Origin of the sequence: Sphingobium herbicidovorans (genome assembly GCF_002080435.1) — a bacterium.
Taxonomy (GTDB): Bacteria; Pseudomonadota; Alphaproteobacteria; order Sphingomonadales; family Sphingomonadaceae; genus Sphingobium; species Sphingobium herbicidovorans.
On record NZ_CP020538.1, the window covers coordinates 229,480 to 287,150 of the forward strand.

General features: G+C 60.7%; 50 protein-coding genes and 1 tRNA gene (2 of these 51 only partly in view). 27 read left to right on the forward strand and 24 right to left on the reverse strand.

The genetic code is table 11. From position 1 onward, the window contains the following. Positions 1 to 1,239, forward strand: the 3' portion of a protein-coding gene (gene mutL, locus B6S01_RS01130; RefSeq protein WP_037468542.1) for a DNA mismatch repair endonuclease MutL. It extends 549 nt beyond the left edge of the window; only the last 1,239 of its 1,788 coding nucleotides appear in the window; its start codon lies beyond the left edge, outside the window; its stop codon occupies positions 1,237 to 1,239. Between the two features lie 161 nt (positions 1,240 to 1,400). Next, complete coding sequence (locus tag B6S01_RS01135; RefSeq protein WP_157704804.1) at positions 1,401 to 1,775, forward strand: hypothetical protein; 375 nt, start codon at positions 1,401 to 1,403, stop codon at positions 1,773 to 1,775. A 125-nt stretch (positions 1,776 to 1,900) separates the two neighbouring features. Here the strand turns inward: B6S01_RS01135 and B6S01_RS01140 are convergent, their stop codons facing one another. The 8 genes from B6S01_RS01140 to B6S01_RS01175 all read right to left on the reverse strand — a co-directional run bounded on the left by B6S01_RS01140 (position 1,901) and on the right by B6S01_RS01175 (position 9,360). Next, the gene (locus tag B6S01_RS01140; RefSeq protein ID WP_037468546.1) at positions 1,901 to 2,431 is read right to left on the reverse strand and encodes a DNA-deoxyinosine glycosylase; all 531 of its coding nucleotides are present in this window, start codon (positions 2,429 to 2,431) and stop codon (positions 1,901 to 1,903) included. Between the two features lie 3 nt (positions 2,432 to 2,434). Continuing rightward, the gene (ychF, locus tag B6S01_RS01145; protein WP_037468548.1) at positions 2,435 to 3,535 is read right to left on the reverse strand and encodes a redox-regulated ATPase YchF; all 1,101 of its coding nucleotides are present in this window, start codon (positions 3,533 to 3,535) and stop codon (positions 2,435 to 2,437) included. A gap of 69 nt (positions 3,536 to 3,604) precedes the next feature. Then, positions 3,605 to 4,324 carry a DUF2490 domain-containing protein gene (locus B6S01_RS01150; protein ID WP_081570259.1) on the reverse strand — a complete coding sequence of 240 codons (720 nt, stop codon included), beginning with the start codon at positions 4,322 to 4,324 and terminating at the stop codon, positions 3,605 to 3,607. Positions 4,325 to 4,386: 62 nt separating this feature from the next. After that, complete coding sequence (locus tag B6S01_RS01155) at positions 4,387 to 6,015, reverse strand: alpha-D-glucose phosphate-specific phosphoglucomutase (RefSeq protein ID WP_037468550.1); 1,629 nt, start codon at positions 6,013 to 6,015, stop codon at positions 4,387 to 4,389. Positions 6,016 to 6,152: 137 nt separating this feature from the next. Continuing rightward, positions 6,153 to 6,722: an aminoacyl-tRNA hydrolase gene (gene pth, locus B6S01_RS01160; protein WP_037468552.1), complete on the reverse strand. Its 570-nt coding sequence runs from the start codon at positions 6,720 to 6,722 to the stop codon at positions 6,153 to 6,155. An 86-nt stretch (positions 6,723 to 6,808) separates the two neighbouring features. Continuing rightward, on the reverse strand, positions 6,809 to 7,423 hold the full coding sequence (locus B6S01_RS01165) for a 50S ribosomal protein L25/general stress protein Ctc (RefSeq protein ID WP_037468554.1): 615 nt from the start codon (positions 7,421 to 7,423) through the stop codon (positions 6,809 to 6,811). 147 nt (positions 7,424 to 7,570) lie between these two features. Beyond that, positions 7,571 to 8,449 carry a TraB/GumN family protein gene (locus B6S01_RS01170; RefSeq protein WP_051908562.1) on the reverse strand — a complete coding sequence of 293 codons (879 nt, stop codon included), beginning with the start codon at positions 8,447 to 8,449 and terminating at the stop codon, positions 7,571 to 7,573. Further along, entirely contained in the window at positions 8,446 to 9,360 is a 915-nt protein-coding gene (locus tag B6S01_RS01175; RefSeq protein ID WP_037468556.1) for a TraB/GumN family protein, read from the reverse strand. Before B6S01_RS01175 ends, B6S01_RS01170 begins: the two co-directional genes overlap by 4 nt. Before the next feature lie 163 nt (positions 9,361 to 9,523). On the opposite strand from B6S01_RS01175, the gene B6S01_RS01180 reads away from it, so the two are divergent. From B6S01_RS01180 to ppdK, 3 genes are all read left to right on the forward strand, one after another. Continuing rightward, the gene (locus B6S01_RS01180; RefSeq protein WP_037468557.1) at positions 9,524 to 10,396 is read left to right on the forward strand and encodes a glycine--tRNA ligase subunit alpha; all 873 of its coding nucleotides are present in this window, start codon (positions 9,524 to 9,526) and stop codon (positions 10,394 to 10,396) included. A gap of 109 nt (positions 10,397 to 10,505) precedes the next feature. Further along, a complete protein-coding gene (glyS, locus tag B6S01_RS01185; protein WP_037468558.1) occupies positions 10,506 to 12,836 on the forward strand; it encodes a glycine--tRNA ligase subunit beta in 2,331 nt (776 codons plus the stop codon). Positions 12,837 to 12,985: 149 nt separating this feature from the next. Then, positions 12,986 to 15,685 (forward strand): pyruvate, phosphate dikinase, encoded by a 2,700-nt coding sequence (gene ppdK, locus B6S01_RS01190; RefSeq protein ID WP_037468559.1) that lies wholly within the window; start codon positions 12,986 to 12,988, stop codon positions 15,683 to 15,685. A 54-nt stretch (positions 15,686 to 15,739) separates the two neighbouring features. Here the strand turns inward: ppdK and B6S01_RS01195 are convergent, their stop codons facing one another. Then, on the reverse strand, positions 15,740 to 16,186 hold the full coding sequence (locus B6S01_RS01195) for a hypothetical protein (RefSeq protein ID WP_037468562.1): 447 nt from the start codon (positions 16,184 to 16,186) through the stop codon (positions 15,740 to 15,742). A gap of 143 nt (positions 16,187 to 16,329) precedes the next feature. On the opposite strand from B6S01_RS01195, the gene B6S01_RS01200 reads away from it, so the two are divergent. Next, positions 16,330 to 16,406 (forward strand) — tRNA-Arg (locus B6S01_RS01200). Positions 16,407 to 16,706: 300 nt separating this feature from the next. Here the strand turns inward: B6S01_RS01200 and B6S01_RS01205 are convergent. The 6 genes from B6S01_RS01205 to B6S01_RS01230 all read right to left on the reverse strand — a co-directional run bounded on the left by B6S01_RS01205 (position 16,707) and on the right by B6S01_RS01230 (position 22,503). After that, positions 16,707 to 18,161: a cobyric acid synthase gene (locus tag B6S01_RS01205; protein WP_037468563.1), complete on the reverse strand. Its 1,455-nt coding sequence runs from the start codon at positions 18,159 to 18,161 to the stop codon at positions 16,707 to 16,709. A 62-nt stretch (positions 18,162 to 18,223) separates the two neighbouring features. After that, on the reverse strand, positions 18,224 to 18,445 hold the full coding sequence (locus B6S01_RS01210; protein WP_037468565.1) for a hypothetical protein: 222 nt from the start codon (positions 18,443 to 18,445) through the stop codon (positions 18,224 to 18,226). Positions 18,446 to 18,471: 26 nt separating this feature from the next. Then, positions 18,472 to 19,731: an N-succinylarginine dihydrolase gene (locus B6S01_RS01215; RefSeq protein ID WP_037468567.1), complete on the reverse strand. Its 1,260-nt coding sequence runs from the start codon at positions 19,729 to 19,731 to the stop codon at positions 18,472 to 18,474. Beyond that, complete coding sequence (locus B6S01_RS01220; RefSeq protein ID WP_037468569.1) at positions 19,728 to 20,747, reverse strand: arginine N-succinyltransferase; 1,020 nt, start codon at positions 20,745 to 20,747, stop codon at positions 19,728 to 19,730. The genes B6S01_RS01215 and B6S01_RS01220 overlap by 4 nt, the downstream gene beginning before the upstream one ends. A 12-nt stretch (positions 20,748 to 20,759) precedes the next feature. Then, positions 20,760 to 21,965 (reverse strand): hydrolase, encoded by a 1,206-nt coding sequence (locus B6S01_RS01225; protein WP_037468570.1) that lies wholly within the window; start codon positions 21,963 to 21,965, stop codon positions 20,760 to 20,762. A 52-nt stretch (positions 21,966 to 22,017) separates the two neighbouring features. Continuing rightward, positions 22,018 to 22,503 (reverse strand): RNA pyrophosphohydrolase, encoded by a 486-nt coding sequence (locus B6S01_RS01230; RefSeq protein WP_037468572.1) that lies wholly within the window; start codon positions 22,501 to 22,503, stop codon positions 22,018 to 22,020. Between the two features lie 184 nt (positions 22,504 to 22,687). On the opposite strand from B6S01_RS01230, the gene B6S01_RS01235 reads away from it, so the two are divergent. Beyond that, the gene (locus tag B6S01_RS01235) at positions 22,688 to 24,064 is read left to right on the forward strand and encodes a cryptochrome/photolyase family protein (protein WP_037468573.1); all 1,377 of its coding nucleotides are present in this window, start codon (positions 22,688 to 22,690) and stop codon (positions 24,062 to 24,064) included. A 35-nt stretch (positions 24,065 to 24,099) separates the two neighbouring features. After that, the gene (locus tag B6S01_RS01240) at positions 24,100 to 25,365 is read left to right on the forward strand and encodes an SAM-dependent methyltransferase (RefSeq protein ID WP_037468574.1); all 1,266 of its coding nucleotides are present in this window, start codon (positions 24,100 to 24,102) and stop codon (positions 25,363 to 25,365) included. 3 nt (positions 25,366 to 25,368) lie between these two features. On the opposite strand, the gene B6S01_RS01245 is transcribed toward B6S01_RS01240, so the two are convergent. Both B6S01_RS01245 and purF read right to left on the reverse strand, forming a co-directional pair. Beyond that, complete coding sequence (locus B6S01_RS01245; protein ID WP_037468575.1) at positions 25,369 to 26,079, reverse strand: SDR family NAD(P)-dependent oxidoreductase; 711 nt, start codon at positions 26,077 to 26,079, stop codon at positions 25,369 to 25,371. A gap of 96 nt (positions 26,080 to 26,175) precedes the next feature. Continuing rightward, the gene (purF, locus tag B6S01_RS01250; RefSeq protein WP_037468576.1) at positions 26,176 to 27,654 is read right to left on the reverse strand and encodes an amidophosphoribosyltransferase; all 1,479 of its coding nucleotides are present in this window, start codon (positions 27,652 to 27,654) and stop codon (positions 26,176 to 26,178) included. A gap of 180 nt (positions 27,655 to 27,834) precedes the next feature. Here purF and ccmC point away from each other — a divergent pair, with 180 nt between their 5' ends. The 8 genes from ccmC (at position 27,835) to B6S01_RS01285 (ending at position 34,745) form a co-directional block, all read left to right on the forward strand. Then, positions 27,835 to 28,557: a heme ABC transporter permease CcmC gene (gene ccmC / locus B6S01_RS01255; protein WP_037468577.1), complete on the forward strand. Its 723-nt coding sequence runs from the start codon at positions 27,835 to 27,837 to the stop codon at positions 28,555 to 28,557. A 4-nt stretch (positions 28,558 to 28,561) separates the two neighbouring features. After that, positions 28,562 to 28,693 carry a heme exporter protein CcmD gene (locus B6S01_RS20930; protein ID WP_156103407.1) on the forward strand — a complete coding sequence of 44 codons (132 nt, stop codon included), beginning with the start codon at positions 28,562 to 28,564 and terminating at the stop codon, positions 28,691 to 28,693. Next, the gene (gene ccmE, locus B6S01_RS01260) at positions 28,690 to 29,136 is read left to right on the forward strand and encodes a cytochrome c maturation protein CcmE (protein ID WP_037468580.1); all 447 of its coding nucleotides are present in this window, start codon (positions 28,690 to 28,692) and stop codon (positions 29,134 to 29,136) included. The genes B6S01_RS20930 and ccmE overlap by 4 nt, the downstream gene beginning before the upstream one ends. A gap of 45 nt (positions 29,137 to 29,181) precedes the next feature. Next, complete coding sequence (locus tag B6S01_RS01265) at positions 29,182 to 31,113, forward strand: heme lyase CcmF/NrfE family subunit (RefSeq protein ID WP_037468582.1); 1,932 nt, start codon at positions 29,182 to 29,184, stop codon at positions 31,111 to 31,113. Beyond that, positions 31,110 to 31,637, forward strand: coding sequence for a redoxin family protein (locus B6S01_RS01270; RefSeq protein WP_174525911.1), 528 nt, complete (start codon positions 31,110 to 31,112; stop codon positions 31,635 to 31,637). The genes B6S01_RS01265 and B6S01_RS01270 overlap by 4 nt, the downstream gene beginning before the upstream one ends. Continuing rightward, positions 31,634 to 32,044: a cytochrome c-type biogenesis protein gene (locus tag B6S01_RS01275; protein WP_037468584.1), complete on the forward strand. Its 411-nt coding sequence runs from the start codon at positions 31,634 to 31,636 to the stop codon at positions 32,042 to 32,044. Before B6S01_RS01270 ends, B6S01_RS01275 begins: the two co-directional genes overlap by 4 nt. Further along, positions 32,041 to 32,685 (forward strand): tetratricopeptide repeat protein, encoded by a 645-nt coding sequence (locus B6S01_RS01280; RefSeq protein ID WP_037468586.1) that lies wholly within the window; start codon positions 32,041 to 32,043, stop codon positions 32,683 to 32,685. The genes B6S01_RS01275 and B6S01_RS01280 overlap by 4 nt, the downstream gene beginning before the upstream one ends. A gap of 131 nt (positions 32,686 to 32,816) precedes the next feature. Then, on the forward strand, positions 32,817 to 34,745 hold the full coding sequence (locus B6S01_RS01285; RefSeq protein ID WP_037468588.1) for a potassium transporter Kup: 1,929 nt from the start codon (positions 32,817 to 32,819) through the stop codon (positions 34,743 to 34,745). 52 nt (positions 34,746 to 34,797) lie between these two features. On the opposite strand, the gene B6S01_RS01290 is transcribed toward B6S01_RS01285, so the two are convergent. Further along, positions 34,798 to 35,262, reverse strand: a complete 465-nt coding sequence (locus B6S01_RS01290) for an Hsp20 family protein (RefSeq protein ID WP_037468589.1) — start codon at positions 35,260 to 35,262, stop codon at positions 34,798 to 34,800. A gap of 470 nt (positions 35,263 to 35,732) precedes the next feature. Between B6S01_RS01290 and B6S01_RS01295 the strand changes: the two genes are divergently transcribed. From B6S01_RS01295 to dnaE, 3 genes are all read left to right on the forward strand, one after another. Continuing rightward, positions 35,733 to 36,983 carry a lipoprotein-releasing ABC transporter permease subunit gene (locus B6S01_RS01295; protein WP_037468590.1) on the forward strand — a complete coding sequence of 417 codons (1,251 nt, stop codon included), beginning with the start codon at positions 35,733 to 35,735 and terminating at the stop codon, positions 36,981 to 36,983. Continuing rightward, positions 36,976 to 37,665, forward strand: coding sequence for an ABC transporter ATP-binding protein (locus B6S01_RS01300; protein WP_037468591.1), 690 nt, complete (start codon positions 36,976 to 36,978; stop codon positions 37,663 to 37,665). Before B6S01_RS01295 ends, B6S01_RS01300 begins: the two co-directional genes overlap by 8 nt. Before the next feature lie 99 nt (positions 37,666 to 37,764). Further along, a complete protein-coding gene (gene dnaE, locus B6S01_RS01305) occupies positions 37,765 to 41,307 on the forward strand; it encodes a DNA polymerase III subunit alpha (protein ID WP_037468593.1) in 3,543 nt (1,180 codons plus the stop codon). Here dnaE and B6S01_RS01310 read toward each other — a convergent pair whose 3' ends face one another. Genes B6S01_RS01310 through B6S01_RS01325 form a run of 4 tightly spaced genes read right to left on the reverse strand, consistent with a single transcriptional unit; the run spans position 41,308 to position 45,442 of the window. After that, on the reverse strand, positions 41,308 to 42,375 hold the full coding sequence (locus B6S01_RS01310; protein ID WP_037468595.1) for a PA0069 family radical SAM protein: 1,068 nt from the start codon (positions 42,373 to 42,375) through the stop codon (positions 41,308 to 41,310). 45 nt (positions 42,376 to 42,420) lie between these two features. Beyond that, entirely contained in the window at positions 42,421 to 42,948 is a 528-nt protein-coding gene (gene moaB, locus B6S01_RS01315) for a molybdenum cofactor biosynthesis protein B (RefSeq protein ID WP_037468597.1), read from the reverse strand. After that, positions 42,948 to 44,738 (reverse strand): lytic transglycosylase domain-containing protein, encoded by a 1,791-nt coding sequence (locus tag B6S01_RS01320; protein ID WP_037468599.1) that lies wholly within the window; start codon positions 44,736 to 44,738, stop codon positions 42,948 to 42,950. Before B6S01_RS01320 ends, moaB begins: the two co-directional genes overlap by 1 nt. Then, positions 44,735 to 45,442, reverse strand: coding sequence for a uracil-DNA glycosylase family protein (locus B6S01_RS01325; protein ID WP_037468735.1), 708 nt, complete (start codon positions 45,440 to 45,442; stop codon positions 44,735 to 44,737). The genes B6S01_RS01320 and B6S01_RS01325 overlap by 4 nt, the downstream gene beginning before the upstream one ends. A gap of 141 nt (positions 45,443 to 45,583) precedes the next feature. Here B6S01_RS01325 and B6S01_RS01330 point away from each other — a divergent pair, with 141 nt between their 5' ends. The 8 genes from B6S01_RS01330 to B6S01_RS01365 are packed head-to-tail and all read left to right on the forward strand — an operon-like array spanning position 45,584 to position 55,171. Continuing rightward, the gene (locus B6S01_RS01330; protein ID WP_037468600.1) at positions 45,584 to 47,236 is read left to right on the forward strand and encodes an electron transfer flavoprotein-ubiquinone oxidoreductase; all 1,653 of its coding nucleotides are present in this window, start codon (positions 45,584 to 45,586) and stop codon (positions 47,234 to 47,236) included. A 19-nt stretch (positions 47,237 to 47,255) separates the two neighbouring features. Further along, the gene (locus B6S01_RS01335) at positions 47,256 to 48,884 is read left to right on the forward strand and encodes a tetratricopeptide repeat protein (protein ID WP_037468736.1); all 1,629 of its coding nucleotides are present in this window, start codon (positions 47,256 to 47,258) and stop codon (positions 48,882 to 48,884) included. Beyond that, positions 48,871 to 49,734, forward strand: coding sequence for a 4-(cytidine 5'-diphospho)-2-C-methyl-D-erythritol kinase (locus tag B6S01_RS01340; protein ID WP_037468601.1), 864 nt, complete (start codon positions 48,871 to 48,873; stop codon positions 49,732 to 49,734). Before B6S01_RS01335 ends, B6S01_RS01340 begins: the two co-directional genes overlap by 14 nt. A gap of 2 nt (positions 49,735 to 49,736) precedes the next feature. After that, positions 49,737 to 50,453, forward strand: coding sequence for an N-formylglutamate amidohydrolase (locus B6S01_RS01345; protein ID WP_037468602.1), 717 nt, complete (start codon positions 49,737 to 49,739; stop codon positions 50,451 to 50,453). A gap of 46 nt (positions 50,454 to 50,499) precedes the next feature. Continuing rightward, positions 50,500 to 52,221: a dihydroxy-acid dehydratase gene (gene ilvD / locus B6S01_RS01350; RefSeq protein WP_037468605.1), complete on the forward strand. Its 1,722-nt coding sequence runs from the start codon at positions 50,500 to 50,502 to the stop codon at positions 52,219 to 52,221. Then, positions 52,208 to 52,570, forward strand: a complete 363-nt coding sequence (locus B6S01_RS01355) for a hypothetical protein (protein ID WP_094182596.1) — start codon at positions 52,208 to 52,210, stop codon at positions 52,568 to 52,570. The genes ilvD and B6S01_RS01355 overlap by 14 nt, the downstream gene beginning before the upstream one ends. A gap of 4 nt (positions 52,571 to 52,574) precedes the next feature. Further along, on the forward strand, positions 52,575 to 53,966 hold the full coding sequence (locus tag B6S01_RS01360; protein WP_037468737.1) for a bifunctional ADP-dependent NAD(P)H-hydrate dehydratase/NAD(P)H-hydrate epimerase: 1,392 nt from the start codon (positions 52,575 to 52,577) through the stop codon (positions 53,964 to 53,966). Then, entirely contained in the window at positions 53,963 to 55,171 is a 1,209-nt protein-coding gene (locus B6S01_RS01365; protein ID WP_037468608.1) for a class I SAM-dependent RNA methyltransferase, read from the forward strand. Before B6S01_RS01360 ends, B6S01_RS01365 begins: the two co-directional genes overlap by 4 nt. Positions 55,172 to 55,239: 68 nt before the next feature. Here the strand turns inward: B6S01_RS01365 and B6S01_RS01370 are convergent, their stop codons facing one another. After that, entirely contained in the window at positions 55,240 to 56,430 is a 1,191-nt protein-coding gene (locus B6S01_RS01370) for a type III PLP-dependent enzyme (RefSeq protein WP_037468611.1), read from the reverse strand. 148 nt (positions 56,431 to 56,578) lie between these two features. Beyond that, positions 56,579 to 57,671 carry the 3' portion of a carboxynorspermidine decarboxylase gene (locus B6S01_RS01375; RefSeq protein ID WP_037468612.1) on the reverse strand. 80 nt of this gene lie beyond the right edge of the window, so 1,093 of the gene's 1,173 nt are visible here — the last part of the coding sequence; the start codon falls outside the window, past its right edge; it ends in the stop codon at positions 56,579 to 56,581.

The window sequence follows — 57,671 nt, forward strand, 5'->3', positions numbered from 1 at the left end:
TTCTCCCTCGAACATGACGGGCGCCGTGCGCTGAGTGTGCAGGCCGGTGACGCGCGCGAGGACCGCGTGGCCGCACTTACCGACCGAGCGCTCGCAGAGAATCACGTGATCGTTTCATTGGAGCGTGAGGGTATTCGCCTTTCCGGCGTAGCTTCGCTCCCCACTTATAATCGCGGGGTGGGAGATCATCAGTTCCTCTTCGTGAACGGCCGCCCCGTGCGCGACCGTCTCCTCGTGGGCGCGGTGCGGGGGGCTTATGCCGACATGCTCGCGCGTGATCGCCATCCGGTGGTTGCCCTGTTTATCGATGTCCCGCCGCTGGAGGTGGATGTGAATGTCCATCCAGCCAAAACCGAAGTGCGGTTCCGCGATCCTGCTCTGATCCGCGGCATGATTGTTTCCGGCTTGCGCCGCGCGTTGGATGCCGAGGGCTTTCGTTCAGTGCAGAAGGCTGACCCCGCCGGACTTTCCGCGTGGAAGATTGAGCCGGTCTCCCCAACGCCGATTGGTCAGCTCCCTATCTTCGAAGCGGCCTTTCCGGCCGTGTCGTCCTATGCGCCGTCGTCGGCTTCCTTTGCCGACCGCCGCCCCTCTTTTTCTGCGCCGCCACCTCAAGCGCGCGCCGAACCCGCCGCAGACGCGGCGCCGGAGAGCGCCAGCTATCCGCTGGGGGTCGCCCGCGGACAGGTCGCCCGCACCTATATCGTCGCCGAGGCAGAGGATGGCCTTGTAATCGTTGATCAGCACGCTGCGCATGAGCGGCTGACGCTTGAACGTATGCGCCGGGCCATGGACGGGCAGGGCGTTGCTGCTCAGGCGCTGCTGCTGCCCGAAGTCGTTGAACTGGACGAACCCGCCTGCGACCGTCTGGAAGCACGCATCGATGAATTGCGCGACTTCGGCCTGGAACTGGAAAGGTTCGGTCCCGCGGCGATACTGGTCCGCGCGACCCCTGCGATGTTGGGGCAGGGGGACGTACAAGGCCTTGTCTCCGACCTTGCCGACGACCTTGCCGCCTATGACAGCGCTCTATCGCTTAAGGAAAGGCTGGACATGGTTGCTGCCACCATGGCGTGTCACGGCTCCGTGCGCGCGGGACGCGTACTCAGCGTGGTAGAGATGAATGCGCTGTTGCGAGAAATGGAAATCACGCCTCGCAGCGGCCAATGTAATCATGGCCGTCCTACTTGGGTCAAGCTTGGCCATGGCGACATAGAAAAGCTTTTCGGAAGGAAGTGACGATGCGCGTAACTGCCTGCCTGCTCGCGCTTTGCCTGTCCATCGCGCCAGCCGATGCGCGACCGCGAAACCCTGTAGCATGCCAGGAAGCGCCGCCGCCCGAGCCCTGGACCAGTTGGATGCAGAGCGGGAGGGCGATCGCAGGCGGGGAAGCGGCGGCGATGCCGCGGTTGATCCTTGGAAAGCCGGTGATCGCTACGCTTCGCCCTTTATCGCAGGTTCAGTTCGTCGCACCTCCAGCTGAAATGGAGAAGAAGGGTTATGGGGGTCTCTTCTCGTTATCGGTGAAGGTGCCTGCCCGCATCGGGATTGGGTTGTCCGAGCCGGCATCGGTTGATGTGGTTACCGATCGAGCAGTCCAGTCGTCGAGCGATCATGGCGATGGCCCCGAAGGTTCTGGCATTGCGAAGATTATATGGTTCGATCTGTCGCCGGGGCTACACATTGTCCAGATCGCAAATGCCCGTGAACGCGCCATTCGTATCATGGCCGCCGACGCACAGGCCAACCGCCCAGATGCCAACCAGAACAAATGATCTCGGCTGCCGGAACAGGGCAATGGGCATCATCGCCGTGACCGGCTGATCACTCTGATGACCATTGCGACTGGGTACCGCACTATGCCATCTCCGGCCGGGTACGCGAGGCCCTTACGTTTACATCAATCGCGCGTATCGACCCATTGACGCAGAACTTGCCAGGCTTGCGCCTTCTTCTCGCGTGACAGCATCGCGTATGCGCCACTGGATGAGGGCAGGTCGATGAGCGTCAGGTCTTGCGTCAACCCGATTTGGCGACGACCATGAAGCGCCGCAGTCTTGCCGTTGAATGCTACCGCTTCCAATTTCGGCAAGCAGCTTATGAATACCGAAAGGTCCCGCAATTCGGCGCTGCGGATGGCACTGTCCAGACTGCCTTCCCGATCGGCACTTTCGATAACATCCCATAGTCCGACGGCCCGCGCCTTCATCCGCTTCAGCCGTAGAGCATAGGGCAGGGTGCGCAAATCTTCGTCCAGAACATCGCCCATCAGCGTCCAGAAGGCGTTCCCCCGATGCGCATAATATTCGCCCTGACGTATCGACGCATCGCCGGGCAGGCTACCCAGGATCAGCAGCCGGGTGTTTCCATCGACACTAGGGGGAAAGGCGGCCTTGCGCTGCGCAGGCATTTGGCCGGGGCGCAGCGCCATGGATCAGACGTTGAATCGGAACAGCATGATATCGCCGTCCTGAGTCACGTAATCTTTGCCTTCAGACCGCCATTTCCCGGCTTCCTTGGCGCCCGCTTCGCCATTGAACTGGACATAGTCGGCATACGCCATGGTTTCGGCGCGGATGAAGCCCTTCTCGAAATCGGTGTGAATCGCGCCCGCCGCCTGCGGTGCCTTCGATCCCTTGGCCACCGTCCAGGCCCGAGCCTCCTTGGGACCAACGGTGAAAAAGGTTATTAGGCCCAGCAATTCATATCCGGCCCGGATGATCCGCGCCAGACCCGCTTCCTCCAGGCCCAGCGCCTCCAGATATTCAGCGCGTTCCTCGACTGGCATGGTGATGAGTTCCGCCTCTATCGCGGCCGACACGATCACCGCCTTGGCGCCTTCGGCCGCCGCCTTTTCGAACACGCGCGCCGAATAAGCATTGCCCGCTGACGCCGCATCTTCCTCGACGTTGCAAACATAAAGGACCGGCTTGGCCGTCAGTAACTGTGCCTGACGAAAGATCCGTTCTTCTTCATCATCGCCGGGCTGCGTCAATCGTGCGGGCTTGCCGTCGCGGAGCAGCTCCAGCGCCTTGCCTAGCACGGACGCAGCGGCTTTGGCTTCCTTGTCACCCTGCGCGGCCTTCTTGGCGAAGTTCGGAACCCGCTTTTCAAGACTTTCCAGGTCTGCCAGCATCAGTTCGGTCTCGACCGTCTCGGCGTCGGCGATCGGATCTACCTTGCCCTCGACATGGGTGATGTCGTCATCCTCGAAACAGCGCAGCACGTGGACGATAGCATCGACTTCGCGGATATTGGCCAGGAACTGGTTGCCCAGCCCTTCGCCTTTTGACGCGCCCCGCACCAAACCCGCGATATCGACAAAGGCCAACTGTGTTTCGATGATCTTCGCCGATCCGCCGATTTTCGCGATGGTCTGAAGCCGCTCGTCCGGCACCGCGACCTGGCCGACATTGGGCTCGATCGTGCAGAACGGATAGTTCGCCGCCTGGGCCGCCTGCGTTTCGGTCAGCGCGTTGAACAGGGTGGACTTGCCTACATTGGGAAGCCCGACGATACCGCAACGAAAACCCATGGATTAGCCTTCACGTCATTATGATGGGCGCGCCGATAGCCTGTTCCGCGCGCGAAGGCCAGCCTGCGCTCAGTGCCGAAAGAAGAGGGTGACGGACGCGACATGGTTCATTCGCTTGGCGCCGCTGGCTTGGTCGATATATTGGTTAAGATAGCCGATTTCGGCTGTCGATGTGCCCATCAGCTTGATTTCCGTGCCGATGAAGCTGCGCAACTGGTCAAATCCTGCCTTCTGTCCCCAATCGGTACGGTTGAGCGCGATGAATCCTTCAGCATATATGAGCGCGTTGACAGCGCTACTCTCGGGCATGAGCGGCTTTTCATACCGCAGCATCTCACGAAGCCGCCATCCCATGTCGCTGCCGTCGGATCGCCAGCGTTGCTCCAGTCGGGTTCGCGATGAAAGTTCCCCCTGCCATGGTTTGCCGATGATCCAGTTGACCTGCTGAAAGCTCCGCTCTTCATTGATGTCGCGCCCATCATTGGTTGGCAGCATCACATGGGCGTAGCCTTGATAGACTGACAGACTCGAAGACAATTTCCAGCCGATCGCTGCTCTAAGGAGGGTCTGATCAGCCTGCGAAACACCTTGGCCAATGCGCGGTTGGACTTCCGCGAAGTAGCTGAGGGCGCCCGATACCGGCCCCATCGCGGTCAGGTTCATCCAGACCTGCTCGTCCTCGGTGGTCGCGGCGGCTGACTGAGTCGGCTTCAGGGCAAACGATGCCCCCGCAGCCCAGGTAAGAGTGCAGGCGGCAACGAAGGCGCGGCATGATCGGAAGCTGTGCATGACGCGCCCTTAGGTGCGGGCCTTTTCCATCCGATGTCCACCGCGTGACTTTTCGTAACGGGTCATGTGATGACGCTGGGCCGTTCCATCCCAGTGAAGCCTTGGATATCGGCTATTTCCTGCGCTGCGCGGACAAGCGGCTGCAGCGCGTCGGCCGTTTCCAGGCCCAACTTGCCGGTCTGGTCAACGTAACGCTCGATATAGACGCGCAATGTTGCCCCTTCAGTACCAGTGCCTGACAAGCGGAACACGATACGCGATCCATCTTCGAACAGCAGGCGTATGCCTTGATTGCGGCTGACCGATTGGTCTGTGGGATCGGTATAGGCAAAATCATCCGCACTTCTAATCGTCCCGCCGCTGTTAATGCTTCCCGGGAGGGTCGTGAGCTGATCCTGTAGTGCGAGCATTAGTGCGTCGGCGCGATCTTTGGAGATCGCTTCATAGTCGTGTCGTGCATAATAGTTTCGGCCATAGGTCGCCCAATGCTCGGCCATGATCTGCGCAACGCTCTGCCGCCGCACCGCCAATATGTTTAGCCAGAGCAAGACGGCCCATACGCCATCCTTCTCGCGGACATGGTCCGATCCGGTGCCCGCGCTTTCTTCTCCGCAGATTGTCGCCATTCCCGCATCCAGCAGGTTGCCGAAGAATTTCCAACCGGTTGGGGTTTCAAAGAGCGGAACGCCGAGCTTTTTGGCTACCCGGTCCGCCGCGCCGCTGGTTGGCATCGACCGGGCGATGCCCTTGAGCCCCTTGGCATAGCCGGGCGCCAGATGGGCATTGGCTGCCAAAACAGCCAGCGAGTCCGATGGGGTGACATAGCAATGCCGTCCGATGATGAGGTTGCGATCGCCGTCACCGTCGGAAGCCGCTCCGAAGTCAGGTGCGTCGGCTGCCATCATCTGGTCATACAATGTCTTGGCATGCACCAGATTGGGATCGGGATGATGATGGCCGAAGTCGGGTAGAGGAGTCGCGTTCCGTACCGTTCCGGCAGGTGCGCCAAGCCGTTTTTCGAATATCTCAACCGCATAGGGGCCAGTGACGGCGCTCATGGAATCGAAGGAGAGAGTAAAGCCACCCGCAATCATGGCTCGCATGGCGGAAAAATCGAACAGCTGCTCCATCAGATCGGCATAGCCCGCAACCGGATCGACGATCTCGACGGTCATATCTCCCAACCGACTGGCGCCGAGCGTGTCGACATCGACATCCTGCGCATCCAGGATGTGATAGCTCTCGATGGATAGCGACCGGGCATGAATGGCGTCGGTTACCTTTTCAGGCGCGGGGCCGCCATTGGAGACGTTATATTTGATGCCGAAGTCTTCATCCGGTCCGCCGGGGTTGTGGCTTGCCGACAATATCAGTCCACCAAAGGCTCCCGACGCGCGAATGAGATGTGAAGCCGCAGGGGTAGACAGGATGCCGCCTTGCCCGACCAGTGCCCGGCCAAAACCGTTGGCCGCCGCCATCTTCAGCACAATCTGGATGACTTCGCGGTTTAGATAGCGTCCATCGCCGCCCACGACCAGGGTCTGTCCTTCAAATCCCTCCAGGCTATCGAACACCGATTGGACGAAATTCTCCGCATAGTGGGGCTGCTGGAAAATGCGGACCTTTTTGCGCAGGCCCGACGTGCCTGGCTTCTGGTCGGTGAAAGGCGTCGTCGCAACGGTCTTGATCACCCGCGTCCCCTCTTTGGGAAAAATGGAAAGTCAGATCCCCTCTATGGCCTGCCAGCGCGACTCTCGGCAATCCGTCCATCGCAGTTTGTCGTGCAGGCGCGGCGCTCAGTCGCCAATCGCGCTGCCCGGAATGACGCTCATTCCGCCAGCCGCAGCGCCACCTCATTCATGAACCGCGCGTCATCTTCCTTGGCGAGCCATTCCGCTTCCGCTCCGATAGCCCCCAGCATATCGGAAAGGGCGTCCATCTCGCTCTTGTGATAATTGCCAAGCACATAACCATGAACCCGGTCCTTATGCCCCGGATGGCCGATGCCGATGCGCACGCGGCGGAAATCCGCACCTATATGGGCATCGGTTGATCGCAAGCCATTATGTCCCGCATTGCCGCCGCCGCGTTTCACCTTCACCTTCATCGGCGCAAGGTCCAACTCATCATGAAAAACGGTCACATCCTGTGGCGTCAGCTTGTAAAAACGCATTGCTTCACCGACTGAGCGCCCGCTTTCGTTCATGAAGGTCGCGGGCTTTAGCAGGATGATTTTTTCGGGTCCGATCCGGCCTTCCTGAACCCATCCCTGAAACTGTTTCCTGGGCGCTGAAAAGCGATACATGTCGGCGATGACATCGGCCGCCATGAAGCCGACATTATGCCGGTGCATCGCATATTGGGCGCCCGGATTGCCTAGGCCCACCCAGATCTGCATCGCGCATCAACTCCCAATAAAAATCCCGCCCGCCGAGTAGGCGGACGGGATTTGAATTTCCACCCCGAAGGTGAATGTCGAAAGGCTTATTCGCCTTCCGCAGGGGTTTCGTTGTCGCCCTCAGCACTCTTGAGCGCAGAGGGAGCGACCACGGTGGCAACGGTGAAGTCCTGCTCGTCATGAGCGGCCTTTGCGCCCTTGGGCAGCTTCACGGCGCTGATGTGAATCGATTCGCCGACATCCAGGCCGGTCAGATCGACGACGACATCATCGGGGATTTCGGCCGCATCGACGATCAGTTCGATCTCATGCGCGACGATGTTCAGCACGCCGCCCTTCTTGAGGCCCGGCGAAGCATCTTCATTGTCGAAGCGCACCGGCACGTTGACGTGGACTGTGGCATGTTCCGAAACGCGCAGGAAGTCGGCGTGCAGCGGACGATCGGTCACAGGATGGAAAGCGACGTCCTTGGGCAGGGTGCGAACCTGCTTGCCGCCAACCTCGACCATGACGACCGAGTTGAAGAAATGGCCGGTGCCGAGCAGCTTGTTGAGGAGCTTTTCCTCAATGTGGATCGACTGCGGTTCTTCATTGTTACCATAGATGACGGCGGGTACGCGGCCCTCGCGGCGGAGAGCGCGGGAGGCTCCCTTGCCTGCCCGATCGCGTGCCTCGGCCGACAGCGTAAGCTGCTCGCTCATTGCGTGTCTCCAAAAGCAAATTGATGTAAGCGCCCGTCACGCCTCCAGGGATGACCATGCCGGGACCGGGGCCCAATAGCAGAAAAGCGGGAGAAGGCAAGCGACGCCCTCACCCTCCGTCCGTTTCGAGCGCAGTCGAGAAACCACTCACTGCACCCGCGTAATCTTATACCCCTTGGCTTCCAGCAACCCGATCAGATTATCCCGCCCGGTCAGATGCCCCGTTCCCACCGCAATGAAGGGACGCCCCCGAAGCTTCCCCACAGCCTCACTCCAGCCCCGATTGCGGGCGACCAGTACCGCCTCCACCACCATAGGATCGGGCTGCTCCCCCATCTCATCTTCCCGCGCGATCGCCGCCAAGTCGCCTTCCAGCCATGCCCGCAAAATGCGCTCATAGAGCGCCTTCATTCCCTGTGTCTCTTCGATCGTCTGTGCCAGTAGGCGCCGCTGCGCAGCCTCCGGCAGCGTATCGAAGGCGCCAAACTGGCGCGCCACCGTTTCCAGTCCGCTGATCGGCTTGTCCGCTGTACGAAATTCGCCGATTAGTGAGGGTTCGACGCCTTCGTCCCCGCTTACATGCAAGGATTGCTGAGCCGCCGCCGACACCAGCATGGCCGCCGCCCAGCTTTCATAGCTGGACAAAAGCTGCGTGCTCGTCCCGCCCTCACCGGCAATCCGCTGAAGCTCCTCCCGTTCATCGACCGGCACGCGGGCCTCCAGGGGAGGCAAGCCAGGACTGCGCCCCATCTTCTCAAACAGCGCCATGGTGCGTGCGCGATCCTGGATTTCCGCCGATTCCAGCACCAGCTGGTCAGCTTCCTTGATCGCCGCCCTGATCTTGTCCGTCCGCCACGCCACGCCTTTGGGCAGAACATGGATGGTACCGAACAGCCACCCATCCAGCCCATGCCCCTCCACGCGCCAAAGTGCGGGGCCTTTTCCTGCTGGAGGCGCTACCGGCTCGCGCCCGCAGGCCGCCACCAGCAGCAGCGCGCACAAACCCAGCCATCGCAGCAAGCTCACTCGGCCACCCTGGCGGACGCCACTCCCAGCGCCTTCAGCTGATCTTGCACGCTGCCCTTGCCCGCCAGATGACCCGCGCCGACCGCGATGAAAACCGTCCCGGGCTGCGCCAGCCTTCCCTTGATCCACTTCGCCCAATTGGCATTTCGTTGGATCAGCAGCACCTGAGCCAGTTCAGGCGTAGTTTCCAGCGACTCGTTCATCTCCGCCGCCAGCTTCTCGGGATCGCCCTCCTTCCAATGCGCGATCAGCCGGGCGAACTCAGCATCCATGTCCGGCAGGCCGTCGACTGTCGCGTTCAGGAACCTGACCTGGCTTTCCATCGGCAGGCCCGCGAAATAGCCGAGTTGCTGCTCCACCGTCTCCAGCGCCCCGATCTTCTTCCCCGCAGCCTTCGCCGCCGCCGTCAAAGTCTTTTCCGCGCCCAGATCCGCCTTGTAGCCGAGCTTCTCCAGCGGCTGCACGGACAGCGCGATGCCCGCCATCCACGGGTTGAACGCCTCGAATATCTGCCAGGGAAGGCTGTTCGCCACCATCGCCGCCTGATATTTCCCACGTTCCTCCGCGCCGAGCCGGTCAGACAGCTTCACCCCGTCCCGCGCCAGCGCCGTATGCGCCATCGAAGCTGCCATCGCCTGCGCATCCTCAGGCTCGACAATCTCCAGCACCAACTCGTCCGCCCCATCGAACGCCCGCTTGATCCCGCCCTGGAACCATTCGGTCCCTGGCTTCAGAACATGCACCGTGCCGAACAGATAGATGGTCGTATCCGCATCCTTCACCCGCCACAGCGCAGGCGTCACATAGGCAGCTTTCGCCGCAGCAGGGCGCGCGGAAGCCGTCTGTTCCTGCGCACAGCCGGTCAGCAACAGCAGGCCAGCAGCCAGCAAGCGGGGAAGGGGCCATTTCATATCGGCATCGATCCATATCGAAGGGTTTCGCCGCCATCCATGCGGGGCAGGGGCCTTCAGGGCAAGCGGATTAACTGCCTTTCCACCGGCTTTCCCTTGACCCTAAAGCCCTCCTGCGCCAAGGCGCGCGCGATCAAACCGTCATTTTCGCAAGGGACCGTCCGTGGCGACAGGCAAGCCGCTTTCCTTTCAGGACCTGATCCTGACCCTGCACGCCTATTGGGGAAAGCAGGGGTGCGTCATCCTGCAACCCTATGACATGGAAGTCGGCGCGGGCACCTTCCACCCCGCCACCACCTTGCGCAGCCTTGGTCCCGACGCCTGGAACGCCGCCTATGTGCAGCCCAGCCGTCGCCCGACCGATGGCCGCTATGGCGAAAACCCCAATCGCCTCCAGCATTATTACCAATATCAGGTGATCATGAAGCCGTCCCCGGCGAACCTGCAGGAACTCTACCTGGGATCGCTGGTGGAGATCGGCATCGACCCGCTGGTGCACGACATTCGCTTCGTAGAGGACGACTGGGAAAGCCCGACGCTGGGCGCCTGGGGCCTTGGCTGGGAAGTCTGGTGCGACGGCATGGAAGTCACCCAGTTCACCTATTTCCAGCAGATGGGCGGACTCGACTGCAAGCCCGTCGCGGGCGAGTTGACCTACGGCCTCGAACGCCTTGCCATGTATATTCAGGGCGTCGACAGCGTCTATGACCTGAAGTTCAACGACGGGGGCGTCACCTATGGCGACGTGTTCCTCGCTAATGAGCAGCAGATGTCGAAATGGAATTTCGAGATCGCCGACACCGAAAAGCTGTTCCGCTGGTTCAAGGACGCCGAAGCCGAGTGCAAGGCGAGTCTCGAAGCGGGCGTCCCGCTCGCCGCCTATGATCAGGCGATCAAGGCGAGCCATGTCTTCAACCTGCTTCAGGCGCGCGGCGTCATCTCCGTCCAGGAACGCGCCAGCTACATCGGTCGCGTCCGCGACCTTGCCAAGGGTTCGTGCGAAAAGTGGATGGAAGTGAACGGGTGGGTGGCGTGATGCAGATGTTAAATTCCATCATCCCAGCGAAAGCTGGGATCTCATGCCCCAAGCGCTCCACCATGCGGCACAAGGCCCCGGTCTCCGCCGGGGCTGTGGAGAAAATCGCATGACCGATTTTCTCCTTGAACTGCGCTGCGAAGAAATCCCCGCACGCATGCAGCTCAAAGCGTCGGAAGACCTCGCCCGCCTCTTCACCGAGGAGCTGGGCAAGGCTGGCCTGAAGCCCGAAAACATCGACAGCTTCGTCACACCCCGCCGCCTCGCTTTGATCGCCCGCAACCTGCCGCTGGAAACCGCCGCCGTCAGCGAAGAGTTCAAAGGCCCCCGCACCTCCGCCCCCGCACAGGCTCTGGAAGGCTTCCTCCGCAAGACCGGGCTGAACCAGGACCAGCTTGAGGACCGCGACGGCGTCTGGTTCGCCACCGTCAACAAGCCCGGCCGTGCGACGGTAGAAGTGCTGGCGCAAGCCGTGCCCGCCGTCGTCCGCGCCTTCCCTTGGCCCAAGTCCATGCGCTGGGGCACAGCATCCCAGACGACCGAAAGCCTCCGCTGGGTCCGCCCATTGCAAGGCATCGTCGCCATCCTCGGCGAAGATCTGGTCGATATCGAAATCGAAGGCATCCGCAGCGGTTACGCCACGCTCGGCCACCGCTTCCACCATCCCGGTGAAATCACCATCGGCAGCGCACACGATTATGTCGAAAAGCTGCGCGCCTGCCATGTGATCGTCAGCCACCAGGAGCGCCAGTCCATCATCGAGGCGAAGGCGAACGAAGCCGCTGCCGCGAAGGGCTATACCGTCATCGAGGACAATGGCCTCGTCGCTGAAAATGCCGGGCTGACGGAATGGCCGGTCCCGCTGCTCGGCGATTTCGATCCCGCCTTCCTTGATGTTCCGCCTGAGGTCATCCAGCTAACCCTTCGGATAAATCAGAAATATTTTGTTCTGCGCGACGGCGCGGGCAAGCTCGCCCCGGCCTTTATCTGCACTGCAAATATCGAGGCCAAGGACGGCGGCGAAGCGATCATCGCCGGCAACCGCAAGGTCCTCGCGGCGCGCTTGTCGGATGCCCGCTTCTTCTGGGAGCAGGACCGCAAGACTAGCCTCGAAGATCACGCCAAGAAGCTCGAACGCATCACTTTCCACGAGAAGCTCGGCACAGTCGCGGACAAAGTGGACCGCGTAGCCAAACTGGCCCGCTGGCTGGTAGAAGAAGGCATAATCGCTCCCCTCGCGCAAGCGGGAGGGGCCGGGGGTGGGCAAGCCCCAACGACCGAACAACTCGCAGACCTAGTCGAACAAGCCGCCCGCCTAGCCAAAGGCGACCTCGTCACCGAAATGGTTGGAGAGTTCCCCGAGCTTCAAGGCATCATGGGCGGCTATTACGCCCGCGCCGAAGGTCTGCCCGATGCCGTGTCGGACGCAATCCGCGACCACTATAAGCCGGTAGGCCAGGGAGATGAGGTGCCAACTGCACCCGTCACCGTGGCGGTGTCGCTGGCGGACAAGCTCGATACACTCGCAGGCTTTTTTATCATCAATGAACGACCGACCGGATCTAAGGATCCATTTGCCTTAAGGCGCGCAGGTATTGCGATTTCTGCCTTGGTTCTAGGCAACGAACTCCGGGTTGGCATCACCAAGGTCGGAATGCAGGCAATGTTCGGGATCCTCTCCAACATCTATCGCGGAGAGGAGCTTGGAAAAATCGCGAGCATTGCGCCTGCGCTTGGTCAACTCTCAGACCGAGGATTGGCTGATGCTGTAATCAAGGACGTATTTCCCAAGGTCGATGTTCTTTCTGATCCAACAGCGGTGTTGCCAGTTGAACAAAGAGATCGGAAAAATGCGGCAACTTTGATCGAGGTGGTTGCATTCATTTTCGACCGCCTCAAGGTCCAGCAAAAGGAAGCGGGCGTCCGCCATGACCTGATCGACGCGGTCTTCGCGCTCGGCGGCGAGGACGACCTCGTCCGCCTGCTCGCTCGCGTGAAGGCGCTTCAATCCTTCGTCGCCACCGATGATGGCGCGAACCTGCTTGCCGGTTACAAGCGCGCCGCCAACATCCTGAAGAAGGAAGGTGTCGATCAATCCGTCATGCCAGCGAAAGCTGGCATCTCAGGCGGTGCGAGTGAGGCTGAGACCCCAGCCTCCGCTGGGGTGACGCCGTTGACCTACACCCCCGAACCCGCAGAAGCCGAGCTCATCGCTGCCCTCGATGCCGCCGAACCGCGCGCAAGCGCCGCAGTGCAGGCGGAGGATTTCGAAGGCGCCATGGGTGCGCTCGCTAGCCTGCGCGCACCGATCGACGCATTCTTCGACAAGGTCACTGTGAACGATGCTGACCCGGACAAGCGTCTCGCGCGTCTCGCGCTGCTCGCACGCGTGCGGGACGCGGTTCACGCCGTCGCTGATTTCTCGAAAATTGCAGGGTAGTTCGTGAGAACCGGGCCGTAAAGCGCTCGGAAAGAATATAGAAGGTCGAGGATCATCGTAAAAGCGGGTGCGTTCACCGCCCCGTCTGTTGTAGGAATGTTGCTGCAACGCACAAACATACGGCAACCAGTGCAGGGAGAGCCGGAACTATGTTGAAAATGGAAGAGGCCAGCATGAGCACGACCGCGACGCGTTATGTCTATCGTTTCGGCGGCGGCGTCGATGATGGTGGCAAGGGTGACAAGAATCTCCTCGGCGGCAAGGGCGCCAATCTGGACGGCATGGCCGCCATCGGCCTTCCTGTGCCTCCGGGTTTCACTATCACTACGGAGATGTGCACGCGCTATTATCAGGACGGCGGCGTGTTCCCGGAAAGCCTTAAGGCGGAAGTCGCCAACGGCATCGCGCATATCGAAGGGATCACCGGCAAGAAGTTCGGCGACGCCGCCGATCCGCTGCTCGTTTCCGTCCGCTCTGGCGCGCGCATCTCCATGCCCGGCATGATGGACACTGTCCTCAACCTTGGCCTTAACGATGAAACCGTCGTCGGCCTCGCTGCGGCATCGGGTGACGAGCGTTTTGCCTGGGACAGCTATCGCCGCTTCATCCAGATGTATTCGGACGTCGTGCTGGAACTCGACCATGGAGCGTTCGAGGAAGCCCTCGAAATCGCGAAGGAAGACCAGGGTTATACGCTCGACACGGAAATGACCGCCGACGACTGGAAGGCGCTCGTTGCCGAATATAAGGCTCTTGTTTCAAAGCTTTGGAACAAGCCTTTCCCGCAGGATGTGAACGATCAGCTTTGGGGCGCGATCAGCGCGGTCTTCGGCAGCTGGCAGGCCGACCGCGCCAAGGTCTATCGTCGCCTGAACTCCATTCCGCACGATTGGGGCACTGCCGTCAACGTGCAGGCGATGGTATTCGGCAATATGGGCGACACTTCCGCTACCGGCGTCGCCTTTACCCGCGATCCGGCAACGGGCGAGAACGCCTATTATGGCGAATATCTCATCAACGCGCAGGGTGAAGACGTCGTCGCGGGCATCCGCACGCCGCAATATCTGACCAAGGCCGCACGCGAGCGGGCAGGGGCCAAGCCGCTGTCGATGGAAGAGGCGATGCCGGAAACCTATGCCGAACTGGCGCGGGTCTTCCAGATCCTCGAAACCCATTATCGCGACATGCAGGACATCGAGTTCACCGTGCAGCAGGGCAAGCTCTGGATGCTCCAGACCCGATCGGGCAAGCGCACTGCCAAGGCCGCCCTCAAGATCGCGGTCGACATGGCCACCGAAGGCCTGATCACCGAGCAGGAAGCTGTCGCTCGCGTCGATCCCGCCGCGCTCGATCAACTGCTCCACCCGACGCTCGACCCCAAGGCGCCGCGCGATGTGTTGACCAAGGGCCTGCCCGCATCGCCGGGCGCGGCTTCGGGCGCGATTGTTTTCGACGCCGACACCGCAGAACGCCGCAATGAGCTTGGCGACTCTGTCATCCTCGTTCGCGTCGAAACCTCGCCAGAAGACATCCACGGCATGCATGCGGCCAAGGGCATCCTGACCGCGCGTGGCGGCATGACGTCACACGCCGCGGTGGTTGCGCGCGGCATGGGCCGCCCCTGCGTATCCGGCGCGGGCAGCCTGTCGATCGACAACACCGCCAAGACGCTGCGCATCGACGGCCGCACGCTCAAGGAAGGCGACATCCTCACCATCGACGGTTCGACCGGCGAGGTGATGGCGGGCGAAGTGCCCACCGTGCAGCCTGAACTGGCCGGCGACTTCGGCGTGCTGATGGGCTGGGCCGACAAGGTCCGCCGCCTGAAGGTTCGCGCCAACGCGGAAACGCCGCTCGATTGCCAGACCGCGCGCGATTTTGGCGCGGAAGGTGTGGGCCTGTGCCGCACCGAGCATATGTTCTTCGACGCCGCCCGCATCACCGCCGTCCGCGAGATGATCCTCGCGGACAGCGAAAAGGGCCGCCGCGCCGCGCTCGAAAAGCTGCTGCCTGAGCAGCGCGACGATTTCGCGCAGATCTTCATGGTCATGGCGGGTCTGCCCGTCACCATCCGCCTGCTCGATCCGCCGCTGCACGAATTCCTGCCCCATGGCGAGGCGGAGTTCGAAGAAGTGGCCAAGGCTGCGGGCGTTGGCGTGGATGCACTCAAGCGCCGTGCCGCCGAATTGCACGAGTTCAACCCGATGCTCGGCCATCGCGGTTGCCGACTTGGCGTCACCTATCCCGAAATCTACGAAATGCAGGCCCGCGCTATCTTCGAAGCCGCGCTGATCGTTAAGCAGCGCAGCGGGGACGCGCCTATCCCGGAAATCATGATCCCGCTCGTCGCGACGAAGAAGGAGCTGGAGCTGATGAAGGCGATTGTCGATCGCGTCGCCAGCGAGGTCTTCGCAGAACAAGGCGGATCGGTCGAATATCTCGTCGGCACCATGATCGAACTGCCGCGCGCCGCGCTCAAGGCTGGCGAGATCGCTGAGGTTGGCGAATTCTTCTCCTTCGGCACCAACGACCTGACACAGACGACGATAGGCATCAGCCGTGATGACGCCGGCCGTTTCCTGACCCAATATGTGGATAAGGGCATCTTCGCGCGCGATCCGTTCGTCAGCATCGATGTGGAGGGCGTGGGCGAACTCATTGAACTGGCTACCGAGCGTGGTCGTGCTAGCCGTCCTGGCATCAAGCTGGGCATTTGCGGCGAGCATGGTGGCGACCCGGCGTCCATCGCCTTCTGCGAGCGGACCGGTCTCGATTATGTGTCGGCTTCGCCCTATCGCGTTCCTATCGCCCGTTTAGCTGCCGCGCAGGCAGCACTGGCAAGCAAGTAACCTTTCGACCCGCCTGTTCCTTGAAAGAGGGGCAGGCGGGCAATTTGCTGCCGATCACCTCTCGATATAGCGGCGTTCATGCTCGCGAATCTTTCCGTTCTCGAGCAGCTTTGCCTGTATCTTCCACTCTTCGTGCGCGATCGTCCCAGGCGTTCGTCCAAGTCGGCCCTCTAGTGTAGCCTGCAGCTCATCGCTCATGCCGCTCATCTGCGCGTAGTTGTGATAGCCCGCTTCATTCAGGATGGCGGCCTCCTGGGCGGAAATAGACCGGATACGTGTGAGGTCGTCATGTCCCTCTCCATGCGACCGTACGGGGGACACCCTACCGCTGACAGGCGTATGGATGAGCGTGTCGCGCTCCTTGATCGTCTGGCGGTGAGCCAATTGCTCGTCTCGCCACAATCTTTTGTACTTGCCGCGCCCACTGGTCATCAATCCGAGCAACAGACCTGCAACCAAGGCGATGAGGATCAGTGCGATATAGTTGAGAGTGAACGTCATTCATCGCCTCCTTACCCCCTATGCGGAAACGAGTAGACCGATACAAAGGTTGCCGTTTCGGGTGGGCTTACCCCGGCTCGGAAAAAAAGGTAAAAAAGGGGCTTGCCCAATCAACCGCCCCCATCTATCTGCCGCTCCACAACGCGCCCGTAGCTCAGCTGGATAGAGCATCAGACTACGAATCTGAGGGTCGGACGTTCGAATCGTTCCGGGCGCACCATTTTTCTTTCGCAGGAAAATGAGTAGCTTATCAGGCGATCCTGAAGGATCGCACTTTAGGCTTCGGTCTGCCGCAGGTCGGTTTCAATTGTCCCGCAGTTGTTGGCGTTTTGATTGACATTCCAACCGGCGATCTGGCGCTCAATGGTGTTGAGCTATGCCCTGTGCCGGGGCGGGCACTGCGATGGCACAGCCTTTTCCTTCCCGCTCCCTTGAGTAAGGTTTCGCCACTCTTGGTTCGATCCTCCAAAATTCCCATGAGGTAGGCACGGGGATGCGGAAAATGCCAGATCCATGATGCTTAGTGGTTGTTAGCGATAGCTAATATTGCGTCTATATCGGCATGTTGTTCCAACTGCGCCGCGATCTCGTCGAGTGCACGATTGACGGAGAGATTATAATCCTGTCCTGTGGACTGCCCTCCGATTGTTGCGATCATCGCCGCGCGCAGCTTGGCGCTGGCGAATAGTCCGTGGACATAGGTCCCTGAACTCCGTCCGTCTGCGCTGACTGCTCCATCAACGCGACCGTCCGCTAGTTCCGCGAACGGCCGAGCGCAATCCGCGCCTGCGGTGATCCCCACATGCATTTCATATCCGCCAAAGCCTTGCCCATGAGCCGAACCGCTCACGCTCTCCAAGGATTTGGCCCGGGTGAGTCGAGTCTCCACATCTAGGAGTCCGAGACCCTCGATGGTTCCCGGCGGACCCTCGATCCCATCCGGGTCGGCGATGCTGCGTCCAAGCATCTGATAGCCCCCGCATATACCGAAAACAGGCTTTCCGCGACGATGATGGGCCAAAATGTCGATGTCCCATCCCTCCCGCCTTAGAGCGCATAGATCAGCTATGGTCGCCTTCGACCCAGGCAATATGATCAGGCTGGCCTCCGCGGGTATAGGGCGTCCGGGTGGTACCATGACGAGGTCTATCGCTGGCTCCAGCTTGAAGGGGTCCAGATCGTCGAAATTGGAAATGCGAGGCAAAATCGGGCAGGCGATTATCAGGCGTTCGCCGCTTCTGCTGGGCCGGCGTTCCAGCACCACGGCGTCTTCACTCGGCAATCGGGCCGTCGCGTCCAGCCAGGGGATAACGCCCAGGCCGCGCCATCCCGACAACTGTTCGATCTGGCGGTAGCCATCTTCGAACAAGGCCGGGTCGCCGCGGAACTTGTTGATCAAAAATCCATGGATCATGGCGGCGTCAGCGGGGTCGATGACAGCCTTGGTGCCCGCGATCGCGGCAATGACGCCGCCCCTGTCTATGTCCCCCACCAGTATCACTGGTACATCAGCGGCCCGTGCGAAGCCCATATTCGCGATGTCACCAGCCCGCAGATTGATTTCAGCTGGAGATCCCGCACCTTCGACGACAACAATGTCGCATTGCTGCCGCAAGCGCCCGTAGCTTTCGATAACGGCGTCGAGCAATTGCCTGCGTGCCGTGCGAAAGTTGCCCGCGTGCAGCGAACCGCGGACCTGCCCATGTACGACGAGCTGTGAAGTCCGGTCAGCCTGCGGCTTCAACAACACCGGGTTCATATCGCTATGCGGTTCCGCGCCTGCTGCCAGCGCCTGCAAGGCCTGTGCGCGACCGATCTCGCCGCCGTCGATGGTGACGGCTGCATTGTTCGACATATTTTGCGGCTTGAAGGGACGCACGCGATATCCGCGACGAACCAGCGCACGACACAGGCCGGCAACCAGCACCGATTTTCCGACGTCGGACCCTGTTCCCTGAAGCATGATTGCAGCCATTGCGCGGCTCCTGCATGGCCTTTGGGCGCAGGTCAATCGGCTGTCCTGCTGGGAACCAAGGCTCAGCCGGTCAGATGACGTTGCAGGTCCACCGCGTCCAGTATTTTGCCGCCTGCCATGAATACGGCTCCGGTGCAGGCCAGCGCCAGAATTTGTCCGCCAGTCCCGGGATATTGCTGCATATAGACTACGCCACGCTCAGCGGCGCCAAGGGCAAGCGCATAGATGACCAGAAATGCCTCGAATTTCGTCTTGATCGTGAAAAGGCGTTTGATCCGTTCCATTGGTCCCACCCGAGCAGCGATTTGCTCTAGGGAATTAAGTCGCCTGAAAGCTGCAAATGGTCAACAAGGGTTAACCACGATTGTTCGATCTGGGCAATCAGACGGGTATCTGCCAGTTCACCAGGCGTGATCTCTTCGGGCCAATAGCGGCTTACAATATCGGCGATGTCATCAAGCTTGGCTTCATTCACCAGAAACCGAGGGTCTATGTTCGCGGGGTCGGCCACGACCCGCAATCGCAGACACGCGGGGCCTCCACCATTTGCCATCGATTGCCGTATATCGACCGTAATGAGCCGCCGGATTGGACCATTGCTGGAAGTCATTTGTTCCAGCCAGTCCCACACGCTCGCTATATTTCTTGCTTCGGTTGGCAGGATGAGCGCCATGCCACCTTCGGCCAGCGTCACCAGTTGCGCGTTGAAAAGATAGCTACGGATGGCGTCGGCTAGGCTCACGGACCTGTCCGGCACTTCAATAATCTGTATCGACGGCAGCAAGGCTTGCAGGTCCGTATAGAGGCGCTCCTTATCTGCAAAAGCCTTCTCATGCGCAAAAAGCACATTTTCATTGGCGACCGCGACGACATCATTGTGAAAGGCTCCAGCGGCGATCGCCTCTTCCGACTGCATGGCGAATAGCGTTCGGGCGGGATCCAGGCAGTGCAACCGTGCGATTGCCTTGCTCGCCTCGAGATGTTGCCGCGCGGGAAAAGGCCCTCCAGACTGGCCATAGGCGAATATCTCGACGCCGCGACACGCATGATTTTCAGATAACCGCATATGGTTGGCAGCGCCTTCGTCGCCGAACGGCGCAGGAACGGGCGGATGAATGACGAAAGCGTCTCGATCGGAAAAGGCTATCTTCAACTGCGCAAGCGTCTGCGGCCATTCGTGGCTGCGATGGGGCATGGTGACGAGGTTGGCTACTGTCAGATGCGTGCGGCCATCTGATGCATCGGCAGCGGGCGAGACTGTCGCGGCATTGGCAGCCCACATCGAGGAGGCAGACATTGCCGCCGCGCGGATAGCAGGTTCCGCGTCGCTGATATTGGTCCCAAGAGCGCTTAGCCAGCGGCCATCGGGACGCCATTGAGGGAGGAAGATGCCTTGGGGAATGCCGAGCTGCAGGTTCGTGCGCATCTTCTCGATGCCCTGCAGGGCGGCTGCGCGTGGATGAGATACGGTCCCCGCGTTGCGAGCAGAGGCCAAGTTGCCAAGGCTCAGCCCAGCGTAATTGTGACTGGGGCCGATCAGCCCGTCGAAATTAATCTCGCGAACGGTCATGCCCGCGCCACCATCGCAAATTGCTGGCCCGGTTCCATCTGAAGGCGCTGGGCGCTTGCCCTGTCGAGGGATACCGATCCAGCCTCCTTCGTGCGGACAAAGCCATAAGTGCAGCGATAGTTTGCCAGCCGCCCAGTCGCGACAAGCTGCTTCTCTCCACCGCTCTCATGGATGCCCGCCAATGTGACGTCCTGCGCATGAGCCACGGTTTGTAGCGAGTTGATCTGGCCGATCATGGTTGGGCCGCCATCAAAAATGTCTATGTAGCCGGGATTTGTGAACCCTTCGGTTTCCAGCATCCGCATCGCCGCTCGCCCGTTGGGGTGAGGCAGTCCGATCACCGCCCGGGCACTGTCGTTCAGCATGGCGGTGTAGATCGGCGTCTTGGGCATCAGGTCTGCGATGAATTGGTTGCCATGAATGGCATTGAAATCGTCGGCCTCCTGGAAACTCATTCCAAAGAACCGCCCTGCAAGCCCATCCCAGAAGGGGGAGCCTCCCGCCTCATCGATCACGCCGCGCAATTCGGCGATCACCTGATCCCCGAATCGCGCGCGATGGTTGCGGATGTAGAGATAGCGGCTGCGGGCGAGCAGCAGGCCCAACCCCTCGGCGCGTTCTCGCGGGTGCAGGAATAGGCCGCCGACTTCGGTAGAACCCTCCAGGTCCGTGACCAGCGAGAGCATTTCCGCCCGAAAGGTGCGCGATAATTCCCGGCTATGCTGGGTCAATACGCCCAGGCGGTAGGAATAAAAGGGCCAGTTTTGCCCGACTTTACTGAATATCTGGCAGGTTCCCCGGACCTGATCGGTTTCGCAATTCTCCAGCACGAGGAGGATCAATTCGTCCTCAATGCCCTCCGATTGCCGCGAAAGGGCACGCTCAGTCCTTTCCAGCTTCTGCTCCAGCGCCTGCCGATCTGCCGGAAGATTGGTGAAGCCGCCTCCTGTCAATTTCGCCAGCTCATACAGGCTTTGCAGATCATCCGGGCGCGCTGTGCGCATCACGAAATTCAAGCCTGGTCTCCCTCACAATCGGCCCTGAGCGATACGCAGCATCGTGAGCGCAGAAAGCTGGGCCCGTTCTGCAAGGCTCTCGACCATCAGATATTCGCCGTCGCTGTGAATGGCGCCGCCGCGTACGCCCATCGTGTCCACGACGGGCACGCCGCACGCCGCGATGTTATTTCCATCGCATACGCCTCCTGTATCGCGCCATTCGATCGGCAGGCCCAAGTCCGCGCCGCATTGTTTGACAAGGTTGAAAAGAGGCAAGGCGTTGGCATCCATGGGTTTGGGGGGGCGGCCAAAGCCGCCATGCACGGTCACCTTGACATCATGAAGTCGTGACACATCTGCGACCGATCGCCTGATGAGTTGATGTGCCAGTTCCTCGGCGCTTGTCGTTTGGGGCCGGAAGTTGACGCGTAATATGGCCTTGTCGGGCACGACGTTATTGGGGCCGCCACCATCTATCCGGGCTGGATTGCAGGCCAGCCCCGGACCGCCGCCAGCCTTTAATCGCAGGGCGATGTCTGCCGCAGCCACCAGGGCATTCCGGCCGTCATCAGGATTGCGCCCCGCATGAGCGCTACGCCCTGTCACGACGATGGAGAAATTGCCGCTACCCGCCCGTGCCCCAGCCAATGTACCATCCGGAAGAGCAGGCTCGTAGGTAAGTGCCGCGATCTTGCCGCGCGCAGTTTCGGCAATCAGCCGGGCCGAGGAAGCGCTGCCCAATTCTTCGTCACTATTGATAACTACATCATAGCCGACAAGTGCGAAAGTTGGTGACGTCTCAGCGGCCTGTAATGCAGCCAGCATGACCGCAAGACCCCCTTTCATGTCGGCAACCCCGGGGCCATTCAATGTGCCGTCGTCGATCCACCGCACCGTTTGAAAGGCATGATCGAATGGGAAGACCGTATCCATATGGCCGGTGAGAAGCAGCCGGACAGGAGCATCGCGTCGTACCGACAGCAGCAGGTGCTTCCCATGCGGCAGAAGCTCTGGCTTCCCCTCTGAATTGATGGCGGCAACTTCTTCGGGCTCTATCAGTCGCACATCCCCAGGAAGCACCGAGAAAGCGTCGGCCAGCATGGCCGCCACTGTCGCCAATCCGGCAAGATTACGGGATCCGCTGTTCACCGCAGCCCATCTCCGCACCTGATCCAGCATCGGGGCGGATGCGGCGCATTCCATTAGCGCAAGGTCTGACGACGAAAGGCCGTTCATCCTTCGCAGCTTACCAGAGGGAACGCGCGCGCTCTACCCCCGAGAGCCGTATTCAGATCAGCGCCTGGAATTCCTGAAGTATGTCTCGGTACAGCTTCCGCTTGAATGGTACGATGACATCAGGCAGCATTTCCGGGCTTATCCATTTCCATTCGGAAAATTCCGGATGATGCGTAGCGATATTGATATCGTCGTCGCTTCCCAGAAAACGGGCGAGGAACCACACTTGGCGCTGGCCGCGAAATCTTCCGCCCCAAAGCTTCCCGATCAGTTCGGGCGGCAGGTCGTAGAAGTGCTCATCCCGCGCCTTTGCGATGATTTCGACGTGATGATGGCCGATGCCAGTCTCTTCGCCCAGTTCACGTAAGGCCGCAACCTTCTCTTCCTCGCCGTCGTCGATACCGCCCTGTGGCATCTGCCAGGCTTCGATCTGACTGTCGATGCGTTGGCCGACAAAGACCTTCCCATCCATATTGACGAGCATCACGCCGACGCACGGCCGATACCCAAGCTCCGAATCATTTGGCACTGACGCCATGATGTCCCCTGATCATTGTTCTCGCCGGAGCCCTCAGGGCTGGCGAATTTGTGCGCTGCAATGATAATTGGGGAAAGAAGCTGCGTCCATCTGCGAAAGGGCATGCCGCTGTGTTCGGACGGGTTTTCGCGTCGAATTGGGAGAGGGGATTGGAACAATCACCAACCGGTGGCAAGGCTGACATATGGCCGATCCTGTAATTCTCTGGTTCCGTCAGGACCTTCGCTTGTCCGACCAGGCCGCCCTCGCGGCGGCGTTAGGTGAAGGGCCGGTGATTCCCGTCTATATTCTGGACGATGACGCCCCGCGCCAGTGGAAGATGGGCGCCGCGCAGCGCTGGTGGCTGCACTATAGTTTGAAATCACTGGACAAAAATCTTCGCGAAAGGGGATCCCGCCTAATCCTGCGACGCGGCGATTGCGCGGAGGAGTTGCAGCAACTGGCCCGCGAGACCTGCAGTCAGCGGGTACATGCGCTCGCTCACTACGAACCTTGGTGGCGCAATGCCGAGAAGGCCGTGGGTCAGAGGCTTGACCTTCAGCTTCACGATGGGGGGCTTTTGTTGCCGCCTGGCTGCGTCCGCACATCAGGCGGCGACCTGTATCAAATATATACGCCATTCATGCGGGCGACGATGCTTCACATGCCACCGTCCAAGCCGTCGCCGACGCCGTCGCGGATCGATTCGCCTTCTCGATGGCCCCACAGCGATTCGTTGGATGAATGGGATTTGCTTCCCTCCCGTCCCAACTGGGCTGAAGCGTTCGCCAACGATTGGATGCCAGGCGAGGCGGGGGCTCGCGACCGCGTGTCATCATTTTTGGACGAGGCAGGGGATTATGATTTAGCGCGTAATCTGCCGTCCGCAGAGGGCACGTCGCGACTATCGCCGCATCTGCATTTCGGCGAAGTTTCGCCGGCCTATGTGTGGCATCGGATTAGCGGAGTGCCGGGCGATCCGACAACCTTTCTCAAGGAATTGATCTGGCGAGACTATGCCCATACCCAGATATGGGCGTTGCCCGCTTATGGGTCAAAAAATGCGCGATCCGTTTTCGACCAGATGCCGTGGCGCGATTTGCGTGAGGCGAAGGGGGATTTCATTGCATGGAAGAAGGGGCGTACCGGCTATCCGATCGTCGATGCCGGGATGCGACAGCTTTGGACGACCGGTTGGATGCATAACCGCGTGCGCATGATCGTGGCGAGTTTCCTCATCAAGCATCTGCTGATCGATTGGCGTCATGGCGCGCAATGGTTCTGGGATACACTGGTCGATGCGGACTATGCCAATAACAGTGTGAACTGGCAGTGGGTGGCGGGAAGTGGTGTCGATGCCAATATGTTCTCACGCATCATGGCGCCGCTTACACAGTCTCCAAAATTCGAGGCCGCTGACTATATCAGGCAATGGGTGCCCGAACTGGCGCATCTTGATGATAAGGTGATCCACGACCCGGACTCGTATGATGTGCGCCCTTCTGCCTATCCACCAAAGCGCATTGGCCATCGTGAGGCGCGTGAGCGGGCGTTGGCCGCATACCAGCAAAGCAGGGGGTGATGGCGGAATGAAAGATCGAGGTCAGAGGTGAGCGCGTGAACGCTATCGATCCCCGACGTCCTCGGGCGCGTTCCGTGCGGCGATCTGCGGTTGCCCGCTCCGCCGGTTGGGCTGCCCGGCTGATCGGCCCGCAGTTTCACCGCCTGCTGGATCGAATAGACGCGGGCCTTGATAAGGGTAGCCTCCAGGCTGTCCTGCCCGATGGCACCGTTCGAATATTGGGCGGGCGCGCCGCTGGTCCAGCCTGTGAGGTTGAGTTGGTGCGTTGGCGCGCTTTGCTGCGCTTGGTCGCCGGTGGTTCGGCTGGATGGTATCGCGCTTGGGCGGCAGGGGAGTGGACCAGTCCAGACCCGGTTCCGCTGTTCGCGCTCTTCACAGCGAACGCGGTCACATTGGGCAATGTTGCGAGGCCGAACGGACCGGAGCGGTGGCTGGGGCGGTTTTTCCATTGGGCGCGCCGAAACGACCGTAGGGGGTCGCGCCGCAACATCGCCTATCATTATGATCTGGGGAATGACTTCTACAGCCTGTGGCTTGATCAGAACATGCACTATTCCAGCGCGCTGTTCTGCGACCCGTCTAATGGGAAGGAAAGTCTGGAAAGCGCCCAGCAACGAAAGGTCGATGCGATATTGGACCGGTTGGAGCTAAAGGACGGCAGCAGCCTGCTGGAAATCGGCTGTGGTTGGGGCGGGCTGGCCGAGCAGGCGATGCAGCGATGCCATATCCGCTATGACGGTCTGACGCTTTCCGCAGAACAGGCATCCTATGCGCGCGAGCGGCTTGGGGCCGGCGCGAATATCTTTCTGACTGACTATCGCGATGCGCAGGGTCAATATGACGCGATTGCAAGCGTCGAGATGGTTGAGGCTGTGGGTCTGAAATATTGGCCCGCGTATATCGCCGCGATCGAAAGGCTACTGAAGCCGGGCGGCCGGGCGGCCATACAATATATCCTCATAGACGATAGGATATTCGATAAATATGCTCGCGGGGCTGATTTTATCCAGACCTATATCTTCCCGGGAGGCATGTTGATTTCCGAGAGCCGCTTTCGTGCATTGGCGCGCGCACAGGGGCTGGAATGGCAGGATGTCCGTTATTTCGGTCTGCACTATGCGGAAACACTACGGCGATGGCGTGTGCAGTTTGACGAGATCGTCGATCGGGGGCTGTTGCCATCAATTTTCGATCAGCATTTCGTGGCGCTCTGGCGCTACTACCTCATGTATTGTGAGGGAGGCTTTTCGGGCGGCGCGATCAACGTCGCGCAAGTGACGCTGGTCAAGCCGCCGAGATAGGGGCTAGTCGACCCTATGGTGGTAACCATCGGGTCGGTCGGACAGGATGAGATCGACCATAGCCTGCCCAACAACTTTGGGATCCTTGAGCGTCGCGGGATCTTCGCCGGGGAAGGCGCGCGCGCGCATTGCCGTGCGGGTTGCGCCCGGATCCACTATATGGGTGCGGATGGACGAGATGTTTTTCACTTCCTCCCCATAAGCGCTGACCAGCGTTTCCAAAGCAGCCTTGGATGCGCCGTAAGCGCCCCAATATGCCCGAGGGGCGGTGGCGACCGACGATGTTACCGCGATCACGCGCGCGCTTGCACTGGCGCGCAGCATCGAATCGAATGCGGCGATCAGTGCCTGTGGGGCAGCGATATTCAGTGTCAGCAGTCTGGCAAATTCCTTGGCATCGATCGCGGGCACCGACGCCAGGCTGCCGAGCGTCGCCGCGTTCAGGACAAGGACGTCCAATGCCTGCCAACGGCCTGAGACCGCCTGCGCCAGCCGCCCGATGCTTTCGCCATCGATAAGGTCCAGCGGGGCGATGGTGGCGCTCCCGCCCGCACTGTGGACCCGTTCTTCGACTTCCTCCAGACCGCCCACGGTCCTGGCCGTCAGGATGACATGCGCGCCCGCAGCGCCCAAGGCTTCGGCAGTAGCGGCGCCGATGCCTCGGCTGGCGCCGGTTACCAAGGCGAGTTTACCGGAGAGGGGAAGGTTGGACATAAGGGATCCTGTTCGCCCTTCCAAAACAAGAGGGCTCGTTCGGTAGAAGGGACGGCGGCCGCTCAGGACGAGCGGCCAGCCCTGATCAATCGGGAATTAGACGACGCGTTCAGCCAGCAGTTCGAGCTGGTTTTGCACGACGACATCATCCTGGTCGGTGAGCGTCGTGGGATAGTCACCGGTGAAGCACGCATCGCAATATTGCGGTCGGATGTCGGCGCGCTTCGCTTCTCCAAGCGCCTTGTAAAGGCCGTCGATCGAGATGAAGGACAGGCTGTCGGCGTGAATGAAATCCTGCATCCCGCCAACATCAAGGCGATGTGCCAGCAACTTGGTGCGTTCCGGGGTGTCCACGCCGTAGAAGCAACTGTGCTTGGTAGGCGGGCTTGCGATCCGCATGTGCACTTCCTTGGCGCCGGCCTCGCGCATCATTTGGACAATCTTGAGGCTGGTCGTTCCGCGCACGATCGAATCGTCGATCAGGACGACGCGCTTCCCACTAATAAGCGCTCGGTTGGCATTATGCTTGAGCTTCACGCCGAGATGACGAACCTTGTCGCCGGGCTGGATAAATGTACGGCCGATATAGTGAGACCGGATGATCCCTAGCTCAAAGGGGATACCAGATTGTTGAGCATAACCGATCGCGGCGGGCACGCCGCTGTCCGGTACGGGAATGACCAGATCCGCATCGACCGGGTTTTCGACGGCCAACTGGGCGCCGATTGCCTTGCGGACGGAATAAACGCTGGAGCCATCCACTATCGAATCAGGGCGGCTGAAATAGACATGTTCGAAAATACAGGGACGTGGATGAACTTCGCCAAAAGGCCGATGGCTGCGAATCTGACCATCATGCGTCACAATGACCAGTTCACCAGGTTCTATCGAACGCACATGTTCTGCGCCCACCACATCGAAAGCCACCGTTTCGGAGGCAAACATCGTGGATTCTCCCAACTGGCCCATGACCAAGGGACGGATGCCCAGTGGGTCGCGGCATGCGATCATGCCCTCTGGCGTTGTTACGATCAGCGAATAGGCGCCTTCGATCTGCTTCAGGGCATCGATGAATTTGTCGAGCAGCGTCCGATATGTCGATGTCGCCACCAGATGAATGATGACCTCGGTGTCTGACGTGGACTGGAATATGGAGCCGCGACGTATAAGCTCACGGCGAAGCTTCATCGCGTTCGAGATATTGCCATTGTGCGCAATCGCAAAGCCGCCGGAGTTAAGTTCGGCATAAAGCGGCTGCACGTTGCGGAGAGACGTTTCACCGGTTGTCGAATAGCGGACATGGCCGCATGCAGAGTTACCGGGAAGCCCGCGAATCACTTCGTCGCGGTCGAAATTTCCAGCGACATGACCCATTGCGCGATGGGTGTGGAAATCATGGCCGTCCCAGCTGGTGATGCCTGCCGCTTCCTGTCCACGGTGCTGGAGCGCATGAAGGCCAAGAGCGACGATCGCCGAAGCGGTCTCGGCCTGAATGACCCCGAAAATGCCGCATTCTTCACGCAGCTTGTCGTCGTCGAACGGATTTGTTGTAAACATGGGTGCGAGCGGGTCCATAGCCGATGCTGTACGCCTCAGAGGGCTGCTTTGCGCGCATATAGTGTTTCGATTACGATTTGTCGCCTGCCTGTAACAAAAAAGCCGGCTGAGATGTTCGTTCAACAGGATTTTCCTGTGATTTAGCGCGAAAAGCGGCGCTGGCTTTGCGGGCGGGGCGCAGCTAAAGAGCCTTTCCAAATGCATCGCTTCGCCAATCCCGCCCGCTTTTTGAAGATCGCGCGGCCGCTCACCGCCTGGCTTTTCTGGCCGGGCCTTGTTCTGCTTCTGGTCGGGGCGGGTTGTGGCCTGTTCGTCACGCCGGCTGATTATCTGCAGGGAGAGACCGTTCGGATTCTCTACATTCATGTGCCGGCGGCATGGCTTGGCATGGGAGGCTGGATGGGCATCGCAATCGCAGCGCTCATGCAATTGGTCTGGCGACACCCGCTTGCCGCCGTTGCCGGGCGCGCGATCGCAATACCGGGAGCGCTGTTTACGGCCATTTGCCTCGTTACGGGATCGATATGGGGCCGACCCACCTGGGGAACATGGTGGGAATGGGATGGACGGATGACATCGATGCTGGTGCTCTTTTTCCTCTATCTTGGTTATGTAGCGCTGGGAAATGCAAGCTCGACCCAGGATCGAGGAGGGGTTAGCCCGGTCACGGCTATTTTCGGGCTTGTCGGTGCGGTCAACATACCGATCATCAATCGTTCGGTGGTATGGTGGAATAGTCTGCATCAGGGCCCCAGCATCACTTTGCGAGGATCCAGCATAGACGGGTCCCTGCTTTGGCCGCTCGGCTTGACGTTGACGGGATTTTCCTTGCTGTTCGCGGCTATCGTCCTGATGCGGATGCGAACGATCCTGGCGCGCAACAAGGTTGAAGCGCGCATGCAGCGGCTCGCGCGAGGATAACAATATGAACCAATGGGCCTATGTCGTCGGTGCTTATGCGCTGACCTTTTTGGGAACGGCTGCGCTTTGCTTTGGCTGCTGGCGTTCCATGCGACGCGCGGAGACGGCTGCGCAGAAATTGTCGGACAAGTCATGAAGGCGAAGCACCAACGACTGATCCTGGCGCTGGTAGCTGTTCTTGCGCTGATCGGCGCAGGTTTACTGGCAGCATCCGCGTTGCGCGACGAGGCTGCATATTTCTACGCACCCGCAGACGTTCGAGCCAAGGGCTTTGAGGCCGGCAAGGCTATTCGCCTGGGCGGCATGGTGGTCAGGGGAAGCCTGACGCGCGCGGCTGATGGCGTCACGATCCACTTCGAAGTGACTGACGGAAAAGCGACCGTCCCGGCGGTTTTCAAAGGCATTGCGCCAGACCTGTTCAAGGAAGGATCGGGCGTGGTGGCGGAAGGGGCGTTCGATTCCATGGGCACTTTCGTCGCGACGAATCTATTAGCCAAGCATGACGAGCGCTACATGCCCCGCGAACTGGAAGGCTTGCGCTATGATGAAAAGACGCGCGAGATGAAGGCCGAGCGGTGAAATGAAGCAGTTGGCTGAAACGCGGAATAACCAGGAGAATATGGCATGATCGCGGAGGCAGGACTTGCCGCGCTTTGGCTTGCCGCCGCGCTGGCGCTGCTTCAATTGATGCTGGTGGGAATCGGGCTCGCGGGGCAGAGGTCCGAACTGCTGGGCGCTGTACGCCCGGTAGCGGTTGCGCAGGGTTTGCTGGTCGCAGCCGCGTTCATATCGCTGATCACACTCTTCATGCGGTCGGATATGTCGGTGGTGTTGGTTGCTACCAACAGTCATTCCATGAAGCCATGGCTTTACAAATTTGCCGGAACCTGGGGCAATCACGAAGGCTCGATGCTGCTGTGGGTTGCGGTAATGGGTGCCGCGGGCGCAGCGGTCGCCTTGTTCGAACGAGCGCTGCGGCGCGACACGCACATGGCGACGCTAGGCGGGCAGGCGGCGATTAGTCTGGGTTTCTATGCTTTCTTGTTGTTCGCCTCCAATCCATTCGCCCGTGTCAATCCAGCGGCGGCGGACGGGCAGGGGCTCAATCCGCTGCTCCAGGACCCCGGTCTCGCTTTCCACCCGCCTACGCTTTATCTGGGCTATGTAGGCCTCTCGGTCGCCTTCTCGTTCGCCGTGGGCGCGCTGCTGACGCGGCAGGTCGACGCTGCTTTCGCGCGGGCGATGCGTCCCTGGGTCCTGGCGGCGTGGATATTCCTGACCCTCGGGATCACTGCGGGCAGTTATTGGGCTTATTATGAGTTGGGCTGGGGCGGCTGGTGGTTCTGGGATCCAGTGGAAAACGCTTCACTGATGCCGTGGCTCGCTGCAACTGCGCTGCTGCATAGCGTGACGGTGCTTGCCACTCGTGATGCGCTGAGGGCCTGGACGGTCATGTTGGCGGTCATCGCCTTTTCCATGTCGATGGTCGGTACTTTCCTCGTCCGTTCCGGTATATTGACCAGCGTTCACGCGTTTGCCGTGGACCCTGAACGCGGCACGTTCATCCTTGTGCTGCTGGGCCTCTACATCGGCGGCGCGCTTGCACTGTTCGGCTGGCGGGTGGGCGCTGTCCGTGAGGGTGCGCCGTTTGAGCTTGTCAGCCGCGAAACGATGCTGGTGGTCAATAATCTTCTGTTGTCGGTTATTCTTGGCCTGGTGTTGATCGGCACGCTCTATCCCCTGATGACAGAGGCGTTCGGTTACAAGGTTTCGGTGGGTGCGCCATATTTCGACAGGATCGCCGGCCCGATCGCCCTTATACTGATGATAGTCATGGCGGTGGGGCCGCTCACCCGCTGGCGCCGGGACCGGTTGGCGGACGTATCCCCTCGCTTGGCTGTACCGGCTGTGATCGCTTTGGTCGCGGCCGCGACCCTTGCGACAATCGCCTGGGGCCGGATAGGCGTTCTTCCCTTCCTTGGGCTGACCATTGCGTTGGCTGTTGGCGCTGCCAGTGTGGCCCCGCTGTGGAAGCGCAATTTGCGACGTACTCCGCTTTTCACCTGGGGAATGGTGATTGCCCATCTGGGGTGCGCCGTCAGCTTGGCGGGCATGGCGTGCGATTCGGCCTTCACCGTTGAAAGACTCGCGGCGGTGCGGCCGGGCGACATCGTCGAAGCGGCCGATTGGAAGCTGCGTCTGATACAGATTGCGCCAGTAGCAGGAGATAATTGGACGGCGTTACAGGCTGACATCGAAGTAAGCCGTGGCGGAGGTTCCCCTGTGATCCTGCATCCGCAGTCACGTTTCTTCGCGTCCCCGCCAACGACCACGACCGAAGCAGCCCTGTTCACGCGATGGAATGGCCAGCTTTACGTTGTGCTGGGCCAGGAGGGCAACGACGGGCGCTGGCAGTTGCGGGTTTGGTGGAAACCATTCGTCACCTTGATTTGGTTTGGCGGCGCTCTGATCGCGCTCGGTGGTTTGCTGGCATTGTTGGGGCGTGAGCGGAGAGGGTGGCTTCTCAAATGGCGGGCAAGGGCGATCGCCGCATGAAGAAGTTGCTGATCTGGCTACCTTTAGGGCTTTTCGTCGGCTTCTTCGCGTTGTTCGCCAGCGGACTTCTCAAACCCGACGATCGTGTCATCACGTCAAAGCTGGTCGGCAAGGCATTGCCTTCCTTCGCCCTGCCTGCAGCGGCAAGCGATCGGCCTCCCTTGGCGAGTCAGGAGTTGGCAACGGGTCAACCCCGGCTGCTCAATATCTTCGCCAGTTGGTGTGTGCCTTGTGCTGCCGAAGCGCCGCAACTCATGGCGTTGAAGGACGCCGGTGTGGAAATCGACGCCATCGCGATCCGCGATGCGAGGGTAGATGTCGATCGCTTTCTCCAGCGTTATGGGAATCCCTATTCCCGCATTGGATTGGATGCGCGCAGCAGCGTTCAGATTGCGATCGGTTCGTCGGGCGTCCCGGAAACATTCATTATCGATGGTAAGGGACGCATCGCCTATCAGCATATTGGCGACATACGTGCCGATGACGTTCCTGTTATCCTCCGGCGCCTGAAAGACGCTCAATGAGGACATTGCTCGCCTTCCTCGCTCTGATATTGAGCACGCCCATATTGGCGCAGTCCGCCTTGCCTCCAGCGCCCTATGCAGATCGGCAGATCAGCGACCCTGTGCTCGAGCGCAAGGCGAAAGCACTGATGGAGACAATCCGTTGTCTGACCTGCCAGAGCCAGTCGATCGCGGACAGCAATGCAAGCATGGCGGGCGACATGCGATCGCAGATCAGGGAACGGATCATGGCTGGCGAGCAGCCGGAGCATATACGGGCTTGGTTGATCGAGCGTTATGGTGATTGGGTGAGCTATGAACCCACTGCCGACCCCGTCCTTTGGCCTCTATGGGGCGCGCCGTTGTTGCTGATTGGTCTCGGCCTGCTGCTGCTGCGCGGTCGGATCAAACGGAGAAGGCGGCAATGACTGGCTGGATCATCGCAGGGGGACTGGCGATTGTACTGATGACGGGTTTGGTGGCCCTCGGCCGTATTCCTCGCACGGCCAGGGAAATCACGGCGGCGGCGCTGTTGCTGGGACTTGCTGGCTATGCTTGGCAGGGAAATCCAGCTTTAGGCGGCGCGCCGAAAGTGGCGGGAACAGGCAAGGCTGGACAGTTTGATGAGCAACTGGCCGAGCAGCGTCGCGGCATGGCGGAGCGCTATGGAAAAGCAGGGCAGTGGCTCCTGCTCTCCGACGGGCTTGGAAGGCAAGGCAAGACCAAGGAAGCAGCCAATGTGCTGCTCGCTGGGCTGAAACAGTCCCCTGACGATGCCAACCTCTGGCTTGGCCTTGGCAATGCGCTGGTTGCTCATGCCGACGGCGTCGTGTCGCCGGGCGCCGATTTTGCCTATCGGCGGGCCATGTCGATTGATCCGGATGCGCCTGCGCCCAGCTATTTTTACGGTCTGGCACTGGCGCGGGCAGGGCAGTTGCAAGCGGCAAGAGAGCTTTGGGGCCCTTTGGCGGCGCGCGCGCCGGCGGGGTCGGATATCAAAGCGGAACTGGAACTCAGCATCGCGCGTATCGACGCGATGCTGGCTTCAGGTTCGCAGCCGGCTTCGTGAGGCCGCGTGGGATCAATTGCGCTGCTCAAACAGGCATGATAGGGCGCGACCCTTTCGGGGGGCGAGCGGGAAATCCTGCAGATTGCCTTGGTTCAAGTGTCGGACGATCATGACCATTCGGCTTTTCCTTCATGACTGACCACGTGGCGGGCGGCGCGGCGCATACCGATGAGGAAGCGGGCCAAGGGGGTGGTCATGCGAACCAGAAGGCGACTCTCAAGCTCGTAGTCGGCGCGGTCGGGATCGTATTCGGGGATATTGGCACCAGTCCTCTGTACGCTTTTCGCGAAACCTTTGCGGGGCATCATCACCTTGCCTTGGATCCCGACCATATCCTGGGCGTCATCAGCCTGATGTTCTGGTCGATGATGCTCGTCGTGACGGTCAAATACGTCACCATCATCATGCGCGCTGACAACAAGGGTGAAGGCGGAAGTCTTGCGCTCCTTGCGTTGATCAACGGCCAGACGAAGACACAGCGCTGGTCTCGCGGGATCATATTGTTGGGGGTTTTCGCGACTGCGCTCTTTTATGGCGACTCGATGATCACCCCGGCGGTATCGGTTTTGTCCGCTGTGGAAGGCCTGGCGGTTTATAATCCAAATCTGGCGCCAGTCATTTTGCCCGCGGCAGTCATTATCCTTCTGGGCCTGTTCTGGATACAGGGCTGGGGGACGAACCGTGTAGCGTCCCTCTTTGGACCGATCATGCTGACTTATTTTGTCACGATCGCAGCTCTCGGGGTTATCAGCATCGCCCAGACGCCCGGTATCCTTTACGCCTTCAATCCTTATTGGGCGGTCATGTTCTTCGTAACAGACCCTCTGCCGGCTTTCCTTGCTTTGGGTGCGGTCGTGCTGGCTGTCACCGGCGCTGAAGCGCTTTATGCTGACATGGGGCATTTCGGCCGTAATCCAATACGCGTGTCCTGGCTTTGCTTCGTGCTCCCCGCCCTAATGATGAACTACATGGGTCAGGGAGCTTTATTGTTCCGTGAGGGCGCCGCAGCGCTTGACAGCCCTTTTTATAATTTGGCGCCGCAATGGGCGCAGTTGCCCCTGATAGGTTTAGCGACCATGGCGGCAATCATCGCTAGCCAAGCCGTGATATCGGGCGCCTTTTCAGTCACGCAGCAGGCGATCCAGCTAGGCTTCATGCCCCGTCTGCGCATCGCGCATACCAGTGCGTCAACTGCCGGTCAGATCTACATCCCCCTCATAAATTGGGGGCTGATGGTGATGGTGATCCTGCTGGTATTGGTGTTCCAGACATCATCCAACCTTACCGCTGCTTACGGCATCGCGGTAACCGGGGCGATGTTTATCGACAACCTGCTTTTGGCCGTGTTGCTCTATCGCTTGTGGAAATGGCCCTGGTATTATTCAGCGCCCTTGCTGGCCGTCTTCTTTATCGTCGATGGCGCCTATCTAGCCGCCAATTTGACTAAAGTTCCTGACGGTGGCTGGTTCCCATTGCTGATTGGCTTCGTAATTTTCACCCTGCTGACTACATGGTCACGAGGGCGCCGGCTTGTGCAGGATCGGCTGCGTGAGGCTGCAATGCCGATACCCGTTTTTGTCGCCTCCGCCGCCAACAGCGCCGTTCGCGTGCCGGGGACGGCGGTGTTCATGACCTCCACTTCAAATGGCGTGCCGCACGCTTTGCTCCACAATCTCAAGCACAATAAGGTGCTGCATGAGCGCGTCATTCTGTTGACCGTAAAAATCCGGGACGTTCCGGTGGTGGAGGATGAGGGGCGATGTAAGCTGGAGGACTTGGGGATGGGTTTCTTCCGCCTTATCCTGCAATATGGCTTCATGCAGGAGCCTGACGTTCCCGCCGCGCTCAAAAACGTGACTGGCTGCGGCCAGGCCTTCAAGATGATGGAAACCAGCTTCTTCCTGGCGCGGCAGACTTTATTGCCCTCCGCCAATCCAGGGATGCCGTTGTGGCGGGAAAAGATTTTCGCCTGGATGCTGCGTAACGCGGAAAGCGCGATGGAATTTTTCCGCCTGCCAACCAACCGCGTAGTGGAGCTGGGTAGCCAGGTCGAAATCTGACAGCAAATAGGGGCGCGACCATCAAGCCGCGCCCCATTTTCATATCAGCCGTTTATGCAGCGTCTCGATCGTTTCCGATCTCGACAAGCTTACCGCCATTGATCGCGATCTTCTTCGGCTTCATGGCTTCCGGGATCTCGCGAACAAGATCGACGGTAAGCAGGCCGTCTGCCAGGTCGGCCTTCTCCACTCGCACGAAGTCGGCCAGTTCGAAACGACGTTCAAAGCTGCGATTGGCGATGCCAACGTGCAGGAACTTTGATCGGTCGGAACTGGCGCTATCGTCCTTGCGCCCAATGACCTGGAGCAGGTTCTGCTGAGCGGTAATATCGATTTCGTCCGGTCGGAAACCGGCAACGGCCAGAGTGACCCGATAGCGGTCGTCTGAAAGCCGCTCGATATTGAATGGCGGATAATTGTCGCCTTGCTGCAACCGTGCATTATTTTCGATCAGGTCGAACAGCCGATCAAAGCCGACGGTCGAGCGGCGATAGGGGGTAAGGTCAAAACCACGCATGTCATAATCTCCATCAGAGCAGAATGAACAAGCCGAACCCAAAAGGCGTCCGGCGATACGATGCTCGACCCCAAATGGCGGCCGAGCATCGAGGATATGGTTTGACTGATTTGGGATTCAAGTGGGTGATTGGAGCGATAAAGATAACAGAATCAAAAGTGCCCGGACCGTGTTTCCACAATCCGGGCACTGATGGACGATTGCTCGTCTCCCCCTTTGGCCTGCCTCGACCACTTCTTAGCCCCCTAAGCTCGAAGTGGGATGCAGTATCCCTGAACCACGGCCATTAACCTGTGCTTCGATGTCTTTGCTATGGCTCCAGCAGGCCGCTGTCACGGGCTATTTCCGTGCTGGCAGATTTTACCTTCAGCCCTGTGGCTGTCGTGCAACAATGCGGAGCGCTTGCCGTTGGTGAAGACCCTGCTAGACGGGCAGGATCTAGTCTCACGTAAAAGGCCATCCGCGCCATCATGATCTTATCTCGCTACGAACGCATGATCGCCAGGCGCTATCTGCTGCCCGGCAAGGGGGAAGGGTTCATCTTTCTCGTCGCAGGAATCAGCTTGGCCGCGGTGATGCTTGGTGTCGCGGCGCTCATCATTGTGATGAGCGTCATGAATGGATTTCGGGCTGAACTGTTCGACAAGATAGTGGGGCTGAATGGCCATGCCGTGGTGCAGGGCTATGGCGGACGACTTCCAGATTGGCGATCCATCCTGAAGGAAGCGCAAGCGACGCCGGGCGTCACCAGTGCAACGCCGCTGATCGAACAGCCGCTCTTGGGCAGTTTCCAGGGGCGGGTTGAAGCCGTCCTCGTTCGCGGCATGATGGTGAAGGATATTCGCAATAACGCGACTTTGAAGGCGAAGGTGCTTGCCGGCAGTCTGGACGAGCTGACCGCGAACGGCAGTAAAGTCGGAATAGGCTCGCGGCTTGCGGAAAATCTCGGAATCCAGCTGGGCGACAGCATAACCATCATCAATCCGGCGGGTCGGTCTACGCCCTTCGGCACGATGCCTCGTCAGGTTTCCTATCAGGTAGCGGCCATCTTCGAGGTAGGCGTGTATGATTATGACAAGGCCTTCGTCGTGATGCCGATGGAGGACGCGCAAACCTTGCTTCTGTTGGGCGACGTCGTCGGCATGATCGAGGTGGAGACGGTCGATCCGGACCGGGTCGGCGCGATATTGCAACCGCTGGCAGGGAAAGTGGCTGGCCGCGCGGTCGTAACCGACTGGCGGCAGATGAACGCATCGCTCTTTGAAGCCTTGGCAGTCGAACGCGTCGCGATGTTCGTGGTGCTGTCGATCATCGTTCTGGTGGCCGTGTTCAATATCCTTTCCTCGCTTATCATGCTGGTCCGGGCGAAGACGCGCGACATTGCGATATTGCGGACGATGGGGGCAAGCCGTGTAGGCCTCGTCAAGATATTCATGACAGTGGGCGTCACCATCGGCTCGCTCGGCATGGCGGCAGGTATGGTGCTCGGCTTCACTTTCCTTTTTTTCCGGCAGAGCGTGGTGAATGCCATTCAGTTCGTCACCGGCCAAAATCTCTGGGATCCGTCGATCCGCTTTCTTACCGAGTTGCCAGCCAAGCCGGACCCCGTCGAAATCACGATTATCTGTCTCATGGCGCTGATATTCAGCTTCCTTGCGACGCTCTACCCCGCCTTCAAGGCTGCCAATACCGATCCTGTGCAGGTGCTGCGTTATGAATGACATTCTCAAGGTCACCGGCCTGACGCGCAGCTTCACCCAAGGAGGCGTCACGATCCAGGTTCTGCGCGGCGTCGATCTTTCGGTTGGCGAGGGGGAGATTGTGGCTCTTCTCGGCCCGTCGGGATCAGGCAAATCCACCCTGCTTCAAGCGGTTGGACTGCTTGAGGGCGGTTTTGATGGATCGATCCAGATTGATGGCGAGGAGGCCGCCAAGCTCGACAATGATGGTCGGACCCGGTTGCGCCGGGACGCCTTGGGCTTCGTCTATCAATTCCATCATCTGCTGGCAGACTTCAACGCAGCGGAGAATGTCATTCTGCCGCAAGTCATCCGGGACAAGGACATGCCATCAGCGCGTGCGAGGGCGGAATCGCTGCTGACTTCGCTTGGGCTTGGCCATCGGCTGGATCACCGGCCTAGCCAACTTTCCGGCGGTGAGCAGCAACGCGTAGCAGTGGCGCGGGCGCTGGCCAACCGGCCCGCACTCATCCTGGCCGACGAGCCAACGGGCAATCTTGACGAACGGACCGCCGATATTGTCCTGGCCGAATTTTTGAGGCTGGTGCGGGAAGAGGGATCTGCGGCCCTTGTGGCGACCCACAATGAGCGCCTTGCCGAAAAAATGGATCGGGTCGTGCGACTCCACGAAGGGTTTCTGGAGGAAGCGCCAAAGCTGTCCTGACGGAAACCAGATGAAAGCGTCGGCCCTAACCCGCGGTTATCCACAGCATTCGGAAGGAAGGGCTGGCATCGAATCGCTTGTGCGGCCTATCACTGCGTCATGCCTCATGCCGGTTTTGTTCCTCTCCGCATTTTTTCCTCTTTCACTATGTTGGAAGGCGCGATCGAGCCCAAGAAGATTGCGAAGCAGGCGCGGGCTCTGGGCTTTCCGGCTGCAGCCATCACCGACCGCAACGGCCTGTATGGTTCGATGGCCTTTTCGGACGCCTGCAAGAGCGAAGGGGTGCAGCCGATTATCGGGGCGATGGTCGGCGTTCTCCGACCTGGACGGCCAGCAAATGCGACCCCTGTCCATGATTGGCTTACGCTCTATGCCCAGGATGAGGCGGGATATGACAATCTCTGCGCGCTTGTTTCGCGCGCTCACCTCGATCGCCCTGTCGAGGAAGTGCCTCATGTGACGTTCGACATGCTGGAGGGGCGTACTGACGGCCTGATCGCCTTAACCGCCGGTGCGGAGGGGGCGCTCGCACGCCTGTTCGCCGAGGATCAACCGGAGGCCGCACTAGACTATGGCCGGAGGCTCGAGGCGTTTTTTCCTGACCGCCTCTATGTGGAGATTTGCCGCAGGCTGGACCCTATAGAGGGTAAGGCAGAAGCCGATCTGCTGGACCTCGCCTACAGCCGTGATTTGCCACTGATTGCCACCAATCCGACTTGCTTTGCCGAGCCTCATTTTCATGAGGCGCATGATGTGATGCTGTGCATAGCGGACGGGGCTTATGTTGAAACGCCAGACCGCCGGACCAGCTCTCCCGACGCATGGATGAAGCCTGCCGCAGAGATGAGGCGCCTGTTCGACGACCTGCCAGAGGCGCTGGCGAATACGCTTGTCGTAGCACAGCGTTGCGCCGTCGCCGCGCCAAAGCGCAAACCGATCCTGCCGAGTCTCGCCGGGGATATTGAAGGCGAGGCCAAGATGTTGCGTCAGCAGGCGGTTGAGGGACTCGAAGCGCGGTTGGCCAAGGCGGAAATCACGAGCGAAGATGCCCGTCAGCCTTATTTCGATCGGCTAAAGTTCGAGACCGACATCATCATACAGATGGGTTTCCCCGGCTATTTCCTGATCGTCGCCGACTTCATCAAATGGGCGAAAGAGCATGACATCCCCGTTGGACCGGGTCGTGGTTCCGGCGCGGGCTCGGTTGTCGCCTGGGCGTTGACCATCACCGATCTTGATCCCCTTCAACTGGGGCTTCTGTTCGAACGCTTTCTCAATCCAGAACGCGTGTCGATGCCCGATTTCGACATCGACTTCTGCGAAACGCGACGGGGCGAGGTTATCCGTTACGTGCAGCAAAAATACGGCGCCGATCATGTTGCTCAGATCATCACTTTCGGAAAGCTGAAGGCGCGCGCGGTGCTCAAGGATACGGGCCGCGTCCTGCAGATGAGTTATGGGCAGATCGATCGTCTCGCCAAGCTGGTCCCCAATCACCCGACAGATCCCTGGACCCTTGAGCGCTCATTGAACGGTGTCGCTGAATTCCGGGCGGAATATGACAATGACGCGCAGGTAAAGCGGCTGATAGACTATGCGATGAAGCTGGAAGGCTTTCCCCGTCACAGCTCGACCCATGCTGCGGGCGTGGTGATCGGTGACAGACCGCTATCGCAGCTTGTACCCCTATATCGGGATCCGCGCTCCGACATGCCGGTGACGCAGTTCGACATGAAATATGTCGAGGGCGCGGGGTTGGTGAAGTTCGACTTTCTCGGTCTCAAAACCTTGTCCGTCCTGCAGAAGGCGGTGCAGTTGCTTGCCGGCCGGGGCGTGGAAATCGATCTCAATGGCCTGGGCTGGGACGATGCGGCGGTTTACGAACTGCTCCAGCGCGGCGACACGGTCGGCGTGTTCCAGTTGGAATCGGAAGGCATGCGTAAAACTCTTGCTGCCGTTCGCCCGACCAATTTCGGCGACATCATCGCGCTCGTGTCACTGTATCGTCCGGGTCCGATGGACAATATTCCGATGTTCGGCCGCCGCAAGAACGGTCAGGAAGACATCGAATACCCTCACATATTGCTGAAACCGATCCTCGAAGAGACGTATGGAATTTTCGTCTATCAGGAACAGGTGATGCAGGCCGCGCAGATATTGGCCGGCTACTCTCTGGGCGATGCAGACCTTCTCCGCCGCGCGATGGGCAAGAAGATCAAGGCGGAAATGGACGCGCAACGCGCAAGGTTCGTCGATGGCTGTGCCAAGAGCGATATTCCGGCGAGCAAGGCAAATGAACTGTTCGATTTGATCGACAAGTTTGCCGGCTATGGCTTTAACAAGTCGCATGCCGCCGCCTATGCCTTGCTCGCCTACCAGACTGCGTGGCTAAAGGCGCATTACCCGGCTGAATTTTATGCCGCATCGATGGCGTTCGACATCCATTTGACGGATAAGCTGACGGTGTTTGTTGACGATATGCGGCGTATGGGCCTTACCTGCCTCGCACCCGACATCAACCGCAGCCTTGCCGATTTTTCGGTCGAACCGGTCGAGTATGATGGAGAGGACGCTCGTTTGGGCTTCGCCGTGCGCTATGCCCTTGGCGGCCTTAAAGGCGTTGGCGAGAAGGCGATGGAGCAGCTTGTCGCAGAGCGTGAAGCAGGCGGCCCGTTCAAGTCGCTCGACGATTTTGCCGACCGGATCGAACCACGCCTGCTCAACCGCCGACAACTGGAAAGCCTGGCCGCCGCAGGTGCATTTGACGGCATTCACGCCGACCGGGCAGGGGTTCATGCGGCTGCGGATACGATCCTGAGTGTGGCGGCCAGCGCCGCGGATGCGCGGGAAAGCGGCCAGGGCGGATTGTTCGGCGACGTGGAAACCCCTCATGCCGACGTGCGCATTCCACCGCACCAGACCTGGTCGACGGCAGATCGTATGGCGCAGGAAAAGGATGCGTTCGGATTCTACTTCTCCGCACATCCCGTCGATCGCTTCCGGCATCTGGCGGAAGCACGGGGCGCGAAAAGCTATGGGGCGATCTGTGCCGAGCCGGTTGGAGAGGGCGGACGCGTCAATGCGGTCATGGCCGCCATGGTCGAGGATGTGCGCTGGCGCGAAACGCGGCGCGGCGCGCGGTATGCCGCCGCGACCTTCTCCGATAACAGCGGGCAGTTTCAGGCGAGCTGTTTTGAAGAAGATGCCTGCAAGGCAATCGAGGTCATGGCGCGGGAGGGCGATTGTGCACTGTTGATGGTTGAACTGGACCGCATGCCGGGGGAGGAGACGCCCAGAGTGACCATTCGCGGCGTCGAGCAGTTTCATCAGCTTGCGAGCGCATCTCGCATGGAACTGGTTATCGATGCTCGGGATCCGGTCGGCGTCGAGGCGCTCGCACAGGTGCTGTCGCAAGCCAAGGGCGGTCGGAGTGAGGTATTCCTGCGAACTCCGATTGCTGGAGAAAAGGCGGCGCGGCTGTTCCTTGGCGATGATTACCTTATCGGCGCTGATCAAGTGGATGCGATCGCTTCGATCCCTGGACTGGCAATCCACAGCTTTGAACGGATGGAACCCAAGGCAGATGGCTATCGGGCGCGAACCCGGCGGTCTGGATTCAGGTTGGTCGCGGCTACCGCATAATCAGAAGAGTTGAAGCTGCGGGCCAAGCGGCGGTCGGAACAAGTCGGTTCGCAGAGCCAGACGCTCTCCTGAGAAACCGGCCCGCTTCCGGGCTTTTATAAAACGGGCTCTGATCAGGTCCGCCCATACTCCTTGGCCTCGCATCCTCGTGCCAAAGTTTGGATCATTATCGCGGCCACCCCTGATTTCATGAATGATGCGCATGACCTTTTTCGATCGATCGGGATAATGTTCCTGGAGCCATGCTCGAAAGAGCGGCGCGACTTCATGGGGTAGGCGGACAGGGATGAAGGTGGCGTCGCGGGCGCCGGCCGCGGCGACGGTTTCGATTATGGCCTCGATTTCATGATCGGTAATCGCGGGGATGATGGGGGAGACGCTCGCGACGACGGGTATGCCTGCCGTCGCGAGTTGCCGGATGGCTTCGACCCGGCGGAGGGGGTGAGCGGCGCGCGGTTCAAGCGTGCGGGCGACCTTCGGGTCGAGCGTGGTGACGGATATCATGACGGCGACAAGGCCGTCCCCTGCCATTTGGGTGAGAAGGTCGAGGTCTCGTAAAATCCGGTCAGACTTTGTTGTGATGAACAAGGGGTGACGACATTCCATCAATATTTCAATGCATTGTCTGGTTATCTTCCAATCTCTTTCGATGGGTTGATAAGGATCGGTGTTCGTTCCCATGGCGATGGGCGAGACGCTATGTGACGGTTTGGACAGTTCCGCCCTCAGCAGATGCGGTGCATCCGGCTTCGCAAACAGGCGGGTCTCGAAATCCAGACCGGGAGACAGGTCATGATAGGCGTGCGTGGGTCGAGCGAAGCAATAGATGCAGCCATGCTCGCAACCACGATAAGCGTTGATCGATTGGCTGAAGGAAATGTCTGGCGATTTGTTGCGGGTGATGATCGTGCGGGGGTGTTCGACGGTCACTTCGGTCCGGCGGCGGCGCGTTGCGCCATCGACCAGATGCATGGCGTCGAGCCAATCCCCATCGGTAATATGTTCAGCGAGGTTGAACCGGCGGCTTACGCCATTTTCGGTTGCCCCTCGTCCTTTTTCCGCAGCCATGCCGAATTAGAACATAAAGAGAACATATGTGCAAGGGGGGCGGGTTCAGCGCTCCATCAGGCGGGGCATCAACTCGACGAAATTGCAGGGCCGAAAGCGGCTGTCCAGCTGGCTCGCGAGAATGCCGTCCCAGGCGTCTTTGACCGCTCCGGTCGATCCGGGAAGCGCGAATATATAAGTACCACGGGCCACGCAGGCCGTTGCGCGGGATTGGATGGTTGAGGTTCCGATCGTCTGATAGCTGAGCCAACGGAACAGCTCGCCGAAGCCCGGTATTTCCTTGTCCTGCACTTGCGCGAGCGCTTCGGGCGTGACGTCCCGACCAGTTACCCCGGTGCCCCCCGTGGTGATAATGCAGTCGACCTGCGGATCGTCGATCCATGCATGCAGGCGCGCCACAATGGCGGAGCGGTCGTCCCGTTCGATGTAGCGCGCCGCCAATATATGACCCGCGCCCGTGATCCGTTCCGCCAATATGTCGCCCGACCGGTCTTCCGCCGGGCCGCGCGTGTCGGAAACTGTCAGAAGCGCGATCCGAACCGGCAGAAATGGCCGGTCTTCATCTATCGGCATCAGTCGGAGCCGCCCGCAATACTGGGCGCGGTCAAATGGCTCCTCTGGGTCAGGCGAACCATGCGCGTACCCTTTGCAGTGGGGAAGGTCGGCCACATGCCTTGTGCCATGCCGGTAAGACAGTCGGCGCTGCCCTTTGCCTGGATCTGGTACATCCAGTAGTTGCGCATGACGATGTTCACATAGGCGCGGGTTTCATAATAGGGCAGCGATTCCATGAACAGCAGCGGGTCGCCATTGTCCTTCACTTCGTTGTTCCACCGCTCGACCGGCACGGGCCCCGCATTATAGGCGGCCATGACCTTGGGCAGCAGGCCGCCAGTCGCGCTCATATTGCGGAGATTTTCAAGATAGCGCTGGCCATATTCCATGTTGGTCGATGGCACGAAAAGCTGAGCGGGCGAGGACAGCCCCATGTCGCTGCCGGTTCCGGGCAACACCTGCATCAGGCCGCGTGCGCCCGCGCTGCTGACGACGTCGCTGCGGAAACCCGATTCCTGAAGCGTATGGGCGTAGATCAGCGCGGGATCGACGCGCCAGCCGCCGTCCGGGCGCCAATCAGGCGCGGGAAAACGGGCGAAGCTGTCGGGTTGCTTCCCTGCTGGGCCATTATGCGCGAGCCAGAGCTGCGTGGCTGGCAGGTTTAGCGCACTCGCGAGCCGTAGAAGCGCGTCATACTGACCGCTTCCGCCGATGCGCGCCTGATAGCGAACGAGTTGATCGGCCTTTGCCGTCTGGCCAATGGCGGTAAGGGCTATGGCGGCCCGGACGTTGGGACTGTCCTTCAGCTGTTGCCAGTCGGCTGCGCCGAAACGGGGCGCGACCTTTGCGCCGCCTACGGGCAGGCCAAGCGTTTCGCGGGCAAGGAGGCCGTAGAAGGTTTCTTCCGAACGCGCGGCGCTCTTCAACAGATTTTGAACTTTCTCCGCCTGACCGCAGACCATGTAGGCGCGGGCGGCCCAATAAGCCCCCGCAGCGCGCATGTCGGCATTACCGGCCAGAGCCGCCACATTGGCGAAAGCGGGCGCGGCCGAGACGCAATCATTTTGACGCCAGGAGGCAAGGCCATTGGTCCAGTGCGCCTGCGCCGCCCAGTCGCCGCCCGCGCGCGTCTCCAGCGCCCTGGCAGCCATGCGGCGTGCGTTGGCATCGTCGCTTTCGATATAATAGGCCCATGCGACGCGCTGGCGCACTTCGGTCAGGCCTTCTGGCGTGAGGCCTATTTCTCCCGTCGCCAGCAGCGATTCGGCGCCCGCCGGGTCATCATTCTTGATGAAGCCGCTTATCTGTCCGACCAGCGCCTGAGCGAGCGGGTCGGTCCTGGTGGTAGGAACATATTCCCGCCGGGGAGCAGAGCCGAGCCATACCATCTTCTGCACCTGGGGCAGGGCAGGTAAAATCGTCGCGCCGCGCTTTTGCGCCAGCCGGGACAGCTGGTCGGCGCTGGGCAACCAGGACGATTTGTTGATGAGGTCGAGCAGGTCGAACAATTCGACGCGCGGCGAATCTTTCGCCAGATAAAGTTCTGAAAGTGCGACTGGCCGGACTGGATCTTGCCCATCCAGCGACAGGATCATCGCCTTGGCTTCTGACCATTTCTGATCGGAAAGGGCCGCGAAGATGGCATTGTATCGCGCCTTGTCGCCGTCGTTGACCTGCAAGGGCGACTGCGCTCCGGTCGCGAAAGTCGCTGGGACCGAGGCGACGCTGTCCGCTTGCGCGGGCGTCGCGGCAGCCGCGCTGATGGCTGCCACGGCCAGGCAGGACGATCGGATAACGGCGCAAATCACTTATGCATTTCCTCGACCAGGCGTTGCAATGTCCGCCAGCTTTCCGCCTTCGCTGCCGGTTGCCCCAGCAGCAGCCGTGGATGGAAAGTGGCAAGGGCAGGCACAATGCCGCCATCATAGTTAAAAAAGTGTAAACTATCCATCCCGGCGCTGTCTTGTACAGGAAGGAAGGCGCGGATCGTTCGGTCGCCCATGATCAACAGCCTGTCGGGCATGGCCAGCGATATGTGGGTACGCATGCGATCGGCCGCTGTATTGAGATCGGCGGCTTCCACCATGCCGCCGGGTGGCCGGGAGGAAAAGAGCGACGCCATGTAGATATTGCCGCGCGAAAGCCCGATGGCGGAAAGCATGGCGTCGAACAGCCGCCCTGCGCGGTCGGCCAGCAATGAACCCGCTTCCATATCCGCTGGGTCCGGCATGTCGGTGATGACCATCAGCCGGGATTTGGCTTCCCCTTGCGGCAGGATAGGCGCGCCGGGCCAGCGGCGTTCGGGTTGCGCCGGATCATCGGCGAGCCAGGCCTTGAACGCGTCGAGCGTGGCTGGCTTTGCCGATGGGGCGGGAGGCAATGCCGGAGGCGGAGCGCTGGCGACAGCCGACCGCAGCCAGTTAACCGGCTGCTCGCCGGTTGCGCAATCGACGCCCGCCATATCCCACCAGGCCAGATAGGCGCTGGCGGCGGCCGCCATGTCTTCCTGCATTATTCCCCGCATCGATCTTCTAGGGCCAGAGGTTGACGCCGAGGTCAAGAATCTTCATCGGCAACGAGTGGTAAATCGTTTGAGTAATGCGGCCACCGGACAGCTGTGGGAAGCCGGCCGGTGCGCCACGATGGAGGGATTATGAGCGAACGGGAATCGATGCCCTATGACATCGTCATCGTCGGCGGGGGACCGGCGGGGCTGTCCGCGGCGATCAGGTTGAAGCAGCTGGCCAATGACACGGGTCAGGAACTGGCCGTGTGCGTGCTGGAAAAGGGTTCGGAAATCGGCGCCCATATCCTGTCGGGCGCGGTGATCGATCCCAAGGCGCTCGATGAGTTGCTGCCCGATTGGCGCGACATGGGCTGTTCGCTGGCCGATGTGCCGGTGCGCGATAATCAGCACTGGATGCTGACCAAGCGGGGCAAGTTGCCTGTGCCGCATATTGCGACGCCGCGCTGGATGCACAACAAGGGCACCTATACCGGATCGCTGGGCAACCTTTGCCGCTGGCTCGCCGAGCAGGCTGAAGGGCTGGGCGTTGAAATCTTTCCGGGCTTCGCCGCCGCGGAAATCCTATACCATGATGACGGGTCGGTGAAGGGCGTCGCGACCGGCGACATGGGCATTGACCGTGAAGGCAATCGCAAGGGCGACTATCAGCCGGGCCTTGAGCTGCACGCGAAATATACCTTCTTCGCCGAAGGCGCCCGCGGCCACCTGACCAAGATTTTGAAGCGCCAGTTCGAGCTGGACCGCGATTGCGAACCGCAGGTCTACGGCCTTGGCATGAAGGAATTGTGGGATATCGATCCCGCCAAGCACAAGCCGGGGCTGGTCATCCACACCCAGGGCTGGCCGCTGTCGGATGCCTATGGCGGCGGTTTCCTCTATCATCAGGCCAATGGTCAGGTGGCGTTGGGCTTTGTCGTGGGCCTTGGCTACCGTAACCCGCATCTCTATCCGTTCGAGGAATTCCAGCGCTGGAAACAGCATCCCGCAATCCGCGAATATCTGGAGGGTGGTCGCCGCGTTTCCTATGGCGCGCGGGCGATCAATGAAGGGGGCTGGCAGTCGGTGCCCAAGCTGGTGTTCCCGGGCGGCGCGCTGATCGGTTGTTCCGCCGGGTTCGTCAACGTGCCGCGTATCAAGGGCACGCATACCGCCATGAAGTCGGGCATGCTGGCCGCCGAGGCAGCTTTTGAAGCGATCCAGAACGAACGTGCCCGCGATGTGCTGGATGATTACGAAGCCCGCCTTCGTTCCAGCTGGGTTGCCGACGAACTGAAGCTGGTCAAGAACGCCGAGCCGCTGCTGGCCAAGTTCGGCAACACGATCGGCACCTTGTTGGCGGGCATCGACATGTGGATGCGCACGCTGAAGATCGGGCTTCCCTTCACGATGAAGCACAAGCCGGATAACGAAAAGCTGTGGCGCAAGGACGTCGCGCACAAGATCGACTATCCCAAGCCGGATGGCGTCATCAGCTTCGACAGGCTGTCGTCGGTGTTTCTGTCGAACACCAACCATGAGGAGGATCAGCCGGTTCACCTTCAGCTGAAGGATCCGTCGATCCCCATCAGCTACAACCTGCCCCTTTATGACGAACCTGCGCAGCGCTATTGTCCGGCAGGTGTTTATGAAGTGGTCGGGCAAGACGAGGGCAATCCGCGCTTCCAGATCAATGCGCAAAATTGCGTCCACTGCAAGACGTGCGACATCAAGGATCCGACGCAGAACATCAACTGGGTCGTGCCCGAAGGCGGTGGAGGCCCCAACTATCCCAATATGTAGGCGCCTGCTGCTGGCCATGATGCTACCGACGCTGGCGGCATTTCCCGCCGCCGCGTCGGTCGATCGGACGAGCGCACTACATGCCTATGCGCGAGGAAGGCTGGCCGACAGCGACGGCGCGCCGGTGAAAGCGCTGCGCAATTATCGTGATGCGCTCGCCAGCGACCCGGCGCGCATTGAGGTGGCGCGTCGCGCCTACCTCCAGGGTATCATCAGCGGCGACATGGCGCTGGCTATGCGATCGGCAAAGCTGCTCGACAGCAGTGGCGTGCTTCCTCGCGACGGGACGCTGCTGTTCCTTTGCGATGCGATGGCGCGCAGGGATTGGGACGAGGCGCGGCAGGCCGCAGACCGCATGGCGGGCGAAGGGAATTTCGGCTTCCTCGCCCGGATCGTCCGTAGCTGGATAGCGGTGGGCGAGGGCAAGGTTGCGCCGCCGGAAATAGATCCAGGGGATCGCTATGCCTCCCTCGCGCGGCGCTATATCGACGAGCATGTCGCGCTTCAGGCGTTGGGCCGGGGTGAGATGGCGGAGGCTGAACCGGCGATCAACCGCGCGCTCGCGCTGCGGACTGTGGACCTGGCGGAACTCCGGCTCACCTTCGCCGCTCAGCTGGCAGGGCGCGGCGCCAAGGCGCAGGCCCTGGCGCTGCTTCCCCAGGGTCAGGCCGCCTATGCGCGCGCCCGTGCCGATGTAGCGCGCGGCCGGAAAGGCGGGGCGGCGAGCAGGGCGTTGACGCCTGCCCAGGGCTTTGGGCGGCTGCTGGCACGGTTGGCGGCGGATATATCCTCTGATGAGAGCACGCGCATGCTGGGGATCAGGCTGGCGCGGATCGCGAGCTTCGCCAATCCCGGAAGGGCTGATAACGCGCTGGCTTTGGCGCAATTGCTGACGGAGGCAGGCTATGCCGATCATGCTGCGACAGAAGCGCGCAAAGTCGCTTCCGATGGCTGGTTCGGGTCGCTGGGGCGGGCGGCTCTCGTCGATGCCCTGGCGGCGTCAGGCGACATGGATGGAGCGCTCACGCTCGCCCGTGCGCTGGCCAGTGCAGAAGGGGCGGACACCGACAGGCTTGTCCGCTTGGGCCAGTTGCAGGCGCAGGCCAAGGATTTCAACGGCGCGGCGGAGGCTTTTCGAAGCGCGGAGCAGCGCTACCCGGCTGATGTGGTCCCTTGGACCCTGCTGCTGTTTCAGGGCAGCGCCCTTGAGCAGGCGGGACGTTGGGATGAAGCGCGCGTGGTGCTTGAGCGGGCAGCCAAACGCGCGCCGGAGGAGCCGGTGGTGCTCAACTATCTCGGTTATGCTCAGGTGGAACGGCGACAGAATGTCGCCGCCGCGCTGGAACTGCTGAAGAAGGCCAACAGCCTGAAACCCGAAGATGCCTCGATCACGGACTCGCTGGGTTGGGCACAGTTTGTGACGGGCGATGTGGAATCCGCTGTGCCGGTGCTGGAGCGGGCCGCCCAAGGCGCGCCGACAGATGCGACGATCAACGAGCATCTGGGCGACGCGTTGTGGGCGGCGGGTCGTCGTTATGAGGCGCGCTACGCCTGGCGTGCCGCGTCGGTCTTTGCCGAGGGTGAAGCCGCGGTCCGTTTGAACGGGAAGGTAAAAGAAGGGATGAAACCTGAATATGCCGCTCCCTGATGCGAGGACGCTGGTGGAGACGGCCTATGCCAAGGTGAACCTGGCCCTCCACGTGCGGGAGAGGCGCGCCGACGGCTATCATGCTCTTGAAAGCCTGTTCGCGTTCGCGCGCGATGGAGATCTGCTGGCGGCAGAGCTGACCGACGATGGAGAAGTCCGCCTGCAAGTGGACGGACCGTTCGGGGCGGCGCTGGATGCGGGGGCCGATAATCTGGTGACGATGGCGGCCCGCCTTTTGCAGCAGCATACAGGGGAAGAGCGAGGCGCTGTCATCACATTGACGAAGAACCTGCCTATCGCTTCGGGTATCGGCGGCGGATCGGCGGATGCTGCGGCTGCGTTGCGGCTGCTCAACAGGCTGTGGGACGCGCGGCTGCCTGCCGCAGAGTTGGAACAGCTCGGGCTGGCGCTTGGTTCGGACGTTCCCGCTTGCATAAGCAGCGTTACGCAGATGGTGCGAGGGCGGGGCGAAATACTTGAACAGCGGGATGTGAAGGCTTTGGTGGGGATGCCGATGCTGCTGGTCAATCCGGGCGTTCCGCTGTCGACGGCACGGGTTTTTAAAGGTTGGGATCGGCAGGATCGCGGCCCACTGGATGTCCAGGGCCTGGACGATGTCATAACCGGGGGACGCAATGACCTGGAAGCCTCGGCAATGGAGGTGGCGCCGATCATCGCCCAAGTGTTGGGCTTTCTGAAAGACCAAAGGGGCGTGCGATTGGCGCGGATGTCGGGGTCTGGCGCGACTTGCTTCGCTCTGTTCGATGATGCCGTTGACAGAAGCGCGGTGGCCAAGGCCCTGCTGTCGCAAGGCGGCGACTGGTGGATCATGGAAACGGAGATAAGGTGAGCGTGAGCGAGGCTTTCACACTGATCGACGGCGGCGCGGCCCAACTGTTGATCGTCGCGGACCATGCTTCGGCTCATGTCCCCGATGATATCGATCTGGGGATAGACGAGGCATTGCTGACCGATCACATCGCGGTCGATATCGGGGTCGCGGAAGTCAGCCGCCTGCTGGCGGAGCAGTTGGGATGCACGGCGATATTGGGCGGCGTGTCGCGGCTGGTGATCGACCTCAACCGCGAAGAAGAAGCACCCGGCCTGTTGCCGGTCATGAGCGACGGCCATGTGATCCCGGGCAATCGCGAGGCAGATCTGGCCCAGCGGTTGATGCGTTTCCATCACCCCTATCATCATCAGATCGTCCGGTTGCTGGACGGCATGGCATCACCATTCATCCTGTCCGTGCATAGCTTTACGCCCAGCTTGGCGAGCGATCCCCATGCCCGGCGGCCCTGGGACATCGGCGTCCTTTATAATGAGGATGATCGCGCGGCGCGGATCGCTATTCCGCTGCTGACGGAAGCGGGCCTGCTGGTCGGGGATCAGCTCCCCTATTCGGGCAAGCTGCTGAATGCGACGATGAACCGCCATGCCGAAGCGAACGGCATTCCATATCTGGGCATCGAAATGCGGCAGGACCTGGTTGGAGACGTAGAGGGGCAGCGCCGCTTCGCCAGTATAATCGGTCCCATCGTGCTACAATGCCGCAATAGCCTTGCGTGACTCGCCTCTTTTTGGAAAGGAGGCGCGCGCAAGAAGGGTAGGTTTTATGTCTCACACGTTCGACAAGTCGAAACTGCCGAGCCGTCATGTCTCGGTTGGTCCTGAGCGGGCCCCGCATCGCAGCTATTACTACGCGATGGGCCTGACCGAGGAAGAGATTGCCCGGCCCTTCGTAGGTATTGCTTCGGCAGGTAATGACAGCGCCCCCTGCAACACCACGCTCGACCTGCAGGCGGACTGGTGCCGGCAGGGCGTGAATGAAGCTGGCGGCATGCCGCGCCGCTTCAACACGATCACCGTGACTGATGGCATCGCGATGGGGCATCAGGGCATGAAAAGCTCGCTCGCGAGCCGTGAGGTTATCGCGGACTCCGTCGAGTTGTCGGTGCGCGGCCATTGCTATGACGCGCTGGTGACCTTTGCCGGGTGCGACAAGTCGCTGCCGGGCATGATGATGGCGATGCTGCGTCTCAATGTCCCGTCGATCTTCGTCTATGGCGGGTCGATCCTGCCGGGGCGGTTCGAGGACCGCGACGTCACGGTCGTCGATGTGTTTGAGGTGGTCGGCAAATATGCTGCCGGGGCCTGCCCGCTGAAGGATGTGATCGCGCTGGAAAAGGTGGCGTGTCCGGGTCATGGTGCGTGCGGCGGGCAATATACCGCCAACACCATGGCCTGCGTCGGCGAGGCGATCGGCTTGTCGCTGCCCAATAGCAACATGGCGCCCGCGCCTTACAAGAGCCGCGAGGACGTCGCGGTCGCGGCAGGGCGTCAGGTCATGGAATTGCTGGCGAAGAATATCCGCCCGCGCGACATCTGTACGCGTGAGGCGTTCGAGAACGCTGCGCGCATCGTTGCTGCAACCGGCGGTTCTACCAATGGCGCGCTACACCTGCCTGCCATGGCGAACGAGTGCGGCATCGACTTCGACCTGTTCGATGTGGCCGAAATCTTCAAATCGACGCCTTACATCGCTGATCTGAAGCCGGGCGGCAAATATGTCGCCAAGGACATGTACGACGCCGGTGGCATCTACATGCTGATGAAGACGCTGTTCGACAACGGTCTGCTGCATGGCGACTGCCTGACCGTGACCGGCAAGACGATCGCCGAGAATATCGAGGAAGTGACCTGGAACCCCGACCAGAAGGTTATCTATGACGTCAAGTCGCCGATAACCCCGACCGGTGGCGTTGTGGGCCTGAAAGGAACATTGGCTCCCAACGGCGCTATTGTGAAGGTTGCGGGCATGCACCGCTTGCAGTTCGAGGGTCCCGCACGGGTCTTTGATTGTGAAGAGGACGCCTTTGCAGCGGTCGAGGCACGCGATATTGCCGAAGGCTGCGTGATCGTCATTCGCTATGAGGGCCCCAAGGGCGGTCCGGGCATGCGCGAGATGCTTTCCACTACCGCTGCGCTCTATGGCCAGGGGATGGGTGAGAAGGTCGCGCTGATCACCGATGGTCGCTTCTCGGGTGCGACGCGCGGCTTCTGCATAGGCCATGTGGGGCCTGAAGCCGCTGACGGTGGCCCGATCGCGCTGGTCGAGGATGGCGATGTCATCTCCATCGATGCCGAAGCGGGTACGATTGACCTGAAAGTGGCCGATGCCGTTCTGGCTGAGCGTCGGAAGAACTGGCAGCCGCGCCAGAATGATTATCAGGCTGGCGCGCTGTGGCGCTATGCACAGAATGTGGGTCCGGCCTACAAGGGGGCGGTTACGCATCCCGGAGCAAAGGCCGAAACCCATGTTTATGCGGACATCTGACAAGATCGCCGGGGTGGGGCTGCTGTGCCTTGCCCTGGCGGGTTGCGATGACAATGGATCGATGCAGGCCGCCGATACGGGATCTGGCCGTGCGGCGGTTGCGGATTGCGCTATTGGATCCCGATCGGGGTGGGCGCGGACTTGCCTGGTCGAGCAGGCGGGCACGATCCTGACCTTGCGTCACGCCGATGGCGGGTTTCGGCGCTTCACAATCCTGAAGGATGGGCGCGGGCTGGCGTCGGCTGACGGCGCTGAGCCTGCAAGCATCGCTATCCTGGAACAGGGGCAGATCGAAGTCAGCGCTGGCGAGGATCGTTATCGGCTGCCCGCAACGATTGCCGGGCGTTGAAACCTTGACCGGAACGCCCATCCTGACTGCCGCCCAGATGCGGGAGGCCGAGCAGGCAGTGTTTGCCAGTGGCATTCCGGAATATGAGTTGATGGAACGGGCAGGTGTAGCGGCGGCCGAGATCATCTGGCGTGCCGGAGCCAAGCGCGACGCTCTGGTCCTCTGCGGTCCCGGCAATAATGGTGGGGATGGGTTCGTGATCGCCCGGCAGCTGCGATCGCGCGGCGTGCCGGTGCGCGTGGCAGCCTTGGGCGAGAGCCGGACGGAGTCAGCGCGAAAGGCGCGTGCTGCATGGAATGGTCCGGTCGAGCCATTCGACCAGGCTGGCCCGGCAACGCAGATCATCGATGCGCTGTTTGGCACCGGCCTTTCCCGAGGACTTGACGCGGTTGTTGCGGAACGGCTCTGCGATCTCACCGGGCGGGCAGCCTTCAGCTACGCGGTCGATTTGCCGAGCGGAGTGGATACGGACAGCGGGGCATTGCTGTCGGCGGTGCCAGACTTTGGCATTTGCATCGCTCTGGGCGCATTGAAGCCGGCTCATGTGCTGCATCCTGCTGCTGGTTTATATCGACGGTTGGTTTGCGCTGATATCGGCATCGCTACCTCGGACACGATCCATCATTTGTCTCCGCCCCACTTGGTCAGGCCGCTTGCGTCGGATCACAAATATAGCCGGGGATTGGTCGCCGTCGTCGGCGGCGAGATGGCAGGGGCCGGGCGGCTTGCTGCGCATGCTGCTGCTCGTTCGGGTGCAGGCATGGTACGTCACCTGACCAGCCTGGATGGTGCGGCGGCGCTGGACGCTGTCATCACTAGGCAGGCCCGCGGGGTTGACGAGGTAAAGGCCTATCTCGCTGACCGCAGGCTGGCCGCGGTGGTCGTTGGGCCGGGACTGGGCCGTGGCGGTGATGCACGCGACCGTCTGGCTGCGGTGCTTCCTTGCGGGCATCCGCTTGTCCTAGATGCCGACGCCTTGACGTTGTTGGGAGGTGCGGGAGCAGAAGGAATACCGCACGGTTCCATTCTGACCCCGCATGAAGGGGAATTTGCAGCGCTTTTCGGCGATCTGCAGGGAAGCAAGATCAACCGCGCGGTTGGGGCGGCCCAGCGCGTATCGGCCGTGGTCGTGCTCAAGGGCGCCGATAGCGTGATAGCGGCGCCGGACGGGCGGGTCGCCGTAGCGACCGGTGCGTCGCCCTGGTTGTCCACCGCCGGGACCGGTGATGTGCTGGCGGGTTTGGCCGCGGGGAGATTGGCGGTGACTGGTGATCCGTTCCGCGCGGCATGCGAGGCGGTCTGGCTGCACGGTGAAGCGGCTAGGCGGGCCGGGGCAGCCTTCGTCGCGGGTGATTTGATTGCGCAGTTGCCAGCAGCTATCGGCTCTCGCCTGTGACTCATGGCGACACTGATTTCGTCGTACGCATTGCCGCGAAGGGCGATGGCGTGACCGCCGATGGCCGGCATGTTCCGCTTGCCGCGCCGGGGGATCGGCTGACGGCGAACGGCGACCTTCTATTTGGCCCCCATCATGTCGAGCCGCCCTGCATTCACTTCCCGGCTTGTGGTGGTTGCGAACTTCAGCATGTTGACGAGGAGAGCTTGTCAACGTTCTTCACCTCGCGTGTTACCGGCCCTCTTGCGGGGCAGGGCGTAACGGCAGGGACAGTATTGGCAGCTCACATCTCACCGCCGCGAACCAGAAGGCGGGCGTCGCTGAGGGCCGCGCGAGAGGGGCGGCGTGTCATCATCGGATTCGCGGAGGCGGGCAGCCACAAGCTGATCGACCTGGCTATGTGTGAGATACTGGATCCACGCATTTTCGCCTTGCTGGCGCCGCTCCGCGCGATGCTGCCGCTGATCCTGCCGGACAAGCGTGCGGCGCATGTACGCATGTCGGTGACCGACCAGGGGATCGACCTTCTGCTGGAAGGTGTCCGCGTGGACGGGCTGGCGGCGGACGAAGCCCTGCGGGATTTCGCGGCTGCCGGGAAGTTGGCGCGGCTGACGATCGATGAGGGTGACGGCCAGCAACTGCGCTGGGAGCCTGAACCTGTGACGGCCAGTTTTGGCGGCATTGCAGTCGGTTTTCCGCCCTTCGCCTTCCTTCAGGCGACGCCGGATGGCGAGGCAGCCCTGGTGGAGTTTGTCCGTCAGGCCCTGCCGTTACAGGGACCTGTGGCCGATCTCTTTTGTGGGCTTGGCACCTTTGCGCTGGCGATTGGGGAAGGGCGGCCTGTCTACGCGGCCGAAGCGGCTCGCGATCTGGCCCTGTCCCTCAAGCTGGCTGCGAACCGGGCGCAACGGCGAATGGCGGTGGATCATCGGGACCTGTTTCGCCGGCCACTGACGCCAGAAGAGCTGAACCGCTTTGCCGCGGTGGTGATCGACCCGCCCCGGGCGGGCGCCCGCGAACAGGTTATGCAGTTGGCGGCATCGCCGGTGCCCGTGATCGCCTATGTGTCTTGCAACCCGGCGAGCTTTGCGCGGGATGCGGCCCATCTGGTCGCTGGCGGCTATATGTTGGAAAGCGTGAAGCCGGTCGGGCAATTCCGCTGGTCAACGCATGTGGAACTGGCCGCCATATTCCGTCGTCCATAAAATTTGTCCCCCGCCGCTTTTTTGCGGCGAGGGACAGGCACCCTCTCCAAAGGGAAGCTTACGCTTTTTTAGCGCAGCTTGATGACAGTCGCGCGACGGCGCGCGGGCATTGGATCGGCATAAAGGCTGGCCATTGGCTCGTCCTCGACTTCGATGATTGCTTCCGATGTGAAGCCGTTGAAGCCGGTGCGCATCGCCGCGCCATAGGCACCCAGCATGCCGATTTCGATATAGTCGCCCGCGACGACATCGTCGGGCAGCATGAAGGGACCGACCATATGGTCCATGTCATCGCATGTCGGCCCGTAGAAGGCGAAGCCGGTCAGTTCCGCTTCGCTTTCATCATCCCGCAGCAGGGCGACTGGAAAGCGCCAGCCGATATGCGCAGCGTCGAACAGCGCGCCATAGGCGCCGTCATTGATGTAAAGTTCAGTGCCGCGACGGCGCTCAACCCGGACGATGATGGAACTGTATTCCGCAGACAGAGCGCGGCCGGGCTCACACCATAGTTCCGCCGAATAGCTGATCGGCAGGCTTTCGAAACCGCGATAGATGGCGTCGAAATAGGCTTCCAGCGCGGGTGGCTCCATGCCCGGATAGACGGACGGAAAGCCGCCGCCGACATCAATGATATCGACCGTGACGGCCGCATCGACGATGGCTGCGCGAACGCGTTCGATGGCGTCGCTATAGGCTTGCGGGCTCATGGCCTGGCTGCCGACGTGGAAGCATATGCCAAGCGCGTCAGCCGCCTGACGCGTGGCCATCAGCAATTCGCGAGTCTCGCCCAGTTCGACGCCGAACTTGGACGCCAGGCTGAGTTCCGAATGTTCGGACGAGACACGCAGGCGAACGCACAGCTCAAGGTCCGCCGCATCGTTCGTGGCGCGCATGATTTTCGCCAGCTCGTCCAGGGTATCGAGCGAGAAGGTGCGCACGCCATGCACATGATAGGCCTCGACAATCGCTTCCTCGGCCTTGACCGGATGCATGAAGCACAATTTCGCTTCCGGCAGCGTTTGGGCAACAAGGCGTACCTCAGCGATAGAAGCTACGTCATAATGCGTGATTCCGCTTGCCCAAAGCGTCCGGAGCAGATCCGGAGACGGGTTAGCCTTTACAGCGTAGAGCGAGCGCCCCGGAAACTTCTCAGTGAAGAATCGGGCGGCGCGGGCCGCAGCCTGCGGGCGGATCAGCGTTACCGGTGCTGCCGGTGTGAGGGCGGTCGCTACCCCCAGCGCGCTATGGTGCTTGTGCAATTCAAGGGACCTCCAGTGTAGTTCATGGCAATCAAGCTGCCTTGCGGTGGAAGTCCCATGGGGCAGCGGAAGGGCGATATATGCTGAGGGGTCCCCCCTGTAAAGCGCAAGCGTAAATTTTGTTGCGCGTCCGGCTATGAAACGTGCGTCAGGAAAGACGGGACCTGAAATCCTCGTAGGAAAAACGGCGGATTTCCTTGAGTTCGTCGGTTTTCGAATTCCATAGCCAAATGGCAGGCAGCGGCACGCCGTTGAATGTGTTGGTCTTTACCATCGAATAATGGGCCTGATCGAGGAAGGCGATACGCCGTCCCGGAGTCGCGCCGCCGGGGACTCGATAGTCACCGATGATGTCGCCCGCGAGGCATGACGGGCCGCCGAGTCGCGTCGGTTGCCCGTCAGCTTCCTCATGCAACATCGCCGGGCGGTATGGCGCCTCTATGACGTCGGGCATGTGGCATGTGGCGGAAATGTCGGTGATGGCGACCGGCATGCCGTTGTCGATGACGTCAAGGATTTCGCCGACCAGGATGCCCGCGTCGAGCGCCATGGCTTCGCCGGGTTCGATATAGAGTTCAAGGCCGGTTTGCGCCTTGATGCGGTGCAGGAAGGCGATCAGATCGTCGACCTGATAGTCGGCGCGCGTGACATGATGGCCACCGCCGAAGTTGAGCCATTTGAGGCCGCCGACATGCGGCATCACCCGCGATTCTATCGCGGCCCAGGTGCGTTGCAGCGGTAGGAAATCCTGTTCGCAGAGATTATGGACATGGAGACCATCGACGCCATCGAGATGCTCGGCACGCAATTGATCGATGGGGAAACCGAGGCGGCTGTGCGGCTGTGAGGGGTCATATTTCGGCACCTCACCCTCCGCGTGGAGGGGATTGATGCGCAGGCCGATGTCGAAGTTCACACCGTTCATGCGCGCTTCGTCAATGACGGGCTGCATGCGCGCGATCTGGCCGGGGCTGTTGAAGATGACATGGTCTGAAATTTTGAGGATTTCGGCCAGGTCGTCTGGTTTGTACGCCGCGCAGTAGGTTGCGACTTCGCCTCCATATTCTTCGCGGCCAAGGCGCGCTTCATAGATGCCTGAGGCGCAGACGCCGTCGAGATATTCCGCGACGACGGGGCCGAGCGACCACATGGAAAAGGCCTTGAGAGCGCCCAGCACCTTGATGCCCGCGCGGTCTCCTATGTCGCGCAGGATCGACAGGTTGCGACGGATTGCCGCCTCG

Bases quoted from the DNA above. Each gene is read 5' to 3' on its own strand.
- ppdK (WP_037468559.1), top strand. From the start codon at position 12,986: ATGTTGAAAATGGAAGAGGCCAGCATGAGCACGACCGCGACGCGTTAT.
- B6S01_RS01280 (WP_037468586.1), top strand. From the start codon at position 32,041: ATGACTGGCTGGATCATCGCAGGGGGACTGGCGATTGTACTGATGACG.
- B6S01_RS01140 (WP_037468546.1), bottom strand. From the start codon at position 2,431: ATGGCGCTGCGCCCCGGCCAAATGCCTGCGCAGCGCAAGGCCGCCTTT.
- dnaE (WP_037468593.1), top strand. From the start codon at position 37,765: ATGCCTCATGCCGGTTTTGTTCCTCTCCGCATTTTTTCCTCTTTCACT.
- B6S01_RS01195 (WP_037468562.1), bottom strand. From the start codon at position 16,186: ATGACGTTCACTCTCAACTATATCGCACTGATCCTCATCGCCTTGGTT.
- B6S01_RS01215 (WP_037468567.1), bottom strand. From the start codon at position 19,731: ATGACCGTTCGCGAGATTAATTTCGACGGGCTGATCGGCCCCAGTCAC.
- ccmC (WP_037468577.1), top strand. From the start codon at position 27,835: ATGCATCGCTTCGCCAATCCCGCCCGCTTTTTGAAGATCGCGCGGCCG.
- B6S01_RS01330 (WP_037468600.1), top strand. From the start codon at position 45,584: ATGAGCGAACGGGAATCGATGCCCTATGACATCGTCATCGTCGGCGGG.
- B6S01_RS01205 (WP_037468563.1), bottom strand. From the start codon at position 18,161: ATGGCTGCAATCATGCTTCAGGGAACAGGGTCCGACGTCGGAAAATCG.
- B6S01_RS01310 (WP_037468595.1), bottom strand. From the start codon at position 42,375: ATGGCTGCGGAAAAAGGACGAGGGGCAACCGAAAATGGCGTAAGCCGC.
- B6S01_RS01325 (WP_037468735.1), bottom strand. From the start codon at position 45,442: ATGCAGGAAGACATGGCGGCCGCCGCCAGCGCCTATCTGGCCTGGTGG.
- B6S01_RS01225 (WP_037468570.1), bottom strand. From the start codon at position 21,965: ATGAACGGCCTTTCGTCGTCAGACCTTGCGCTAATGGAATGCGCCGCA.
- B6S01_RS01295 (WP_037468590.1), top strand. From the start codon at position 35,733: ATGATCTTATCTCGCTACGAACGCATGATCGCCAGGCGCTATCTGCTG.
- B6S01_RS01175 (WP_037468556.1), bottom strand. From the start codon at position 9,360: ATGAAATGGCCCCTTCCCCGCTTGCTGGCTGCTGGCCTGCTGTTGCTG.
- B6S01_RS01340 (WP_037468601.1), top strand. From the start codon at position 48,871: ATGCCGCTCCCTGATGCGAGGACGCTGGTGGAGACGGCCTATGCCAAG.
- B6S01_RS01355 (WP_094182596.1), top strand. From the start codon at position 52,208: ATGCGGACATCTGACAAGATCGCCGGGGTGGGGCTGCTGTGCCTTGCC.
- ilvD (WP_037468605.1), top strand. From the start codon at position 50,500: ATGTCTCACACGTTCGACAAGTCGAAACTGCCGAGCCGTCATGTCTCG.
- B6S01_RS01265 (WP_037468582.1), top strand. From the start codon at position 29,182: ATGATCGCGGAGGCAGGACTTGCCGCGCTTTGGCTTGCCGCCGCGCTG.
- B6S01_RS01235 (WP_037468573.1), top strand. From the start codon at position 22,688: ATGGCCGATCCTGTAATTCTCTGGTTCCGTCAGGACCTTCGCTTGTCC.
- B6S01_RS01270 (WP_174525911.1), top strand. From the start codon at position 31,110: ATGAAGAAGTTGCTGATCTGGCTACCTTTAGGGCTTTTCGTCGGCTTC.
- B6S01_RS01230 (WP_037468572.1), bottom strand. From the start codon at position 22,503: ATGGCGTCAGTGCCAAATGATTCGGAGCTTGGGTATCGGCCGTGCGTC.
- B6S01_RS01165 (WP_037468554.1), bottom strand. From the start codon at position 7,423: ATGAGCGAGCAGCTTACGCTGTCGGCCGAGGCACGCGATCGGGCAGGC.
- B6S01_RS01335 (WP_037468736.1), top strand. From the start codon at position 47,256: ATGCTACCGACGCTGGCGGCATTTCCCGCCGCCGCGTCGGTCGATCGG.
- B6S01_RS01285 (WP_037468588.1), top strand. From the start codon at position 32,817: ATGACTGACCACGTGGCGGGCGGCGCGGCGCATACCGATGAGGAAGCG.
- B6S01_RS01290 (WP_037468589.1), bottom strand. From the start codon at position 35,262: ATGCGTGGTTTTGACCTTACCCCCTATCGCCGCTCGACCGTCGGCTTT.
- B6S01_RS01210 (WP_037468565.1), bottom strand. From the start codon at position 18,445: ATGGAACGGATCAAACGCCTTTTCACGATCAAGACGAAATTCGAGGCA.
- moaB (WP_037468597.1), bottom strand. From the start codon at position 42,948: ATGCCGATAGATGAAGACCGGCCATTTCTGCCGGTTCGGATCGCGCTT.
- B6S01_RS01275 (WP_037468584.1), top strand. From the start codon at position 31,634: ATGAGGACATTGCTCGCCTTCCTCGCTCTGATATTGAGCACGCCCATA.
- B6S01_RS01150 (WP_081570259.1), bottom strand. From the start codon at position 4,324: ATGCACAGCTTCCGATCATGCCGCGCCTTCGTTGCCGCCTGCACTCTT.
- purF (WP_037468576.1), bottom strand. From the start codon at position 27,654: ATGGACCCGCTCGCACCCATGTTTACAACAAATCCGTTCGACGACGAC.
- ccmE (WP_037468580.1), top strand. From the start codon at position 28,690: ATGAAGGCGAAGCACCAACGACTGATCCTGGCGCTGGTAGCTGTTCTT.
- B6S01_RS01245 (WP_037468575.1), bottom strand. From the start codon at position 26,079: ATGTCCAACCTTCCCCTCTCCGGTAAACTCGCCTTGGTAACCGGCGCC.
- ychF (WP_037468548.1), bottom strand. From the start codon at position 3,535: ATGGGTTTTCGTTGCGGTATCGTCGGGCTTCCCAATGTAGGCAAGTCC.
- B6S01_RS20930 (WP_156103407.1), top strand. From the start codon at position 28,562: ATGAACCAATGGGCCTATGTCGTCGGTGCTTATGCGCTGACCTTTTTG.
- B6S01_RS01135 (WP_157704804.1), top strand. From the start codon at position 1,401: ATGCCGCGGTTGATCCTTGGAAAGCCGGTGATCGCTACGCTTCGCCCT.
- pth (WP_037468552.1), bottom strand. From the start codon at position 6,722: ATGCAGATCTGGGTGGGCCTAGGCAATCCGGGCGCCCAATATGCGATG.
- B6S01_RS01300 (WP_037468591.1), top strand. From the start codon at position 36,976: ATGAATGACATTCTCAAGGTCACCGGCCTGACGCGCAGCTTCACCCAA.
- glyS (WP_037468558.1), top strand. From the start codon at position 10,506: ATGACCGATTTTCTCCTTGAACTGCGCTGCGAAGAAATCCCCGCACGC.